Source organism: Niveibacterium sp. (assembly GCF_041909475.1).
Lineage (GTDB): Bacteria > Pseudomonadota > Gammaproteobacteria > Burkholderiales > Rhodocyclaceae > Niveibacterium.
On the sequence record NZ_JAYRDJ010000033.1, the window covers coordinates 1 to 43,586 of the forward strand.

At 64.9% G+C, this 43,586-nt stretch carries 33 protein-coding genes and 1 pseudogene; 16 read left to right on the top strand and 18 right to left on the bottom strand.

The genetic code is table 11. The annotated features are described in order from the left end of the window. Both ACE3P0_RS17325 and ACE3P0_RS17330 read right to left on the bottom strand, forming a co-directional pair. Positions 1-187: pseudogene (locus ACE3P0_RS17325) on the bottom strand (transcriptional repressor); the annotation flags it as partial. A 160-nt stretch (positions 188-347) separates the two neighbouring features. Next, the gene (locus ACE3P0_RS17330) at positions 348-650 is read right to left on the bottom strand and encodes a hypothetical protein (protein ID WP_374403992.1); all 303 of its coding nucleotides are present in this window, start codon (positions 648-650) and stop codon (positions 348-350) included. Between the two features lie 294 nt (positions 651-944). On the opposite strand from ACE3P0_RS17330, the gene ACE3P0_RS17335 reads away from it, so the two are divergent. The 3 genes from ACE3P0_RS17335 (at position 945) to ACE3P0_RS17345 (ending at position 4,624) form a co-directional block, all read left to right on the top strand. Continuing rightward, positions 945-2,414 (top strand): PLP-dependent aminotransferase family protein, encoded by a 1,470-nt coding sequence (locus ACE3P0_RS17335; RefSeq protein WP_374403993.1) that lies wholly within the window; start codon positions 945-947, stop codon positions 2,412-2,414. Positions 2,415-2,439: 25 nt separating this feature from the next. Next, a complete protein-coding gene (locus ACE3P0_RS17340; protein ID WP_374403994.1) occupies positions 2,440-3,321 on the top strand; it encodes a GNAT family N-acetyltransferase in 882 nt (293 codons plus the stop codon). Between the two features lie 322 nt (positions 3,322-3,643). After that, positions 3,644-4,624 carry a hypothetical protein gene (locus tag ACE3P0_RS17345; protein WP_374403996.1) on the top strand — a complete coding sequence of 327 codons (981 nt, stop codon included), beginning with the start codon at positions 3,644-3,646 and terminating at the stop codon, positions 4,622-4,624. A 182-nt stretch (positions 4,625-4,806) separates the two neighbouring features. Here ACE3P0_RS17345 and ACE3P0_RS17350 read toward each other — a convergent pair whose 3' ends face one another. Then, entirely contained in the window at positions 4,807-5,886 is a 1,080-nt protein-coding gene (locus ACE3P0_RS17350) for an AraC family transcriptional regulator (RefSeq protein WP_374403997.1), read from the bottom strand. A gap of 141 nt (positions 5,887-6,027) precedes the next feature. Between ACE3P0_RS17350 and icmF the strand changes: the two genes are divergently transcribed. The 6 genes from icmF (at position 6,028) to ACE3P0_RS17380 (ending at position 14,294) form a co-directional block, all read left to right on the top strand. Further along, positions 6,028-9,294 carry a fused isobutyryl-CoA mutase/GTPase IcmF gene (gene icmF, locus ACE3P0_RS17355; RefSeq protein ID WP_374403998.1) on the top strand — a complete coding sequence of 1,089 codons (3,267 nt, stop codon included), beginning with the start codon at positions 6,028-6,030 and terminating at the stop codon, positions 9,292-9,294. A 61-nt stretch (positions 9,295-9,355) separates the two neighbouring features. Further along, entirely contained in the window at positions 9,356-10,177 is an 822-nt protein-coding gene (locus ACE3P0_RS17360) for a hypothetical protein (protein WP_374403999.1), read from the top strand. 152 nt (positions 10,178-10,329) lie between these two features. Continuing rightward, positions 10,330-11,862 carry a S41 family peptidase gene (locus tag ACE3P0_RS17365; RefSeq protein WP_374404000.1) on the top strand — a complete coding sequence of 511 codons (1,533 nt, stop codon included), beginning with the start codon at positions 10,330-10,332 and terminating at the stop codon, positions 11,860-11,862. Further along, on the top strand, positions 11,859-12,263 hold the full coding sequence (locus tag ACE3P0_RS17370; RefSeq protein WP_374404001.1) for a hypothetical protein: 405 nt from the start codon (positions 11,859-11,861) through the stop codon (positions 12,261-12,263). The genes ACE3P0_RS17365 and ACE3P0_RS17370 overlap by 4 nt, the downstream gene beginning before the upstream one ends. 121 nt (positions 12,264-12,384) lie before the next feature. Then, on the top strand, positions 12,385-13,332 hold the full coding sequence (locus ACE3P0_RS17375; RefSeq protein WP_374404002.1) for a hypothetical protein: 948 nt from the start codon (positions 12,385-12,387) through the stop codon (positions 13,330-13,332). A gap of 95 nt (positions 13,333-13,427) precedes the next feature. Continuing rightward, positions 13,428-14,294: a DMT family transporter gene (locus tag ACE3P0_RS17380; protein ID WP_374404003.1), complete on the top strand. Its 867-nt coding sequence runs from the start codon at positions 13,428-13,430 to the stop codon at positions 14,292-14,294. A gap of 69 nt (positions 14,295-14,363) precedes the next feature. On the opposite strand, the gene ACE3P0_RS17385 is transcribed toward ACE3P0_RS17380, so the two are convergent. Further along, a complete protein-coding gene (locus ACE3P0_RS17385) occupies positions 14,364-14,798 on the bottom strand; it encodes a hypothetical protein (RefSeq protein ID WP_374404004.1) in 435 nt (144 codons plus the stop codon). 235 nt (positions 14,799-15,033) lie between these two features. Between ACE3P0_RS17385 and ACE3P0_RS17390 the strand changes: the two genes are divergently transcribed. Further along, a complete protein-coding gene (locus ACE3P0_RS17390) occupies positions 15,034-16,470 on the top strand; it encodes an esterase-like activity of phytase family protein (protein ID WP_374404005.1) in 1,437 nt (478 codons plus the stop codon). 42 nt (positions 16,471-16,512) lie between these two features. Here the strand turns inward: ACE3P0_RS17390 and tehA are convergent, their stop codons facing one another. Continuing rightward, positions 16,513-17,463, bottom strand: a complete 951-nt coding sequence (tehA, locus tag ACE3P0_RS17395) for a dicarboxylate transporter/tellurite-resistance protein TehA (protein ID WP_374404006.1) — start codon at positions 17,461-17,463, stop codon at positions 16,513-16,515. Positions 17,464-17,610: 147 nt separating this feature from the next. Between tehA and ACE3P0_RS17400 the strand changes: the two genes are divergently transcribed. Further along, positions 17,611-18,111 (top strand): hypothetical protein, encoded by a 501-nt coding sequence (locus tag ACE3P0_RS17400; RefSeq protein ID WP_374404007.1) that lies wholly within the window; start codon positions 17,611-17,613, stop codon positions 18,109-18,111. Beyond that, positions 18,108-19,439, top strand: a complete 1,332-nt coding sequence (locus ACE3P0_RS17405; RefSeq protein ID WP_374404008.1) for a GAF domain-containing protein — start codon at positions 18,108-18,110, stop codon at positions 19,437-19,439. Before ACE3P0_RS17400 ends, ACE3P0_RS17405 begins: the two co-directional genes overlap by 4 nt. 59 nt (positions 19,440-19,498) lie before the next feature. On the opposite strand, the gene ACE3P0_RS17410 is transcribed toward ACE3P0_RS17405, so the two are convergent. The 7 genes from ACE3P0_RS17410 to ACE3P0_RS17440 form a co-directional block, all read right to left on the bottom strand. Next, positions 19,499-19,891 carry a hypothetical protein gene (locus tag ACE3P0_RS17410; RefSeq protein WP_374404009.1) on the bottom strand — a complete coding sequence of 131 codons (393 nt, stop codon included), beginning with the start codon at positions 19,889-19,891 and terminating at the stop codon, positions 19,499-19,501. A 10-nt stretch (positions 19,892-19,901) separates the two neighbouring features. Next, positions 19,902-20,555 (bottom strand): hemerythrin domain-containing protein, encoded by a 654-nt coding sequence (locus tag ACE3P0_RS17415; RefSeq protein ID WP_374404010.1) that lies wholly within the window; start codon positions 20,553-20,555, stop codon positions 19,902-19,904. Between the two features lie 162 nt (positions 20,556-20,717). Next, positions 20,718-22,127, bottom strand: a complete 1,410-nt coding sequence (locus tag ACE3P0_RS17420; protein ID WP_374404011.1) for a M20/M25/M40 family metallo-hydrolase — start codon at positions 22,125-22,127, stop codon at positions 20,718-20,720. A 78-nt stretch (positions 22,128-22,205) separates the two neighbouring features. Continuing rightward, the gene (locus tag ACE3P0_RS17425; RefSeq protein WP_374404012.1) at positions 22,206-23,036 is read right to left on the bottom strand and encodes a MipA/OmpV family protein; all 831 of its coding nucleotides are present in this window, start codon (positions 23,034-23,036) and stop codon (positions 22,206-22,208) included. A 418-nt stretch (positions 23,037-23,454) separates the two neighbouring features. Continuing rightward, entirely contained in the window at positions 23,455-24,303 is an 849-nt protein-coding gene (locus ACE3P0_RS17430; protein WP_374404014.1) for an energy transducer TonB, read from the bottom strand. A 59-nt stretch (positions 24,304-24,362) separates the two neighbouring features. Further along, complete coding sequence (metH, locus tag ACE3P0_RS17435) at positions 24,363-28,037, bottom strand: methionine synthase (RefSeq protein WP_374404015.1); 3,675 nt, start codon at positions 28,035-28,037, stop codon at positions 24,363-24,365. A 69-nt stretch (positions 28,038-28,106) separates the two neighbouring features. After that, entirely contained in the window at positions 28,107-28,727 is a 621-nt protein-coding gene (locus ACE3P0_RS17440) for an FMN-binding negative transcriptional regulator (RefSeq protein WP_374404016.1), read from the bottom strand. Positions 28,728-28,956: 229 nt separating this feature from the next. Here ACE3P0_RS17440 and ACE3P0_RS17445 point away from each other — a divergent pair, with 229 nt between their 5' ends. Further along, a complete protein-coding gene (locus ACE3P0_RS17445; RefSeq protein ID WP_374404017.1) occupies positions 28,957-29,523 on the top strand; it encodes an NnrU family protein in 567 nt (188 codons plus the stop codon). Positions 29,524-29,530: 7 nt separating this feature from the next. Here the strand turns inward: ACE3P0_RS17445 and ACE3P0_RS17450 are convergent, their stop codons facing one another. Beyond that, the gene (locus ACE3P0_RS17450; protein WP_374404018.1) at positions 29,531-31,153 is read right to left on the bottom strand and encodes a methyl-accepting chemotaxis protein; all 1,623 of its coding nucleotides are present in this window, start codon (positions 31,151-31,153) and stop codon (positions 29,531-29,533) included. A gap of 153 nt (positions 31,154-31,306) precedes the next feature. Between ACE3P0_RS17450 and ACE3P0_RS17455 the strand changes: the two genes are divergently transcribed. After that, positions 31,307-31,798, top strand: a complete 492-nt coding sequence (locus ACE3P0_RS17455) for a nucleoside 2-deoxyribosyltransferase (protein ID WP_374404019.1) — start codon at positions 31,307-31,309, stop codon at positions 31,796-31,798. A gap of 88 nt (positions 31,799-31,886) precedes the next feature. After that, positions 31,887-32,981, top strand: a complete 1,095-nt coding sequence (gene ydiK / locus ACE3P0_RS17460) for an AI-2E family transporter YdiK (RefSeq protein ID WP_374404021.1) — start codon at positions 31,887-31,889, stop codon at positions 32,979-32,981. On the opposite strand, the gene ACE3P0_RS17465 is transcribed toward ydiK, so the two are convergent. The 5 genes from ACE3P0_RS17465 to ACE3P0_RS17485 all read right to left on the bottom strand — a co-directional run bounded on the left by ACE3P0_RS17465 (position 32,978) and on the right by ACE3P0_RS17485 (position 42,319). Next, positions 32,978-34,111, bottom strand: coding sequence for a DUF748 domain-containing protein (locus ACE3P0_RS17465; RefSeq protein WP_374404022.1), 1,134 nt, complete (start codon positions 34,109-34,111; stop codon positions 32,978-32,980). The genes ydiK and ACE3P0_RS17465 overlap by 4 nt on opposite strands. Before the next feature lie 385 nt (positions 34,112-34,496). Then, entirely contained in the window at positions 34,497-35,465 is a 969-nt protein-coding gene (locus tag ACE3P0_RS17470) for a DUF6708 domain-containing protein (protein ID WP_374404024.1), read from the bottom strand. Positions 35,466-35,577: 112 nt separating this feature from the next. Then, positions 35,578-38,610: a T6SS effector BTH_I2691 family protein gene (locus tag ACE3P0_RS17475; protein WP_374404025.1), complete on the bottom strand. Its 3,033-nt coding sequence runs from the start codon at positions 38,608-38,610 to the stop codon at positions 35,578-35,580. Then, positions 38,607-39,560 (bottom strand): hypothetical protein, encoded by a 954-nt coding sequence (locus ACE3P0_RS17480; RefSeq protein ID WP_374404026.1) that lies wholly within the window; start codon positions 39,558-39,560, stop codon positions 38,607-38,609. The genes ACE3P0_RS17475 and ACE3P0_RS17480 overlap by 4 nt, the downstream gene beginning before the upstream one ends. Further along, positions 39,557-42,319 carry a type VI secretion system Vgr family protein gene (locus tag ACE3P0_RS17485; protein WP_374404027.1) on the bottom strand — a complete coding sequence of 921 codons (2,763 nt, stop codon included), beginning with the start codon at positions 42,317-42,319 and terminating at the stop codon, positions 39,557-39,559. Before ACE3P0_RS17485 ends, ACE3P0_RS17480 begins: the two co-directional genes overlap by 4 nt. A gap of 302 nt (positions 42,320-42,621) precedes the next feature. Here ACE3P0_RS17485 and ACE3P0_RS17490 point away from each other — a divergent pair, with 302 nt between their 5' ends. After that, the gene (locus tag ACE3P0_RS17490; protein WP_374404029.1) at positions 42,622-43,194 is read left to right on the top strand and encodes a PleD family two-component system response regulator; all 573 of its coding nucleotides are present in this window, start codon (positions 42,622-42,624) and stop codon (positions 43,192-43,194) included. Positions 43,195-43,586 lie beyond the last annotated feature (392 nt).

Genomic DNA, 43,586 nt, shown 5'->3' on the forward strand with positions numbered 1-43,586 from the left:
GCCAGTCGAGCACACGGTAGAGCGTCACGCGATCGACCGGCGTGCCGTCGTCGAGCGCTTTTTCCACGTCGTGATGCGAGAGGCCGCGTTCGGCACCGCGCAGCAGCGCGAGCACGCGCAGCCGCGCCGGCGTGACGCGGGCGCCGCGTTCGCGCAGCAGGCGGGAGATGTCTTGCGTTTCCTTCATGAACGCAATTGTATTTGCAACCGTGTTGCAATAGCAACCGGCTGCATCAGCTCGGCCTGGAACCGCGACGCGGCCGCGACCGGGCACTCCCGTGGCCGCACGCAAGCGTACCGACCCGGCGCGTGAAGCGCCGCGCCCTCATGTCATCGCCGCACAGCACTCAGTAATCGTCGTCCGAGATACGCGGAACATGATCCTCGGCCGGCAAGCCGGTATCCGGGTCCACCCAGTCCGACAGCCCGAGCGAATCCTCCGCTTCGCGCAGCGAGGTGCCTTCGTCGTCATCGCTGGCGCCGTAGTCGGAATTGGCAAGCGCGTCCTCGTAGGTGGCAAACGGGCCGAATTCCTCCTGCGAACCTGGATCCAGCCAGTAGAAACCATCGGCGTGCTCGATGATGCGGATCTCCTCCGATTCGGGCCCTTTGTCCGGCCCGTCTTCGGGGTCAATGCTGGACATGCTCATGACGGACTCCTTCCGCTTCGGCTGCCTTGCCCAAGATTCGCGTGTCGGCCGCAGCGCAGACCGGCCCGGCCGGCGAAGCCGCCAGCCGCTACACAAGCCCACTATATGCCTGTCGCTGGCCCGTTGGGCACTCACTTTTGTGCCTTGGCGCAAACGCCCGGCACGCCCGCCGTTTGCTCAAGCGGTGCCTGCTTGCCAGCCGGAATTGGATGGTTTGTCTGGCTTTGATTTGGATGGTTCTCGCCAACCACCGCTGTGTCACGATGTGCCGGTCTTCCCGCCCGATACCCGGCCATGCTGCTACTCACGCTCGATCGTTCCCGCCCCGAACCGCTCTACCTGCAGATTGCCCGGCAACTGGCGGCGCGCATCGAAAGCGGCGCGCTCGGCCCCGGCGAGGTACTGAGCCCCACGCGGCTGCTCGCGCAGCGCCTGGGTGTGAACCGCAGCACCGTGTGCCGCGCCTATGCGCAGTTGCAGGCGTCCGGCCATGCCGAAAGCCACGCCGGCGGCTACACCCGCGTGCGCGAGCGGGCGGCATCTACGGCCACAACGCCAGCGGTGGCCACCGCTTTCGATTGGCAAGCGCACTTGCACAGCCCCATGCCGCAACCCAAACCGGCGCCGGTGGCAGGCGACGGCGATATCGACTTCCGCCCCCTCGCGCCCGATCCGCGCCTGGCGCCGGTGCATGCGCTGCGGCGCGCGATGAAACTTGCGGTGGCGGACGACGCGGCCAGCCTGCTCGACTACCCCGGCCCACTCGGCCACTTACCACTGCGGCAGTGGATCACCGAGCGCATGGCGCGCCTCGGCGCACCGCTCACGGCCGATTCGGTGATGCTGTGCAACGGCGCCCAGCATGGGCTCGACCTCGTCTTCCGCACGCTGCTCGCGCCGGGCGCAAACGTCGCGGTGGAAGCACCCGGCTACGCCTGCGCCAACGCACTGATCGCGCAGCACGGCGCCAACCCCATCGGCGTGCCGATGCGCGACGACGGCCTCGATCTGGCCGCGCTCGCCGCGGTGATCGCGCAACAGCGGCCCGCCGCGCTCTACACGATGCCCAACTTCCAGAACCCCACCGGCATCACCACCCCCATCGCGCACCGCGAACAGCTGATGCGCCTGTGCGAAGCGCATGCGCTGCCGATCATCGAAGACGGCTTCGCCGAAGACATGAAGTACTTCGGCCGCGCGGTGCCGCCGCTCAAGGCGCTGGACCGGCAGGGCCTCGTCATCCATGTCGGCACCTTCTCCAAGCTGCTGTTCCCCGGCCTGCGGGTCGGCTGGATCGCCGCATCGCCCACGCTGATCGCCGCCCTTGCCGCCACCCGCAGCACCGCCGACCTGGGTGGCAGCGCCTTGCCGGCCGCCGCGCTGTGGCAGCTGTGCGCCAGCGGCGAGTTCGACCGCCACCTGCGCCGCCTGCACACCGAATACCGCCGCCGCATGCAGCGCCTGATCCGCGCCACCCGCACCTGGCTGACTAGCGAAGGCGTGCGCTGCAGCGTGCCGCAAGGGGGCTATGTGTGCTGGGTTGAAGTCGATGGCAATCGGATCGGCGGCCACACTGATGAAGCCGAGTTGATCGCCGCGCTCGCTGCCGCCGGTGTGCTCGTCACCCCCGGCGCCGGCTGCTACCCGACCGGCCACACGCCCGCCAGCACGGCCTTCCGCCTCTCGATCGCGCAAGTGGACGAAGCCGCCATCGAACGCGGCGTGCAGCGAATCGGCGAAGTCCTCCGCGCGCGGCGCCCATGACCCGGAACATCGAAATGGAAGAACCATGGAAGCGCTGAGGCCCTCGCTGTTCGCCGCCCTGCTGCCGATGCTGCGGCAAGTGCCGATCAACCACCTGTTCGCGCGCAGCGTGCTCGAACGCAAGGTCGATGGCCGCGTGTGGGTGCATCGTGACCCCAGCGGCGCACCCGCGCTGATCTGGGTCGCCCACCCCTACGGCATGTCACTGCTGTTTGGCGACGCCGCGCAGGCCAGCCCGGCAGTACTGCAAGCCATGCTGCGCGAACGCGCGCGGGCGGAGGACGAATGGTTGCAGTGCAGCCCGCCGCAGCTGGCCGATGCCCTCGTCGCCGAGCTGGGCCTCCCACCCACACCCAGCAGCGCCGCGCCGGGGGGCGAGGCCCCGCAACTCTTCACCCGCACCAACTTCCGCTTCGATGCCGCGCGCTATGCCCACGCACGCGCCGGCCTCTGCGCCCGGCATCCGGTCATCGAAATCGACGCAGCGCTGTTTGACCGCATCGACTTCAGCGTCGCACCGCGCCGATTCTGGCGCGACGCCGCACAGTTCGAGCGCGAAGGCGCCGGCTACTGCAGCATCGCCGGCGGGCAAGTCGCCGCCTGCGCCTTTGCATCCTTCGTGTTCGACGACCAACTCGAAATCGGCATCGAAACCCACCCCGACCACCGCCACCAGGGCCACGCCGTCACCGCCGCCACCGCCCTGATCGACCACTGCCTGCGAAACGGCCTCACCCCCGTGTGGTCCTGCCGCAAACAGAACACCGGCTCATGGCGACTCGCGCAGAAACTTGGCTTTGTGCCGAGCGTCGATCGGCCTTACTTGTGGTTGCCAGCGGCTGGAGAGATTGCGGAAGCTGCGCGGAACTTGCCGAAGGAATTGGCTCGTCCGCTGGTTTACGAATAGCCGCTTGGCGTCACCGGGTGACGAGACTAGTCGGACGACGGATGCGCCTCCGCTGAATCATGTGGTCGCGGCAACGGAGCAATCGTCAGTCGGCTATCCAGATCATCTAGCCGCGATGATCGTATCCCTAGAGGTCAGGCGAGACGAACCAACGCGGCCTTTCGCTTCCACACACCCGCGGCATCGTACGTGGCGCCACAGCTCGAGCTCTCGACTACTATCATCCGCAGCACGACTACGCTAACGCGAATCTCCGATGCAACCACCCAAGCAAGCCCCAGAGCCAGCGTTCGCCCAACGACCGCGCGATGCAGCTGGAAAGATGGAATTGAATGGCGGTACCGGCCCAATCAAGCACATGATCAGCTTCGGTAGCTTCATGGAAGTCTACAAAGCAGACAAAACCTTTCGGATTCGAACGCCCGACTCCGTTGACCCCTCGAACTCTGATCCAAATGCGCCCTGGCTCGTGCAGGACACAGCTGCGGTTGGTTGTGCGCACCCGATAGTTGCTCGCCTGATCATTCAGTCCCGCCGGTTCTTAAAAGAGGTCGTGGTCACAAGGAAGATCGACGACAACGCGGCACTCGACATTCTGCATCGGGCAAAAGAGGGGTTACTCGCCTGCGAGGCAGCCATGTTAAAACTGCACAAGGCGGTACACACCATTGTCGATGCAGTCGACGCGGAAGGCGTTAGGTGGTCGAAAGATGCCAGGGCGATCAACCCCTTCCCGCACGTAAACGACCTGGAGGCGTTGTGTGCTGAGTTTTTGGTTAAGGCAAATCGACATGTCCGCACGATCTGCGATCTAACGAGTTGTTTCGTCGATCTCGACCGAAAGCACTCAAACTTTGATCACCTGCATAAAGAACTCGAAGCGAAGGTGGGCCCGGACGCGCCGCTGACTGAATTGGTCGCCCTAAATCGTGAGTTCATTCGGCGCATTGTGGAACTGCGCAATTTCGAGGAACACAAGGGCGAATCGAGGACAGTCGTTCACAACTTCGACCTTGGGCCGGCACCGGACTATCCCTTGGTGGCGCCATCATGGGAAGTGCAAGGCGTGGTAGTGCATCCCCGCGAAGACATCTGCCGAGATTCACACCAGATAATTGGTGGCCTCCTTGAGCTAACGGAATGGACGGTCATTTACGGCGTGATGCTTTGGTGTGATCCACGCTTCGGACACTATGTGGTCGAAATTGACGCAGCAAACGTCGACGCTGCTTGCCCAGTCCTCTACCGACCGGCTTTCAACCTTCATGAGCTGTATGAAAAACCGGCGGATACGGCCGAGTGAGCGACCGGTGTCGCTCGTTAAGGCCCGCGGTTCCGCATTTGAGCGGTCAGTGACGGCTTGAAGTACGTGCCCAACTGATTGCTTTGGCGAATCAACAGGCAGCCGTACAACTGCGCCATTCACCTCGGACCTGCACTTCTCATTCGAACAGCAGTAACACAACGCCCACTTGTGGCTCGCGATTAGCCAAGCTGGCGCGCCCGCCGCCAAGCACTCGGCGATTGCCCTGTCCATCCAACGAATGCGCGGAAGAAGGCCGACGGTTCGGCGTAGCCGAGTTCGGCGGCGAGCGTGGCGACAGGCACGTCGGTCTGCCCCAGGCGTGCGAGGGCGAGGTCGCGGCGCAGGGCTTCGCGGATGGCGCGGAAGCTGGAGGCTTCGGCTTCGAGCCGGCGCGCGAGGGTGCGGGGTGAGAGGTGCAGGCGGGCGGCCACGGTTTCGAGCGTGGGGAGTTCGGGCAGGGCTTCGCGCAGCAGGTCGCGCACGCGGGTGACCATTTCGCGGTCGCGACGGTAGAGGGTGGTGAGCCGCCCCGGCCCGCCGGCGAGGAAGCGGGCGAGCGCGGCTTCGTCGCGCCGCAGGGGCAGATCGAGCAGGTTGGCGGCGAAGTGGGCGACCAGCGGGGCAACAAGCGGCACCACCAGTGGCGTAGCCGTTGAACCACCCGACGCTGCGAAGCGGCTGTGCGCGGTGTAGATCAGCGTGTAGTCGGCGACATGCGCCGGCGGCGGGTAGGGGAAGTCCACCGCGTCGAGCGCGATGCCGCGCCCCACCAGCCAGCACGACAACCCGTGCAGCAGGCGCAGCAGCCATTCGAAGCTGAACACGCGGTCCACCGCAAAGGGCTGGCGCTCGCAGATCGTAAGCTGCGCTTGTTCGCCGCTTCGCACCACCGTGATCGACACATCGGGCAGCACCAGCCGCAGGAAGCGCGCCGCGCGCGCCAGCGCTTCGCCCAGCGTTGCGGCGCTCAGCACGCCCCGGCACAGGAATTCAAAACTGCCCACCCGCATCGGCAAGGGGAATAGCCCGAAGGCCTCGTCGTCAAGCGTGGCCGCGACATGGTTGTAGAGCGCAGCGTAGTGGGCCAGGGGCACACGGGCCGCGGGGTCGGCCAGCAGGGCGGCGTCGATGCCGACTTCGGCGGCAAGCTGCACTGGATCGCGCCCCTGGGCCGACGCGCCCGCCAGCATGCCCAGCACGAAGCCGATCGCCACGGTGGCGCGCGAGGGCGGCGGGAGTTCGGGATTTGTCGCGTGCATGACAAGCCAACTGAAGCGCGAAAGCGATTGGCGGAGTTTGCACGATCGGCGGCCAATCCGGCACTGGCACTGCGATGTGCGGGCGGCTACTTTCACAGGAAGCCCGCCGATTCTTCACGATGCGGGCACTGGAGAACTCCGATGACCGACCCGCGCGTCCACACCCAGTTGGCCCCGTACAAGACGAAGCGCCGTGTCCGCTTCGTCACCGCCGCGGCGCTGTTCGACGGCCATGACGCCTCGATCAACATCATGCGGCGGCTGTTGCAGGCGACCGGCTGCGAGGTGATCCACCTGGGCCACAACCGCTCGGTGGGCGAGATCGTGAACGCGGCGCTGCAGGAGGATGTGCAGGGCATCGCGATCACCTCGTACCAGGGCGGGCATGTGGAGTTCTTCAAGTACATGGTCGACCTGCTGCGCGAGGCGGGCGCGGGGCACATCAAGGTGTTCGGCGGTGGCGGCGGCGTGATCGTGCCGGCCGAGGCGCGCGAGCTGATGGACTACGGCGTGACGCGGATCTACTCGCCGGAAGACGGCGCGGCGCTGGGCCTGCAGGGCATGATCAACGATGTGGTGGCGAAGGCGGATTTCGAGATCGCGCGTGAGCTGCCGACCGATACCGGCGCGCTGCTCGCCGGCCTGCGCGGCGGCGACCGGCGCCTGCTGGCGCGCACGATCACCGCGCTGGAGGCGGGCACGGCGGCGCCGTCTGCGCGCGAGGCGATCCTGCGCGAAGCCGAATCTCTGACCACACCGCGCCTGGGCATCACCGGCACCGGCGGCTCGGGCAAGAGTTCGCTGACCGACGAGCTGATCCGCCGCTTCCGCCTCGATCAGGCGGACCGCATGAAGATCGCGGTAATCGCCGTCGACCCTTCGCGCAAACGCACCGGCGGGGCGCTGCTCGGCGACCGCATCCGCATGAACGCAATCGAGCACGCGAACCTCTACATGCGCTCGCTGGCAACACGGGATACGGGTAGCGAGATCTCCGCCGCGCTGCCCGAGGTGATTGCCGCCTGCAAGCTCGCCGGATTCGATCTGGTGATCGTCGAGACCTCCGGCATCGGCCAGGGCGACGCGGCGGTGGTGCCGCATGTCGACCGTTCGCTGTACGTGATGACGCCGGAGTTCGGCGCCGCGAGCCAGCTCGAGAAGATCGACATGCTGGACTTCGCCGACTTCGTCGCGATCAACAAGTTCGACCGCAAGGGCGCGGCCGATGCGCTGCGCGATGTGGCCAAGCAGGTGCAGCGCAACCGCGAGGCCTTCAACCAGCGCCCGCACGAGATGCCGGTGTTCGGCACGCAGGCGAGCCGTTTCAACGACGACGGCGTGACCGCGCTGTACCAGGCGGTACGCGCCGAGCTGCAGGGGCTGGGCCTGCACTTCGAAGCGGGCCGCCTGCCGGTGGTGCATGTGCGCCACTCAACGCACCAGACGCCGATCGTGCCGCCAGAGCGCAGCCGCTACCTCGCGGAGATTTCGGACACACTGCGCGGTTACCACAAGCGCGTTGCCACGCAGAGCCGCGTCGCGCGCGAACGCCAGCAGCTGGCCGCGGCGAAGGCGATGGCGGCCGCCTGCGGCAAGGCGGCCGATCTGCATGAACTGATCGCCGAGCGCGATGCGCAGCTCGGCGCGCATGAGAAGAAGCTGCTCGCCGACTGGCCGCAGGTGGCTGCGTCCTACGCCGGCGACGAGTACGTCGTGAAGATCCGCGACAAGGAGATCCGCACACGGCTGGTGTCCGAAACCCTATCCGGCAACTTCATCCGCAAGGTGTCGCTGCCGAAGTACGAGGACCACGGCGAGCTGCTGCGCTTCCTGATGCGCGAGAACCTGCCCGGCGCCTATCCCTACACCGCGGGCGTGTTCGCGTTCAAACGCGAGAATGAAGACCCGACGCGGATGTTCGCCGGCGAGGGCGACGCGTTCCGCACCAACCGCCGCTTCAAGCTGCTCTCCGAAGGCATGCCGGCCAAGCGGCTTTCCACCGCCTTCGACTCGGTGACGCTGTACGGCAACGACCCGGATCTGCGGCCGGACATCTACGGCAAGGTCGGCAACTCCGGCGTGTCGATCGCGACGCTGGACGACCTGAAGGTGCTGTACTCAGGCTTCGACCTCTGCGCGCCGAACACCAGCGTATCGATGACGATCAACGGCCCGGCGCCGACGATCCTTGCGATGTACCTGAACGCGGCGGTCGACCAGCAGCTGGAGAAGTTCGAAACCGACAACCACCGCGCGCCGACCGAGGACGAGATCGAGAAGATCCGCGCGTGGACGCTCGCCACGGTGCGCGGCACGGTGCAGGCCGACATCCTGAAGGAAGACCAGGGCCAGAACACCTGCATCTTCTCGACCGAGTTCTCGCTGAAGGTGATGGGCGACATCCAGCAGTACTTCGTCGAGCACGATGTGCGCAACTTCTACTCGGTGTCGATCAGCGGATATCACATCGCCGAGGCCGGCGCGAACCCGATCTCGCAGCTCGCCTTCACGCTCGCGAACGGCTTCACCTATGTCGAGGCGTATCTGGCGCGCGGCATGCACATCGACGACTTCGCGCCGAACCTGAGCTTCTTCTTTTCCAACGGCATGGACCCGGAATACGCCGTGCTGGGCCGCGTCGCGCGCCGCATCTGGGCGGTGGCGATGCGCGAGAAGTACGGCGCCAACGAGCGCAGCCAGAAGCTCAAATACCACATCCAGACTTCCGGCCGTTCGCTGCACGCGCAGGAGATCGACTTCAACGACATCCGCACCACGCTGCAGGCGCTGATTGCGATCTACGACAACTGCAACTCGCTGCACACCAACGCCTTCGACGAAGCGATCACCACGCCGACCGAAGACAGCGTGCGGCGCGCGATGGCGATCCAGCTGATCATCAACCGCGAGTGGGGTGTGGCGAAGTGCGAGAACCCCAACCAGGGCAGCTTCCTGATCGACGAGCTGACCGATCTGGTCGAAGAGGCGGTGCTCAAGGAGTTCGAGGCGATCGCCGCGCGCGGCGGCGTGCTCGGGGCGATGGAAACCGGTTACCAGCGCGGCAAGATCCAGGAAGAGTCGCTCACCTACGAGCACAAGAAGCACGACGGCAGCTACCCGATCGTCGGCGTGAACACCTTCCGCAACCCGCATGGCGATGCGGTGCTCGAGAAGCTGGAACTCGCGCGCTCGACCGAAGACGAAAAGCAGTCTCAGCTCGCGCGCCTCGCCAGCTTCCATGCCCGCCACGCCGAGGCATCGCCAGCGATGCTCGCGCGCCTGAAGGAAGCGGTAATCCACGACGAAAACGTGTTCGCAGTGCTGATGGACGCCGTGCGCTGCTGCTCGCTCGGCCAGATCACGAATGCGCTGTTCGAGGTCGGCGGGCAGTACCGCAGGAACATGTAGGCAGGCTGGCGCGATACGCCGGGGGCATAATCCGCCGCTCCCGCAATTCGCCCTTGCTGCCATGCGTTACCTGTTCTGGTGTTGCCTGTCGCTCTGCCTCGCCGCCTGCGGGCCGGAAGTACCCCACGCGAAAACGCTCGACCGCAACGGGCTGATGCGCCTCGTGTTCCCGACCTGGGCACCGAAGGGCAAGGCGGCGAACCAGACGGTGTCCTTACCGGCCGACTCGTCGCAGTCGGACAAGACCGACGAAACCGAGGCGCGTGTCAGCCCCTTGCATGTGGTTCGGCTCGACGACACGCACGCCGTGATGGTGACCGAGACGGTGGCGGTCGATGAGCACGGCGAACCGGTGAACTGCCACGCCTGCTCCGCCAACCTCGGCGCCTATTTCTTCAGCCACGACGACAAGGGCTGGCGGCTCGATGCGCGGCAGGACAGCGTCGGTACGTCTGGCGTGAACGGTGCGATCGGCACCACGCGCGTCGAACGCCTCGGCAACGCCTTCGTGGTGTTCGCAGAATGGGGCAGTTGCTGGCAGGGCAACTGCGGCAGCTGGCTGGAAGCCTTCGGCTTCTGGCCTGGCAAAGCGAAGTCACTGACGCCCGGCATTCCGCTCGAAGCTGAGAACTCAGGCGCGGTGGGCGACTGCGATAACGCCGACCCGGAACTTGGCGCAACGCAGCCCTGCTTCGATGTCTCCAGCAAATGGGCGGTTCGGCAAGGGCAGGTAGTGATCGACTTCAAGGGCCAGACCCAAGACCCGCCCGACGACGACGGCAAACGCCCGCCTGCCGTGAAGATCGCGACGCAGGCGCGCTACGCCTTGCAGGGCGACACGCTGGAGCTCGTGGCGGGAAGCAATCCGGTGCCGGGGTTGTAGCGCGCCACAGGGCCCGATCAGGCTGGCGTTGATTCGTGAGAGCCGGCCGAAGGCAGGCGTTGCCCGGCATCAAACCTGTGCGCCAGTCGAGCTTCGGGGCGACGTGAGTTGCGGCAGAATGGCCGATTGCCCCCGACAAGCACCCGACACCGATGCACGCTTCCCGTACCGCCTTTGCTGCCAGTTGCCTCGCCCTGCTGCTCGCTGCCTGTGGTGGCGGCGGAGGCGGCTCATCGGGCGGTAGCACGAGCAAGGATTTCCCTCCCTCCGGCACACTCGCCGCACAGTGCATTGCCCCGCGCAGCGGCAGCAACCCGGCTACCGGCCAGCCGTATGCCGACAAGGCCGGCAGCGCGGCGACCGAGAAGGCTTGGCTGCGTTCCTGGATCCATGAGTTCTACCTTTGGTACTCGGAAGTGCCCGATCCGGATGCGAGCGCCTACGCCACGCCGCAGGACTACTTCGATGTGTTGAAGACACCGGCGCTGACACCCAGCGGCCGCGAGAAAGACCAGTTTCACTTCACCTACGCCACCGACAAGTGGATCGCGGAATCGCAGTCCGGTGTGACCGCCGGCTACGGCGTGGAATGGAGCAGCATTTCGCGCAAGGCGCCACGCGAGATCCGCGTCGCCTACCTGCAGCCGGGTTCGCCGGCCGAAGCGGCGGGCGTCACGCGCGGCATGGAAGTCATCGCAGCCGATGGCATCGACGTGATCTACAGCAGCAACGTGGATGGGCTCAACGCAGCGATGTTCCCGGATCAAGTTGGCGCCACGCATACGCTGACCGTCCGCGACCCGGCGACCAACACCACCCGCGATGTGGTGCTGACCTCGACCGCCGTGACGTTGAGTTCGGTGATGAACACCCGCACGCTGGATACCGCGGACGGCAAGGTCGGCTACATGCAGTTCAATGACCACATCGCGCCGGCCGAAGCCGATCTGGTGAACGCGATCAGCCAGCTCAAGGCGCAGGGCATCAAGGATCTGGTGCTCGACATCCGTTACAACGGCGGCGGCTACCTCGCGATCGCCAGCCAGCTCGCCTACATGGTGGCCGGGCCTGCAACGACGACCGGCAAGACCTTTGAACGCACGGTGTTCAACGACAAGTATCCGAACACCGACCCGATCACTGGGCGCGCGCTCACGCCCACGCCGTTCTACAACATCACGCTGGGCTTCTCGCTCGCCTACGGGCAGAACCTGCCGACGCTGGGCCTCAAGCGCGTGTATGTGCTCACTGGCAGCGGCACCTGTTCGGCCAGTGAAGCCATCATCAACGGCCTGCGTGGCGTCGGTGTCGAAGTCGTGCAGATCGGCAGCACGACTTGTGGCAAGCCCTACGGCTTCTACCCGCAGGACAACTGCGGCACGACCTACTTCTCGATCCAGTTCCGCGGCGTGAACGCGGCCGGCTTCGGCGACTACGCCGACGGCTTCGTGCCCGCCGGTAGCGGCAGCGCCGGCCTGCCCGGCTGCGCGGTGGCGGACGACTTCGCACACGGCCTCGGCGACCCGGCCGAGGCTCGGCTCGCGGCTGCGCTGGGTTATCGCGCCAGCGGCGTTTGCCCTGTCCAGACCGCGGCGCGCGAAGCCCGTATCGCAGCGCTCAGCAGCGGCCCGGCCATCGGCAAACGCGCGCCTTGGCGCGACAACCGCATCGTGACCCAGCCATGAACCGCGCGACTGCTCTGCCGATCTTCGCCGGGCTCGCGAGCCTGACGCTCACGGCATGCCAAACCCCGCAGCAGCTGGCCGAGCATGATGCACTGCTGATCGAGCCGGACGCCGAGGCGCGCGCCGAAGTGCGCGCGGCAGCCAGCAGCCTGCTTGGCGGCACACCGGTGCTGCTGGCACCCGATGCCTTTACGCAGGACAGCCGGCTGACACTGGAGCGCATGCCGCGCCGCTCGCTGCTCGATCTGCCGCTGGCCGATCGCGCGCGCTTCGAACCCCACCGGCTGCGCCTGGTCGTGGCGGGTGGAAGCTGCCTGCTGCGCAACGAAAACAGTGATACCGCGGTGTTGCTCGAATCCGCGCATTGCCGGGTGCAGGTAACGAAGCCGGACGAGCGCTGAGCGGCATCGCCGCAACACGCGCGACGCCGTGCTGTGCTAGCGTCCGGCTAACATCCAGATCGATCGCGCAAGCCGTTGCCGTACGTGCCGCGGCTGCGGCCCGACCCCGGAGCCTGTCCCGATGCTTGCTCATCGCTTCGCCCTGTCCGCCCTCGCCCTGGCACTCGTCGCGCCGGCCGCGTTCGCGCAGGTGCGCCCCTTCAGCATCGCTGGTGCGAATCTGCAGCGGGCGGCGAATGGCGTGCTGTCGCTGATGAGCTACTCCGCTATCCCGGACATCACCTCCAGTTCGCTGTCGATCAGCAGCGACGCAACCGGCAACCCGGATCTACTGATGTCGCAGTTCGGCGGCGGCTTCACCTGGAGCCGCGAAACACCGATCTACCTCGAAGGCGCCGCCGCCTACAGCCGCTACGACCCGAGTTTCGTCGCCAGTAACGGCACCGAGACGCGCACGGTGCCGGTGAAATGGACTTCGCTGTCGGGTACGGCGGGCATCGGCTGGGACTTCCCGCTCGCTGAGCATCTCGTGCTTCGCCCGATCTTCAACTTCTCGCTCGGTGCTGTGGCGAGCGATCTTTCGATTGGTCGGGCGTTTCTGGAATACAAGCTCGACCACGACATCGCCTTCCTCGACGGCGGGGTGCTGAAGACCTACGGCGTTGGCGGCAGCGTGATGCTCGACTACGAAGCGGCCTACGATACCCACGAAACCGATATCGAAGCGCGCATCACGAACCTGACGCTGCACAGCTTCAGCGACACCAGCGATGCCGTGCGTGGTCAGTCGAATTCGACCACCGCCAACATCTGGGCACGCTATCGCGCCCCGACGCCGTGGCGGCTGATGGATCGGCCGGTGCGCTACGTGCTCGAGTGCGCGCACTCCGAGTACTTTGGCGATCAACGTGGCGCGCTGGGCTTTGTGCGCCTGAGCCAGGTCGGCGCCGGTATCGAATTCGACTCCAGCGCATACGACATCATCGTCACGCGCACCCGCCTCGTCGCCCGCTATGTGTTTGGCGACAACATCGGCGGGATGTCGGTTGGCCTGGCGGTAAGCTTCTGAGCCCTGCCGGGCAGGCACATCGGCCCCTCGCGGGGCAGTGCCGGCGCTTGGTACACTTGCGGCTTTCCCGCCCGCCGCTTGCCGGCGCCCCGTCCGTGAATCTCAACGTCGTCCTGCTGCTGCTCGTTACCCTCGTCTGGGGTACCACTTTTCCGCTGATGAAGGCCGCTTCGGCCACGCTCAGCGGTGTCGAGATCTCGGCGCTGCGCTTCCTGGTTGCCGGCGTCGTGATGCTGCCCTTCGCGCTGAAAGCGCCGCGCGCGGCCTGGCGCGACGGCGCGCTGCTGGGCGGCGTTGCGCTGGTCTCCTACGTCACGCAGGCCTTCGGGCTTGAGTACATCTCCTCGAACCGCAGCGCCTTCATCACCAGCCTCAATGTGCTGATGGTGCCCTTCCTCGGCTTGGTGCTCGGTGGCCGCCTCAGCGCGCAGGTACTCGCTGCGGCGGCACTCGCCTGCGTGGGAATCGGGCTGCTGTCTTGGGAAGGCGGCGGCCACTGGATCGGCGACGCTGCAACGCTGGTCTGTGCGCTGGCCTATGCGGTCTACGTGATTTTGCTGTCGCGCCGCGCTGCGCAGCACAACCCGCGCACGCTGGCCGCCACGCAGATCGTGCTGATGGCGGGCTTCGCCGTAGTCTGGATGTTCGTCGCCGGGTTTGGCGGCGATCGGCTCGCCACGCTACCAGCGCGGCTGACGCCGGCGCTGGTACCGATCCTCTACCTCGGCGTCGTTGCGAGTGCCGGCATGCTGTTCCTGCAAGCCGTCGCGCAGCGCCATATCTCGGCCGAGAAAGCGACCGTGATCTACGCGATGGAACCGGTCTTCGCCGCGCTGTTTGGCTGGCTGTGGCTGGCCGAATCGCTCGGCCTGCGCGGCGCCTTCGGCGGCGCGCTGGTGGTGTTCGCGGTGATCCTCAGCGAGTGGCGATTCAACCCGCGCGCGACGACCGACCCAGCCTGAACACGTTGAAGGGCGCGGGCGATCTGCGCCCGCGCACCTCACACCGGTCGCGTGCCGAGGTCGTTCCCGCTACTTGAGGATCAACTCCTGCATCATCTGCGCGCCGAGTACCTCACGCATCACGCCACGGTCGGCGCCGGCCTGCTCCATCTGCTTCATCGTGCCCATCACCTTGGCCGACACCGCCTCGTCCTCGGCAACCCGATCAAGCGCCGCCCAGTTCGGGTAGGTGGTCGTCAGGATCAGATCCGGCTCGTTCGGGTTGCGTGCCGCGACCGAATACACCGCATAGACCGTGATCAGCCCGGCCTTCTTGCGCGCCTCCATCAGCGTCTTGTAAGGCCCCGCGAGGTAGGCGATGTAGTCGCTGAACTTGCCGGGCTTGACCTTGATGAAGCTCTGCTCCAAGACCGTGCCTTCCTTGTACTGCTTGTCCTGAGCGAGTGCAGCACCGGCCATCAGCGCAAGTACGGCACACAACGCATAGCGAAAGATCGTACGCATCACGTTACTCCTCATGAGGGTGCCGACCGGACGGCCGGTCTGTTGGGTATAGACGGCGCTCGCGCGGAAGCAAGGCGGGCATGCGGGCGCACTTCGTGACGGATATCACGCACGCGATACCCAGCCAAGGGTGCCGTCACAAGCACGTCATCGCGTCGACGCAGGCTCTTCCGGCCCTGTCGCCGCGACCTGCTAACAGGGCAATCCACTCACCCGACCCCGACGGATTTCCACCATGCACAAGAAGACCCTGATCGCCGCCTTGCTCGCAGCCATCACCACGCCCGCCCTCGCCGGCTTTGATCTGATTGCCGTTGGCGACTTGAACGGTAGCGCTGCCGGTTCCTTCGCCGATCTGTCTGGCCTGACCGGCGCGCTGGAGAACGGCGTTGCGGCCAACATCCTCGGTGGCCTCGGTTCTGGCCTGGCGTGGGCGGGTGGCAATACCTTCATCGCGCTGCCGGATCGCGGCCCGAATGCCGTGGGCTACAACAGCGCGATCGACGACACGACCAGCTACATCCCGCGCCTGCAGACGGTGACGATGAAGCTGACGGCGTCGGCCTCCGGTGCGCTGCCTTACACGCTGACGCCGACGCTCAGCGCCACGACGCTGCTGTACAGCAACAGCGCGCTGGCCTACGGCAGCGGCGCCGGGCTTGGCGTCGGCAATGGCGCACTGGCGCAAAACAGCGCCGGCAAGTACTACTTCAGCGGGCGTTCGGACAACTTCAACGCCGCGCAGCCCTCGACGAGCGCGAACAACGCCCGCCTCGACCCGGAAGGCATCCGCGTGTCGAACGATGGCAAGAGCGTGTTCGTCTCCGACGAGTACGGCCCCTACGTGTATCAGTTCGACCGCGCGACCGGCGCACGCATCAACAGCTTTGCGCTGCCGGCCAACCTGGCGGTGACGAACCTGAGCCCGAAGGGTGACGTCGAAATTGCAGGCAACACGATCGGCCGTGTCGCGAACAAGGGTATGGAAGGCCTCGCGATCACGCCGGACGGCAAGACCCTCGTCGGCATCATGCAGGCGCCGCTGGAACAGGACACGAAGAAGAACGTGCGCATCGTGACGATCGACATCGCCAGCGGCGCAACCCGCCAGTACGCCTACAAGCTCACGACCGGCAGTGGCGTGAGCGAGATCGTCGCGATCAACGACCACGAGTTCCTGATCGACGAGCGCGACGGCAAGGGCCTCGGCGACAACAGCAGCGCCGCGGTCAAACAGTTCTTCAAGATCGACCTGGCCGGTGCGCAGGACGTAAGCGCGCTGAGTGGCGACCTGAGCAGCAAGGCCGTCGGCAAGACGCTGGTGCTGGACTTCGCCAGCAAGCTCAGCGCGGCGGGCGTGAAGGCCAACGACATCCCGGCGAAGATCGAGGGCCTTTCCTTTGGCCAGGACATCGTGGTCGGCGGCGAAACCCGCCACACGCTGTACGTGGCGAACGACAATGACTTCCTCGCCAGCGTGACGGACAGCAATCACCCGGCCGGCATCGCGAATCCGAACAAGTTCTACGTGTTCTCGTTCAGCGACAGCGATCTGCCCGGCTACCAGGCCCAGCTGATCAGCGCCGTGCCGGAACCCGAGACCTACGCGATGCTGCTTGCCGGCCTTGGCATCGTCGCGCTGGGCGCGCGCCGCCGCCGCACAGCACGCTGAATCAGCGCGCCGAGCACCGCACCACGAAGGGGCGGTTCTGTTTCAGGGCACGGTGCGCGGTAACAAGCGGCCGCTGAACCCAAGCCATGCGGTACGCAGCGCCAGCGTGCCGATGAACAGATTGGCGGCGATGAATACTGGCAACGCCAGCATGCCGGCCGCCGGCACGCCCGCAATAGCCAACTTGAGGCCAACCACCGTCGCCGACGCCACGCCGAAGGTGTAGGCCCAGTAAGAGGGCGCGAACGGCTGTGCGGCAAGCCAGCGGCGCAGCCGCACGCCCAGCAGCAGCTGGAACAGGCCGTAACCCCACAGCATCAGCAGCCAATGGTCCTGCCCCGCGGGCTCCAGCATCAGCCAGGCCATCGCACAGACCACCGGCGGCGCGAACTGGATACCGATCAGCGGGCGCTGCGGCGCCGGCACGGCCGGCCCCTGCCACAGGCGCTGCATCACCAGCGATTCGAGCGCGAACCACGAGAACACCCCGGCGCCAAGGAACAGCCAGCCCCAGTCCGGATGCCCAAGCGCACCCAGCGCCGCAGCGCTGGTGAAATTGCCCGCGACCGTCGGCAGGTAGATCGCTGGCACCGTGTGCTGCGCCTCGCGCCCGCCCTGCCAAAGCAGGCCGGTATGCCACAGTGCGAAAGCCAGATGCCAGCCGATGCCGACCAGCGCCAGCCCCCATGCCACAGCCTGCGAATACGGCAGCACCGCCAGCACCATCAGCAGCGTCGCCACGCCCAGCAGGGCCGGCGTGCTGCCCTGCACCGGGTGCTTGAACTCGGCCGCTGCATGCGCCGGCGCACGTAGCGCCTGCACCGCGTAGGCCAGCAACAGCGTCGCCCACACCAGGGCGGAGAGCAGCAGCAGGGCTTCGCCGATCGAGGGCGGCACACCCCACAGCCGGTGCGCCAGACGCCAGGCCTGCCCGAGCCCGGACAAACCAAGCACCATGCCGAAGAAGGAAGCGGGGAGGGGAGCTGCACGCATGATCGACTGCGCCGAAAAACGAGAAGGCCGCGATTGTAGGGTGAGTCGCGTCAGCCGCCCTTTGCGTATCGCAAGGTATCGGCTGACACTTGCGCGGCGCCGCCCCGATGCTAGCCTGATGAGGTCGCCCCTTCCCCCCGGAATCCGATGCCAGCAGCCCCCCAAGCCCCGCTGATGACACCCGCGGTCGCCGAGTTCATCGTCGGCGGCCTGTCGATCACCGTCGCGTCCTGCGACAGCCGCCTCGTGCCTTCGATCGCGAAGGGTGTCGGCTGCCGGCCGGCCGATGACCTGACGACGCTCACGGTGTTCCTGTTTGCCGAGAGCGCCGAGGCCACGTGCCGCGACATCGCCGCCACCGGCCGCATCGCGGTGACCTTCAGCCGCCCGAGTACGCATGAAACCTTGCAGATCAAGGGGCGCGATGCACGCACCGTGGCGCTGGAGCCGGGCGACGTTGCCTGCGTACGGCGCAATCTCGATCTCTTCACCGAAGATATCGGTCTGCTCGGTTGGGGCCCGGAGTTTGTCGACGCGGTGTTCTGGCGTGATCCGGCCGATCTGCTGGCAGTGCGCTTCACGCCCGACGGTGTGTTCGGCCAGACGCCCGGCCCGCGCGCCGGCGAAGCACTGGCGAGGCGCCCATGATCCAGCTCGAATCGATTCGCGGCTGCCTTGAAGGCTCGATTCCGGCGGTGCTCGCCACCGCGAGCGCCGACGGCACGCCGAACGTGACCTATGTGTCGCAGATGCACTACGTCGATCCGCGGCACGTCGCGCTGTCCTTCCAGTTCTTCAACAAGACCCGCGAGAACATCCTCGCCAACCCGCGCAGCACCGCGCTGGTGATCGACCCTATCAGCGGCGAGAGCTTCCACATCGAACTGCTCTACCTGCGTACCGAAACCGAGGGCGCTCTGTTCCAGCACATGAAGGCGAAGCTCGCCGGCATCGCATCGCACTCCGGCATGGTGGGTGTCTTCAAGCTGCAGGGTGCGGATGTGTACCGCGTGCTCGGTGTCGAGCGCATCCCCGGCCCGCTGCTGCCCAACCCGCAAGCGCGCCGCAACCTGCTCAACGCCATGCGCAGCGCCAGTGCGCGCGTGGCAGCCTGCATCGATCTGGATGGCGCGGTGGATGCCGCACTCGAAGCGCTCGCCAGTGATTTCGGCATCGAACACGCGATGCTGCTGTTCGCCGAAGAAGCCTGTAGTCGCCTCTACACCGTGGCAAGCCGCGGATACCCGATCACCGGCGTCGGCTCCGAGATCGCCTACGGCGACGGCGTGATCGGCGTGGCGGCGCAGTACCGCACGCCGATCCGCATCAATCACATGACCATGGAGTACAGCTACGGCCGCGCCGCACTCGACGGCGCCTGCGCGCACCCGTGGCCACTCGAAGCGCAGATTCCCTTCCCCGGTTTGCCTGAACCGCACAGCCAGCTCGCGGTGCCGGTGCTCGCGCACGGCCGGCTGCTCGGCGTGCTGTGCGTCGAAAGCCCGCAGGATCTGCGCTTCACTTACGACGATGAAGACGCCCTGGTCGCACTGGCAACACAGCTCGGCTCGGCGATCCACGCGCTGCAACAACAGGCGCTGGTGGAGTCCGCGGTGACCGAACGCGAAGCGCAACCTGCGCCGGCACTTGTGGGCCAGGCGCTGGAAGTCCGCCACTACGCAACCAACAACAGCGTCTTCATCGGCGGCGATTACCTGATCAAGGGCGTCGCAGGCGCGATCCTGTGGTGCTTGCTGCAGACGCGCGCCGCCACTGGCCGCGAAGATTTCTCCAACCGCGAACTGCGGGTATCGCCCGACCTCCGATTACCGGAGCTCAGCGACAACCTAGAAGCCCGTCTGATCCTGCTGCAACGCCGCCTCGACGAGCGCAACGCCGGCATCCGCCTGCGCAAGACCGGGCGCGGGCTGTTCCGGCTCGAAGTCGACATGCCGCTTGAATTGCGCGATCTGTAGTCTGGACGCACGACGAAAATGGGGCGACCCAAGGTCGCCCCTCCGTTCCTTCACGGTCATCAGGCCGCGGCCTTGCCCGCCGGCAAACGATGCCGGATCACATTCACGACAAACAACACGACTGACGCGAACACCAGCACGCTGCTGATCGCCACCACCGGCTCTGCAGCAGGCGTGCCGAGCAGCAAGGCGGCCAGCCCGCCCATCATTACCGGCAGCGCGAGGTTGTAGAGCCAGAAATGCAGCGTCGCGGCGCGGTTGGCGGCGGCGCGCGGGAACTGGGTGTAGACCCAGCCGGTCAGCGCGAGCGACACCCAGCCCAGCAGATTGAGATGCACATGGATCGGGCGCAGACGGAAGTCATGGCTCGCCGCCATCCCCACACCCAGCGCCACAGCGAACACGAAATAGAGCAGGGCCAGCAGCACCCAGCGTTGTGCCTGTCGGGTCATGGTCGCCTCCTCAGATGCCCAGCGCGAGCGTGAGCTTGCGCCAGTCGCGACCGCCGAGCAGCGGGCGGATCAGGTTCAGCACGCCATCGAAGACCTCCGCCGGCGCCGTGCGCCGCATGCCACCGAGCATGCCGGCACGCTCGTTCGGCGTCATGTGCGGCAGCATCCAGCGCATCGCCAGTTGCAGGCGATCCGGCGCTTCACCGGACACGATGGCGTGTTCGATCGCGCGGATCTCCTCGTCGCTGTAGTGCGCCCACAGCACCGCGTTGTGGTCGCGCTCTTCCTTGCCCATGTGCTCGAAGTTGTGGCCGACGAAATCCGACAGGCGGCGGTAGAGCCCCTGCGCAGCCTCGTCGTTGCCCGGCACGCGATCGAGCAGCCAGCGCAGTTGTGCGATTTCCAGCGCATGCGCTTCGTGCTCAGCGGCAACATCGGCGCAGGAACCGGGCTGGCGGGCCTCCATCGCCGGATGCACATGGCGGTTCTCGTTTTCGAGGTGATGCTCGCAGATATCGAGCAGGGCACGCACTTCTTCGCTGACCACGGCGATGTCGGCACTGTCGTGCGCATCGAGCCGGCCGACGCGAACCAGCGTATGCGCCATGAAGGCGCGCAGGCCCTTGTGGATGAAGGCGTAAATGTCGTGACGGGGGTGTTGCATGATGTTCTCCAGCTTCTGTCTTGGGGTAAGCCGATGCCTGCGCATCGGGTGACTGGAGAATAGAAAGTGGGCGGACAGCCTGTTCCTAAATCTTGGCTCGCGGATTCCTAAAATTTCGCTATTGCCGTGAGCCGCGTGACGCCCGTCACGCGGCCCGGCCCGTCAAGGCTCAATGCCTGCAAAGCGCGCGGCACTCTCGTTGCCCTCGGCGTCGAGTGCGATCACACCAAACAGGTAGTTGTCCTTCGATACACCCTTGAGGGTCAGCTCACGGGCGTTGCCGGCGTCGTGCTGATACTGCCAAACCGGCGAGGTGGTTTCACGCCACACCACCCGATAGCCGGCCACATCGCGCTCGGTACTCGCATCCCAGGTCAGCCGGGTATCGTTGCTGAGCGACCGAGTGTCGAGCAGCACGCGAGCCGGCGCCGCGGGCGCGCGCGCCAAGCTGGCCAGCGCAGCAGCATTGGCACGGGCGACCCGAGCAACGTAATCGAAGTCCACATACTCGGGCAGATCACCGTATCGATAGCCGTCGGTCTCGCGCAGGTCCTGATGCTGGTGTCGAAAATCCTCCACCGGCTCGGTGAAGCGCACCGCCGGAAAGCCGCGTTCGAGAAAGGGGAGGTGGTCGCCGCCGCGCAGAAAGCGGTCACGCCGCGCGATGAGTTGCACCGCAAAGCCCGGCTGCCAGCGCTCCGCCGCCCGTTTTACGGCGCGAGCAAACTGGTGCGTCGGCGTGTCGTGTTCACCGCCGATGCGAGCGATCTGTGCGAGTTGCTCGCGAGCCTGCTTCGCGAAGGCGTCTTCACCCGCTTGGTTGCGTTCGTTAGCCAGCACCGTCTTGAGCATGGGCGTCAATCCGTCGGCAAAGAGCCGCACGGTGTCCGCACGGCGCACGCCATCGTCGCCGAGTGAGCTGCCGATGATGTCGTTGGTGATCATGCCCTCGATGCGCGTATGCGCCGCAGCCGCGTCGCGCGCAAGCCGGTCGGCGCCAAGGAGGCCCTGCTCCTCGCCCGCCACCGCTGCGAACACGATCGTCGCGCGGGTCGGCTGATCGGCCATCGCGCACGCCATTGCGATCACTGCTGCAACGCCAGATGCATCGTCGTTTGCGCCTGGCGCATCGGCCTTCGCGTCCATCACATCGCTGGCGCGCGAATCGTAGTGGCCACTGACGAGGTAGACCCGCTCACGACCGACGGGGTCGAACCCCGGCAGCGTTGCCACGACATTGACGATCTCGGTCGGCCTGTCGATTCGCCTGCCGGCAGGTTCGACATGGCTGATGAAGCGCACGCCGAGCCGCCCCTTGCGCTCGGCGTTGCAGTTGTCGAGTCGCTGCTTGATCCAGCGCCGGGCGGCACCGATGCCACGCCTTTCGGACGCCGTCTCCGACATCGTGTGGCGCGTACCGAAGGCGGCCAAAGTGCGGATGTCCGCGGCGATCTGGCGCGCATCAATACGCTCCAGCACCCGTGCGATCACCGCATCGTCGGCAGATGCCGGGATAACCGCCAGTGCGCCCAGCATCAGCGCGGCAGCGTGCAGGACAAAAGAACGGCGCATGGTCGGGCCTCCTCGTCGGAAGCCGAAAGCATACACAGGCCCGCGTCAGCGAGCCCACGTCAGGGCTTTAGGCCGGCATCACCAGATGTAGCCAACGCCGGCGATCACCGTCACTTCGTTGTCGTGCCCCACGATCGGGCTCTTCGCGGTGCCGCTGTCGAAATGCTCGAGGTTGCCCGACACGGTGCCGAGCCAGTGGCGGTCGAAGCGGTAGCTGGTGATCAGGCTCAGCATCGGCGACCAGGTCGCGCCGGTGTCGTGCTGCGGCCGATCCGGCCGTGCCTCATCGGCCGACACACCACCGAAGTAGTAGTTCGCCAGCTTGCTCGAACGCCACAGCACGCCGCAACCGGGCATCACGAGGAAGCGGCCGTGCACGATCGGGAAGTCTGACCACAGCAGGAATTCCTGCCCCTTGCTGGTGCCGCTGATATCGCTCGCCGCGCGCATCGTCAGCAACGCATACGGCGTCACGAAGTTCGCGCCAATACCGGCCTCCGGCTCCCATTCGCGCTTCTTCATGCCGGACAGCTCCGACGCGTCAGCCGGGTCCAGGTTGCCAAAGCGCACGCGGCCGTAGGCAAAGGCCGCAAAGCCACCCTCGCGGTAGAAGTAGTAGCGCGCACGATCGCCGAGGTACATGAAACGCTCACCGAAATACACGCCCCCCGGCACGACCAGACTCATATCGTCCAGCGCCAGGTAGCGCGCGTTCGCACCGATATACACGCCACCCAGCACCAGACCCTGCGGCACCGGCGAATCCTCCGCCCCGCTGCTGATCAACTGCAAAGACGAAAGATCCGCCTCGGCGTGCACTGGTAACGTCACCAGAGCAGACAGCGCCAACAGCGAGCAGGCGAGCCTGCGGCAAAGACCGGGCAGCGTAGTCATCGGATGTGCGGGCATGTCGTCACTCCTTGGGTGGCAGCACAGGGTTCGTCGCAGTGTAGCGAGGGCTTTCGCGGCGCCGCTTTGCGCCGGCGCAATCCACGCCTTGCAACAGAGGCCGGCTCTGCGCAGCGCAAGGCGCTGTCACCAGTTCAGCAGCGCCGATTGATGAGAGACGGCAGGGCCCTACGAAAGGGCCTATGTTGGGCTGAATGAAGTGAAGCTCAACGTCTCCACGGTGGGCTCAATATCTGGAAGGCAGCGGGAAGAGCGTGACCGACACGCGACGCCGCACCCTGCGAACCACTCCTGCCCCCTTAACGACGAATCTCGATGGCTTCATGCTTGCAACGACGTAGGTCAGTCTTGCGGTCATTGACCACGTGTGGTTGCGGCAGGCAAGTTTGACGCCGCGAAGCCGCGCGCGCCCCAAGAGTCAGTCATCCAATCGCCATTCAAATTCCACGCGCCCCAATCTTTTATGGACCACGCCGTTCGTTTTCAGCGGACGAAAGCGGCATGCCGAAAGCGCTTCGAGCGCCGCCTGGTCCAGCCGTTCGTGCCCGCTGGTTTGCTCAATGCGAGATTCCAACACTTCGCCGCCGGTCGATATGAGAAACAAAAGCCTAACCGTACCTACCTCGTTACCCGCTAACGACGCGGCTGGGTACTGCGGCATATTGCAGCCTTGGGCGCCGCTGACTTGGGAAATATCGAGGGCCGGCGGAGAACGTCCCGGCACCGGCTCCGGTGGAATACGACTATCCTCCCGCGCGCGGAACTCGGTCCCGACTATTGCCTTCGTCTGATCGGATCGCGTCTGGCTCGATTGAGCGTCATTCCGAAACGAGAACGTCCTTACAAGCACGATGACATCGGCCTCGCGGCGCATGTCACTGCTGAACGGCGCATACGGTGCTGCGAGCCTTACCACCTTCATCGCAGCTTCATCGAGCTCAGCATTCCCGGACGATCTTCTTACGGCGACATCGATTAGTTCGCCTTTTGCGTCAATCTCAACGCTCAGCAGCAGGTCTCCGTATAGCTTGCCGTCGGCGCCCCGTGGAAAGTTGACTGTACCGATGCGTTCGACTTTCGCCGCCCAATCTTCAACGTAACGAGCAAACGCATACTCGTCGATGCGAAGAGCGAGGAACTTCTTGCGCGGCTTCTGCGCCTTCGGTTGCACACCCACCGTTGCCGAACCATCTATCGCAGCAGAGGCACTTCCCGACCCTGCTGCGGCAACCCCAATGGTTGAAACCAAGCTGATGGTGGCAGCCAATAGTGCCAACCTGGACAGATTCGGACCAGCCTTCAATCCAAATAGCATATTGCGGCCGCTCAGAGAATCGGCGCCAACCAGCGCGCTGCTTCCTCCACGCTCATGTGCTTGCGCTTTGCCCAGTCTTCGAGCTGGTCGCGGCCGATCTTCGGCACCGCGAAGTAGTGCGCTTCGGGGTGGCTGAAGTAGAAGCCGGACACCGCCGCGGCGGGCGTCATCGCGAAGGCTTCGGTGAGGTGCAGTTCGGTCGCGCGCGGTGCTTCGAGCAGTTCGAAGAGCGGGCCCTTTTGCGTATGGTCCGGGCAGGCCGGGTAGCCCGGCGCCGGGCGGATGCCCTTGTACTGCTCGGCGACGAGGGCGGTGGTGTCGAGCGACTCGTCGGCGGCGTAGCCCCAGTCGGACTTGCGGACCTTCTCGTGCAGGTACTCGGCGAAGGCTTCGGCGAGGCGGTCGGCGAGCGACTTGAGCATGATGCTGCTGTAGTCGTCGTGCGCAGCGGCAAACTCTTCAAGCTTCTTCTCGATGCCGACGCCGGCCGTCACCGCGAAGCCGCCCAACCAGTCAGGTTTGCCGCCTTCGGGCGCGAGGAAGTCGGCGAGGCACCAATGCGGCTTGCCGTCCGGGCGCTCGTGCTGCTGGCGCAGTTGCGGCAGCACCTGGCGCACTTCGCTGCGTGACTCGTCGGTGTAGATGATGATGTCGTCGCTACGGCGGGCCGCCGGCCAGATGCCGAACACGCCGTGCGCGGTGAGCCAGCGGCCGTCGATGATCTTCTTCAGCATCGCCTGCGCATCGGCATACACCTGCCGCGCGGTGGCGCCGACCACCTCGTCGTCGAGGATGGCCGGGAAGGGGCCGGCGAGATCCCAAGTCTGGAAGAAGGGGCCCCAGTCGATGTACTCGGCGAGTTTGGCCAGATCCATGTTGCGCAGCGCGCGCAGGCCGGTGACGTCCGGCTTCGGGGGTGTGTAGGCGTCGAAGTCGAGTTTCGCATGGTTGGCCGCGGCCGCCGCATAAGGCACCAGCTGCACGCCGCGCTTCCTGCCGTGCTGCTCGCGCACCTTCTCGTAGTCCTCCGCGACTTCGGCGACGAAGGTGTTGCGGTGGTCGATGGAGAGCAGCTTGGTGACCACGCCGACGGCGCGCGAGGCGTCCGGCACGTAGACCACCGGGCCTTCGTAGTTCGGCGCGATCTTGATCGCGGTGTGCGCACGGCTGGTGGTGGCACCGCCGATCAGCAGCGGCACTTCAAAACCCTGACGCTGCATCTCGGCCGCGATGTGGCTCATCTCTTCGAGCGAGGGCGTGATCAGGCCGGAGAGACCAATCGCCTGCGCGCCGTGCTCGCGCGCCGCGTTGAGGATCTTCTCCGCCGGCACCATCACGCCGAGGTCGACCACGTCGTAACCGTTGCAGCCCAGCACCACGCCGACAATGTTCTTGCCGATGTCGTGCACATCGCCCTTCACGGTGGCGATGACGATCTTGCCCTTCGCGGCGGCGCCGGTGCGCAGCTTCTCGGCTTCGATGTAGGGGATCAGGTGCGCGACGGCCTGCTTCATCACGCGGGCGGATTTCACCACCTGCGGGAGGAACATCTTGCCGGCGCCGAAGAGGTCGCCGACCACGTTCATGCCGTCCATCAGCGGGCCTTCGATCACCGACAGCGGCGGCTTGCCGGTGGCTTCCAGTGCAGCGCGCGCTTCCTCGGTGTCGGCCACCACGTAGTCGGTGATGCCGCGCACCAGTGCGTGCTTGAGGCGTTCGCCGACTGGCTGATCGCGCCACGCGAGGTCTTCCACGCGCTCTTTCGCGGAGCCTTTCACCTGCTGGGCGTATTCGACCAGCGCTTCGCCCGCACCCGGGTGGCGGTTGAGCACCACGTCCTCGACCAGTTCGCGCAGCTTCGGTTCGAGTTCGTCATACACGCCGAGCTGGCCGGCGTTGACGATGCCCATCGTGAGCCCCACCTTGATGGCGTGGAACAGGAACACGGTGTGGATCGCTTCGCGCACATGGTCATTGCCACGGAACGAGAAGGACACGTTCGAAATGCCGCCCGAGGTCTTGGCGTGCGGCAGGTTCTGGTGGATCCAGCGTACCGCCTCGATGAAGTCGACGCCGTAGTTGTCGTGCTCCGCGATGCCGGTGGCGATGGCGAACACGTTCGGGTCGAAGATGATGTCTTCGGGCGGGAAGCCGATGCCGGTCAGCAGCTTGTAGGCGCGCTCGCAGATTTCGATCTTGCGCTGGTAGGTGTCGGCCTGGCCCTTCTCGTCAAAGGCCATCACCACTGCCGCAGCGCCGTAGCGCATCACCAGCCGCGCCTGTTCAAGGAACTTGGCTTCGCCTTCCTTCATCGAGATCGAGTTGACGATGCCCTTGCCTTGCAGGCACTTGAGCCCCGTCTCGATCACGTCCCACTTCGAGGAATCGATCATCACCGGCACGCGGGCGATGTCAGGCTCCGAGGCGATCAGTTTCAGGAAGCGTTCCATCGCTGCCTGCGAATCGAGCATCGCCTCGTCCATGTTGATGTCGATGACCTGCGCGCCGTTCTCGACCTGCTGGCGGGCCACCGCCAGCGCATCGTCGAAGCGACCTTCGAGGATCATCTTCGCGAATACGCGCGAACCGGTGACGTTGGTGCGCTCGCCGACGTTCACGAACAGCGAGTCGTCCGAGATCGCCAGGGGCTCCAGACCGGAGAGGTGCATCACATGCGACTTCTTCGGCCGGTAGGCGGGTTTGACCGTCGACACCGCTTCGCCGATCGCCTTGATGTGCGCCGGCGTCGTGCCGCAGCAGCCGCCGACGATATTCACGAAGCCACTCTGCGCCCATTCGCCGACCTGACGCGCCATGTTCTCCGGCGTGTCGTCGTACTCGCCGAAGGCATTCGGCAGGCCGGCGTTCGGGTGGGCCGAGCGCCAGGTCTCGGACACCCGCGCCATCTCCTCGACGTACTGACGCAATTCCTTCGCACCGAGCGCGCAGTTCAGACCAATCGTCAGCGGGTTGGTGTGCGCGAGCGAATCCCAGAAGGCTTCGGTGGTCTGGCCGGAAAGCGTGCGACCCGAGGCGTCGGTGATCGTGCCGGAGATCATCACCGGCCAGCGGCGGCCGGCTTCGTCGAAGAAGCGCTCGATCGCGAACAGCGCCGCCTTGGCGTTGAGCGTGTCGAAAATGGTCTCGACCATCAGGATGTCGGCGCCACCTTCGACCAGGCCTTTGGCCGACTCGATGTAGTCGGCGACCAGCGCGTCGAAGGTGACGTTGCGGAAGCCGGGGTCGTTCACATCCGGCGACAGCGACGCGGTGCGCGAAGTCGGGCCAAGCACGCCGGCGACGAAGCGCGGGCGCCCGGTCTTGGCGGCGAACTCGTCGCACACCTGGCGTGCCAGTCGCGCACCGGCGACGTTGAGCTCGTAGGCGAGATCCTGCATGCCGTACTCGCCCTGCGACACCCGGGTGGCGTTGAAGGTGTTGGTCTCGATGATATCGGCGCCGGCCTCGAGGTAGGCGGCGTGAATGTCGCGGATGATCTTCGGCTGCGACAACAGCAGCAGGTCGTTGTTGCCCTTCACATCGCTCGCCCAGTCGGCGAAGCGCGTGCCGCGGTAGTCGGCTTCCTGCAGCTTGTGCTTCTGCACCATCGTGCCCATCGCACCGTCCAGCAGCAGGATGCGGGTTTCGAGCAGGTCGCGGAGTTCTTCGGTACGGTCGGCTTGCATCATCGTTCTCGTCTGTCGTATTGCGTCGCCCTCATCGCAGGGCAACGCAGAAATTCGGGGCAGGGTGCTTCAGCGGCCCTGCATCAGCGTATTCATCATCAGGCTTGCGATCGCATCGGCATCGGGGTGGTCTTGCTGCCCCAGTGCGCTGACCACGCGCAAGCGATCGGCCGGCGATTTGTTCTGCGAGAGCTTGAACTTCGCATCCACGCCCTGCATGTCGAGCGCGAAGCAGTGGATCTGCGCCAGCATGCCGGCGCGCTCATCACGCCGCATGTGCCGCGTGCCTTGCTCGCCCAGCGGGTCGGGGTCGAAGGTATCGAGCAGGTGGTCCAGCATCGCCTGCGCGGCTTCGCCTTCGATCACTCGGACCTTGGCCTGCACATGCACCGTCGCGTAGTTCCAGGTCGGCACGCTTGGCTGTTCATACCAGGTGGGCGACACGTAGACGTGCGGGCCATGAAAGATCGCCGTCACCGCAGCGCTTTGGCCCAGCAGCGCGGCATGCGGATTCGCACGCGCCACATGCCCGACCAGCGTGCCGCTCGCATCCGCCACCAAGGGCAGGTGCGTGATCACCGGCGCACTATCGGCCACGCTGATCAACGTGGCGAACGGGTGCTGCGCGATCAGTTGCGCAATGGCATCGCGATCGGGCGCAGCGAAGTGGTCGGGTACGTAGAGCGTCATGACTGGCCCTGAAAACGAAAAAACCCGCTCGGCCTCGGTGGCGGAACGGGTTCTTTTGAAACGCGTCTCGCTTTAGCTGATTTCGACCCGATCGGGGCCGGCGCCCAGCAAGCTGAGGTCAAAGCGGCGCAAGGATCGGATTTTGCTTGCCGCGCTTGCGCACTGTCAACAGAATTGCCCCTTTCGCGTCAGAGACTTGCTGGCGCCCATCCCTTCGCGGAGCCCCCTAATGTCGATCCTGCTGCTTGGCCTGTTGCTGTTCTTCGGCGTGCATATCGCCGCCTCGATTCCAAATGTGCGCGCCGCCGCCATCGCCCGCACCGGTGAGAACGGTTGGCGCGGCGTGGTCACGATCAACGCGATTGCCGGCCTTGGTCTGGTCGTGCTGGGCTGGAAGGGTGCGCCGAACACGCCGCTGTTCGCGCCCAGCGCGCTGGCGATCCAGTTCGCACCGCTGCTGATCACGCTGTCGCTGATCCTGTTCTTCATCGGCGGGCTGAACCTGCGCGGCCATGTGAAACGCCGCTTGCATCACCCGATGCTGATCGGTGCCGTGCTGTGGTCGCTGACCCACCTGCTCGCCAACGGCGGCGCCCGCGAAACGCTGCTGTTCGGCAGCTTTCTCGCCTTCTCGCTGTACGAACTGGCCTCGAACTTCGCGCGCGGCAAGTACGCCACGCACACGCCGTTGATCCGCTACGACCTGATCGGCCTGCTGGTCGGCATCGCCGTCGCCAAAGCGGTGCTGGTTTGGCACCAGTGGCTGTTCGCGGTGCCGGGCTACCTTCCGCAGTAAGCCCTGCTCAAAGCCTGAAGCGGGCGGTCAAGGCATCGAGTTCGCTGGCCGTCTGCTCCAACCCCTGAGCAGCGCGCGCGGCGACAGACATCTCGACACCGGTCTGCTCGACCTGGTGCGCGATGCTGTCGACCTGCTGGGCGAGCAGGCTGCTCGCCTCGCTCTGTTCGCGGGTCGACGCGGCAACGTCGCGAACCAGCGATTCGGCTGCACCGGAGCCTTCGGCAATCTGCTGCAAGGTCTCGGCAGCGGTGGCCGCAGCCTCGCGCGCCTTCTCGGCGTGTGGCAGGGCTTCCTCCATCGTGCGGGCGGCATCGAGCGTGTCGCGCTGGATGCGTTCAACAACGCCGGAGATCTCGGCCGTGGCCTTCTCGGTTCGGCCGGCAAGACCGCGCACTTCGTCAGCCACCACGGCAAAGCCACGCCCATGCTCACCGGCACGCGCGGCCTCGATCGCAGCGTTGAGCGCGAGCAGATTGGTCTGCCCGGCGATGTCCTTGATGACTGAAGCGATACGCGTCACTTCCTGTGCATTCTCGGCCAGCGTGCGCACCTGATCGGCTGCGCCGCCGAGCGCTTGGCTCATGTTGCCGAGGTCATCGGCCGCGACCGAAACCTGCTTCTGGCCGTTGCGCGCAAGCTCGGCCGCAGCACTGGCATGGCGCGCCGTTTCTCCGGCATTGTCGGAAATGTGGTTGATCGACACGGTCAGTTCTTCCATCGACGCCGCCATCGACTGCGTGCTGTCGGTCTGCACCTCGGTAGCGGCCGCGACGGCGCCAGTCGTGGCGTTGATGTCATGCGCCGCCTTGCTGACACGCCCAGCACCTGCAGTGATCTGCGCCATCACGCTACGCAGGCTCTGCACCAGGCGATCGAGCTCACCAAGCAGGCTGCCTGCATGAACGTCACGCAAACCAACCGTGAGATTGCCCCCTGCAACCTCGCGCATCACGGCAACGGCCATCGCCGGCTCACCGCCGATGTCGCGCAGCACCGCGCGGATCACTGCGAACGCGGTCACCGCAACCGCGACCATCAGCACCGCAATCGCGGCGAGCGCCGACATAAGCTGAGCGCGGAAAACCGCGTCAATATCGTCAATGTAAAGTCCGGTACCGATCACCCAGTCCCACGGCTGGTAGTGAGTCAGGTAATGCAGTTTTGGCAGCTGCTCGTTGCCGCCAGGTTTGACGGTCAGGGTGCGCACGTAGCCGCTCTTGTCGAGCGCCGCATTCACCAGATCCCGCACGGTGTAGGCGCCGGACTTGTCCTGGCGATCCCAGTGACTCTTGCCTTCGTATTCCGGGCGGATCGGGTGCATCACCCCCATCGCCTTGGAATCGTAGATGTAGAAGTACTCGCTGCCCTGGTAGCGCATCGACCGCAGGGCATCCCGCGCCAGGGTCTGTGCCTGCTCCTTGGGCATCTCGCCCTTGGCGACACGTTCCTGAAAGCCAGCGACCGTGCTGGCGGCGATCTCGATCGCGGATCTTAGGGTGACCTTGCGATCTTCGAGCAACTGCGCGCGCAGGTTTGTAACCTGCAGCGCGGCCAGCGCCAGCATGCCCGCCAGGGACACCGCAACGAGAACCAGCAGACGCGTCTTGAGACTGAGTTTCGCGAACATGGCAATGCTCCGTTTCTCTGAATCGACTGCGATCGCCGAAGCGCCCGCCGGGTCAGTGTTAACGACCCGCATGCGCCAGTGCTTGAGCAAGATGAACGGTGGGCGCCGTGACATAGGCTACAGTGGCGCCCGATTCTGTTCAGCCCCAGCACCATGAAGCTCTACCTCGCCGGCCCTGACGTCTTCCGCACCGATGCGCTCGAATGGGCCGTTGCTGCGCGTGCGCTGTGCAGGCTGTGTGGCCACGAAGCGCTGGTGCCGCTCGACGGCGAAGCGCAGGATGCAGCGGGCATCTACGCCGCCAATGTGGCCATGATCCGCGCAGCCGATGCGGTGCTCGCGAACCTGGCGGAATTCCGCGGTGCCGAGCCGGATTCCGGCACTGCCTTCGAAGTGGGCTTTGCGATTGCGCTGGGCAAGCCGGTGGTCGGCTATCTGCCCGCCAACGAGGCACTCGCCGACCGGATCGCGCGCCATTGCGGGCCGCTGACGCGCGACGAAGTCGGCCTGATCGACGGCAGCGGTTTGCGGGTCGAACAGTTCGGCCTGCCACTCAACCTGATGCTTGCGGTGCCCGCGCGGATCGTGATCGGCGATCTGTCGACGGCAATCGCTGCCCTGCCGCGCAGCCCCTCGGGCGCCTGATACGCATCACGAGGTTTCGTCGTATCGCTTGGCGGCGTCACACGCCGGGGCCAGAATCACGCATCCCTCCTTCGCACGAGCGCCCGCCATGCAAGCTGCCAGACCCGAAGTGACGCGCACCCTGCTCGCGGTGATGACGATTTCGCTGTTGATCGTCGGCTCGCTGTGGGTACTCAGACCCTTTCTGGGTGCCCTGATCTGGGCGACGATGATCGTCGTTGCCACCTGGCCGCTGATGACGGCACTTCAGCAGCGGCTGTGGGGCAAGCGCAGCCTCGCAACCGCGGTGATGGTGTGCGCGCTGCTGCTGGTGTTGTTCGTGCCGCTGACGATCGCGATCACGACGGTCGTATCAAATGCCGACAAGGTGGCCGTGCTGGTGCCGAAGCTGCAGGAAGCCACCGTGCCGGAGCCGCCGGCCTGGGTCGCAGGCCTGCCGATGGTCGGCAACAAGATCGCCGGCTTCTGGCACGGCGTGGCGGTCAACGGCGTTGCCCCGCTGCTCGCCAATGTCAAACCCTATGCCGGCGATGCGCTGAAGTGGCTGGCGTCGCAAGCCGGCGGACTCGGCATGGTGGTGATCCAGTTTCTGCTCACCGTGGCGGTCGCCGGCATTTTGTACAGCACCGGTGAATCGGCGGCGCGCGGTGTGCGCGGCTTCGCGCGACGGCTCTCGGGCGAGCAGGGCGATCGGGTCGTGATTCTAGCGGGTCAGGCGATCCGCGGTGTTGCGCTGGGCATCGTGGTGACGGCGCTGGTGCAATCCACCTTGGGCGGCCTCGGGCTGCTGATCACCGGCGTGCCCTTCGCCGCAGTGCTGACTGCGGTGATGTTCATGTTCTGCCTAGCCCAGCTCGGCCCGGTGCTGGTGCTGCTGCCGGCCGTAGGCTGGCTGTTCTGGAGCGGCGACAATACGATGGGCAGCGTGCTGCTGGTATGGACGCTGGTCGTCGGCTCGCTCGACAACTTCCTGCGGCCCTGGCTGATCAAGAAGGGTGCGGATCTGCCACTGCTGCTGATCTTTTCGGGTGTGATCGGCGGTCTGCTCGGCTTCGGCATGATCGGCCTCTTCATCGGCCCGGTGGTGCTCGCGGTCACCTACACGCTGCTCGACGCGTGGATCGGCGACGCATGGCCAGCGGCCGACGAGGCGCAGCCCGCGGCTGAGACGAAGCAGGCTTAGTTGCCGAACAGCTTCCTCAAGCTCTCGCCAATCCCGCCGGCGGCCTTGCCCACACCTTCAGCGAGGCCGCCAATGCTGACACCCAGCCCCTCCGCCACCGCTGCCGCAAACCGCGAGGCCATCACCTCGTTAAGCGAGAACTTCGGGTCATCGAGATTGCCCTTCAGCGTGAAGTCGACCTGAATTCGCCCCGAGCGATCCTTCAAGGCCGACACCACCAGCGCACGCGGCAAACCCAGCGCGCTGTGCCCGTATTCAACCAGTTCCAGTTCGCTCAAGGTCAGTTGGCCGGGCGCATCCAGGCGCCGCTTGGCCACCTTGGCGTGCATGGAGAGGTCGAGGACGCCACGCTTCACGCCCGCGTCGGCAGCCTTTACCAGGTAGGGTTCTACGCTGCGCAGATCCACGCCAGTCAGCCCGAGCTTCAGATCCATGTCACGCGTCGCCAGCGTCAAGCGCCCATCCAGCGCCAAGCGCCCGTCGCGCGTGGGGCCGGTGACGGTACCCGCCAAGGCCAGCGCGCTCTCGGCATCCAAGGTCGGAATCCGCAAGTCCGATAAACGTCCATCCAGCGCCCGCAGCGCGATGCAATGCGGCTTGCGCGCCACGGTGGCATCGCAGTAGTCGAGCGCGCCATCGGCCAGCACGATCGAATCGAACTGAATCACGCGCGTCGGTGCCGCCGACGCCTGCTCCGCGGATGCCTCGCTTTGCGCCACCCTCGAAGGCTCTGCTACGGCCGCCTGCGCTTCGGCCGGCTCCAGCACCGAAGGCAGCAGCCGCACTCGGCCATTTCGTGCGCGCAGCATCGACAAGTAAGCACCTTCGAGCCGCAGCTCCCGCACCGCGATATCGCCGCGCAGCAGACTCGTAAGCGCCGGCACCACACGCACCACACGCGCCCGCATTTCATCCTGCACCGGCCAGCCATCCGCGGCACGCACCACCACGTCGCGCAACTCCAGCGCATTCCAACGCACCACCACATCCCCAACCTGCGCCCGCGCCCCCAAGCCCTGCTCAACCGACACCTTCAAACGCTGAACGGCGAAGTGGTAGGCAATTGGAATCAGGAGTGCAAGCGTCAGTACGGTGGCAAACAGAATGCGGGCGGGGCGGGAACGGAACATCGGGAAGTCGCAGACACGGTTAATGGAAGACGTGAATTGTAGAAAATGGCGTGGTCGCGGGTACTCCCTCTCGTTCGGGTGCCGCAGCACACCGGTCCGTTCGCGGCCCATGGCATTTAACGCTCACCGACTGGGGCCCTGCGCGACGCAGTGCAACGGCATCAGTCGTCTGCAGTCGTTCCAGAACCTGGGATCTTTGAGGTCAGACTGTAAGTGAGATGACTTGACGAGTCAGCGCTGACAGCACCCGTCTGAACGGCCACACGACGGCACCACTTGCAGTAAGCGACTCGTTACAGCCCGGCGGCCAAGCACAAGGCCGCAAATCGACGTCCGGCCCCTGTGCGCTCAGCGGCCTGGCAGCCCTACCGTGGCAACACTGCGCTCAAGACGTCTCGTCGCCACCCGAGATCAACTCGCCGTTGACGCGAATGACTGGCTTGCGACGCGGGCGGACTGCTTCCTGTGCACGGTTGTGCAACAGGTCGGCCGAACGTGCGGCGGCCTGCTCGGACTGCCAGGCGAGCAAGTCAGCCCGGTGTAGGGCTTCGAGTTCGCGCGGCCACTTTGGTCGTGGCGCCACGGCGAGTGCCAGCCAATTAGTGAACTGCAGGGGAAAGAATATCGGGAACAGTACGATGAAGATGATCGTGCGCGTCCAGGGCGCCGGCGCGATGCCGGGTTTGTCGCGGTTCTCGCGCCAACGTACCCAGTCATCGGCCATGCCGAACAGGTTGACCATGGCGTACCAGCGCACCGCGTGCGTCAGGAGTTTTTCGGGTGGCGACACGGCATCCGGGCCACCTTCCATATAGCGACGCACGTACTCCATGCTGGGCAGCACGCCCGATTCTGCTGCAGAGATCTGTCCGCACTGGAATACGTGCGGGATACCACGCGTCCGCAGAGGCTCGCCGCCTGGGCCGAGTTCCGCATATTGCCCGCGGTAGGTCTTGACGGTGGCATAGGCGGTTGCCACGCTCGATTCCACGCGCGGTGTCAGTCGCGACCAATCGATCTCGATCGGACCTTTGCCCGTCCACAGCCAGACCTTCTTACGCTTGTGGTTAAGGCGGACGGTGGGGTCGGTGACGGAGAAGAAACTTAGCCATAGATAGAGCAGCGGCACGGCTAAGCCTGCGGTTAGGGCCACCACCATGACAATGGCAAACACTACGTCGAACAGAGCAACGTCGTGTGATTGGAGCGAATCCTTCGTAAGGGTGAGGACGCCGTAGATGATCGAACAAATAAGAACTGACAACCCAACGAAAATAATCGCCCCCCAGCCACGCATCGGCGAGTTCCCGCCCTGCCCGATTTCCAAGTAGGCTGGACTGATGGCGTACACCATCTGGTCGCTGTTTGCCCAGCTACTCAGCGGACCGGCCGGTAGTGGGCGAGTGTTGTGCGCAGCGTGTTTGGCGCGTTCCCAACCTTTGCGTGTGCGTTGAAACCAGGCCATATCAGTCTCTGGCGTCGGCGTAATTCGCACCGCCCGGTACGGGAATCATGCGCAGATCGGGATGGTTGGCGGGATCGGGCCAGTACTCGAATTTGAGGCGGGCGCGGTTGTAGAAGTCTTCGTTCACTTTGAGCTTGCCGGCATAGGTGGCGACACCATTTTCGAGCGCAAGCGTGAAGGGCTCGCTGAATTGAAGGACTTCGTCCATCGGAATGAGTTTCTGCCCTTGAGGGACGGCACTGAAATAAGCCTGCGTAGGCGGCTGGGGTTTCAGGTCAGGGTCTTCACTAAAAGCACTGGTCTGGCGAGTCACGACAGTCTGCCGTTTTCCTGGACCGAACAACTGCAACGAGAGCGCATAGCTGCTAACGGCACTCCGGAAACCCGGCATGATGACTGCGACTTCGACCTCGTCTTTGCCAAACTGATCATTCCAGTTGAGTGTGACATTGATGCCGTAGAGAGCAAGCTGGAACTCCGCCATCTCGTCCTTGAGATTGCCAAATTTCGTTCGAGTGGTGCCCTTATACGCCAGCTCATTGCGCCACTCGCAGCGGGAAAGCCATTTTTCCAGTGGTGTGTCTTCTTTCGTGGCGGCTTGGTAGGCGAAATAGATCCCCGCGACGGTGGCGCCAATCACGAGAACGATCCACCCCGCAACCGGAATCGCCGCCCCCATGCCCAAGAAGCCCGCAGCACCAATTACGGCCGAAGCCGCTGCGCCAGTTGCACCGGCTTGAGCGAGTAGGGCGCCGGCAGCCACGACCGTCAGAGCTCCAGACCCCACGGCAGCTATTGCGCTCATGCCAGCGGCGCTGTATGAACTCATGGCTGCATCGCGATCTCCGTCCTGGGCTAGTCCGTAACCTTTTCGAGCAGCTTGGGTAGCGTCAATCGTGGCAGACGCAATTCCAAGCAATCCACCCCCCAATGCCGTCCAGCCAGCAATAGTCAGCAAGCGCGCAGCACTCGTGGTCACTACCGCAGGTGTAACCCGCGCGGCCATGGCTCCCGCAAAAACTTCCCCCGTCAGCGCCATCAGGCCGAGCGATCCGGACACCACGCCGTACAGGCATTCCGTGATGTTGTCGTCGCGGTTGGAGGCGTTGCCTTTGAGCGCACGATCGAGCTGGATCAGGTTAGCGGAAAGGTTGCTGATCTGAAGCGCAGCTCCCAGGCCAAGCAGACCTTTTCCGAGCGCTTTGCTGTCTTTGAGATAGGCCGTCAGTCCCTGCCATAGGTTGGGCGCAGGGCGCGGCAAAGCGAGCTGCGCGGCTGGGGCCGGCAGTGCCTTGGGGACTTGGGCTTGGCCCAGCCCCACAGCGGTTTCGGGCATCCACACCTCAGTTGCCACAACCCTGGTGGCAGTGAAGCGGCTTCCTAGCCAGGCGCCATCGACGCCTTGGGCGATCTTGAGCGAGCGAGCCTCTTGTACGACCTTGGACATCTGCGACTTGGGCGGCCCCCACACAGCCTCATGCATTTGCACGACCATCTGCTGAAGCGTGACCTTCTGTACGTTGGGCGTTACCAGCACTTCCATACGACTGACGATGACCAGTCGCAGCCGTTGCCCTGCCACGAGTGCCGCTTCCGGCTGGCTGCGGGCAAGTACCGAAAGCTGTGAAGCAAGCGTCACTGCGAGGAGGCCCGATTCCGCCTGCGCGCTACGCTGCAAGCCCTTCGCTTTGCGTACCTCGTGCCATTCCCGGAGCTTTTCAGTCAGATCCTTGCTCTGCTTGACGAGATCAACGCCCTTGTCGAGCTTGCCCACATCCAAGGGTTTGGCGGCATCACCCTTGAGAAATGCGATGACGTCTTTGTCGGCCGCGGTGAATGCCAGCCACAAGGGGTGTTGAGCATCTGCGGGATCTGCCGTGAGCCACGCCTGCCACCATGTCTGTTCTTTCGGAGTGGCGCCGGAACCAAACACGCAGCGCGCGAAGTCGCGCTCCATGGCTGCGCCGATGGACTTGCCGTGTTGCGCGTCGGCACCGTCGTAGACCTGCCACGCGAGTTTGAAGAAATCGCTGTTCGCCCAGGCGTACCAATCGTCGCTCGCACGCAGGATGTAGGCCTCAAGCTCCTTGACCTTTTTGTCATGCGCCGCCTTGTCGGCGTGAACCTTTTGCATGGAGACCTTGGGCGCGTAGCGATCGTCCCAGACCTTGCCCCGTCCTTGCTTGCGCATGGACGATTCGAGGTCAAGGATGATGTCGCCCACGATGCGCGAGCGCAGCTTGGCGGCATCTCCCTGATATTTAGCCAATGCGCCCGCCTGCAGGTTGCGCCAATGATTGATGTCCTGCGCAACTCCAACCGTATCGGGAAGGCACAGCACGATCGCGTTGCCGGGGCTGTTGGCGTGCATGCGCGTGATCAACGCGTCGGCTTGCCCGGAACGGTCGATTGCGGGGGCCGTGGTGTAACTGGCATACCGGCGATCCACCGCACCAAAGGCAGCGGGTGTGGCAGCGTACTCGCCGACCAAATTGGCCAGCTCGCTGCCGGATGCGACGCGCACACCCGCATCGGCCGGAATGCTGCCGCCCCGGACAGCTTCAGCCGCATTCAGACCAACCATGAGCTTGCCGCGAAGTTGAGCGTCGCTCTTGAGCTGCTTGCGTACTTTCGCGGTCCACCAGGTGCGGCTATAGCCCACCCACACCTTACCGGCCTCACTGGCGCGTGTAACGTTGATCAGTGACGCGACGACGTTGTGGCCCTTTTCGCCGCAATGAAAAGTGGGTGGGCTGTTCGGTGGCGCATCGAGCAGGGTTTCCTGAAAGTGTCCGCTCGTAGTGGCTGCAAAGCATCGCCACACGCCACCGGCCCGTTCGTCGAACAGATAGACATAGCCCTCGCTGATCACGCGCAACACGTACTTGCCATCGCGCACTGGCGCGGTAGGCATGTGGGGTGCGCAAGGCAGCGTCGCCGGTTTGTTGGCCGATTCGCCCGGCACATATGCGATGCGCAGGGGCAACAAAGGCAGGCCAATGCGGTTGCAGTACTTGCAGTTGTCGATACTCATTTTGAACCCGTGTGGTGGGGTGCTGTCGCAGCGTTGCGCTGCGCTTCCGAAGCGATCAAGGCCCAGTCTTCGTCGTCGAGCTCGGCCTGAGCGCTGGTGTAGGCAATTTCGGTCTCCTGCACACGACGCAACAGCGCCTGGATACGTGGGCTGCTCTCAATCGGGGCCGTCAATTGCCAGCGCTTCGCTGCAAAGTGCAATTTCGCCTCATCGCGCAAACCCGCTTCTTGGGCGGCCGACAGACAAGCCCTAAGTGGGCGCCAGGGATCGGCTGCGTCAAAAGCCCCGGAATTTGGGCGTGCCAACTCGAAGCAGGCGTTGAGTTCCGAGATTCCACCGAGGGCAGCTTCCGCCTCAAGGGTCAGATGAAGCGGAGCATTCTGCTCGGCTGGACTTTCCAGCACATAGGCCATCAGTTGCCCACGGGCATCGACGAACCACCATTTGGTGACGATGCCCTGCACGACCGATTCAAATCGAAGTGAGGGTTGCGTCAAGTGTTGAGCCACCCTGGGATCCCAGTAACGCAAGATGCGGCGTTGAGCTTTGGCGTCGATAGCCACGGCAGAGCGTCCAAGCGCAAGAGCCAATTGCTTTGCCGGGAGCGTCGAGCACATCAAGGCCGCGAAGCGACGCCCTGCCCCTGCGCACCCCACGGCTTCCTTGGCAGCAGCGTCGAGGAAATCGTCGATAAAGCGTGCTTTGGCCAGCGTCGAGTTTGCGCGCGGGGCGATGAGCATGGGTCTCATCGATTCCGGGTAATTGCTGTGCGCAATCGGAACCGGTAGGAGGACAAAATCCTCTTCTGGCAGTTGCTCATCTGCCGGATCGCTTAGGGGATCGAGCAGCCCGAATAGCTGCAATTGCTGCTGGCCAAGCTCATCGCTGCCCGGGACAGGAATCTGGGCGCGGATGAATTCGCGTGTGTTGGCGGGCGACACTTTGCTCACAGCAGTGCCGTGCCTTTACTGGCGGCTTCCTTGAGTGTTTCGGCGCAGCCTTTGAACTCTTCCTTCGTCAGACTAGCCGTCTCTGCACCGGCCGACTGTGGCCCGGTCAGATTCTTCTGACTTGCCTTCAGCTTCACGCTGCCTGGTGCGGTCAGCGTAATGTTGCCGCCTTCGATCTGAATCGCGGCGCCGGCGGCAGTGAGTCGGACGTGGCTCTTGGCGCTGATCTGGATGCTGGCGTGGGTGCTGGCGACGGTGACCTGCTTTTGCGCTGCAACGGTGGCGGTGTTGTCGTGTGCGTGGGCAGTGACTTTGCCGGTGGCGGCGTGCAGTTTGATGCCCACGTCGGTGATCGGTCGTGCGCCTTCGGGCTTCTTGCCCACGGTGTAGAGCACGAGGCCAGCACCGCTGGCCCAACGGATCGCGCCTTGCGCGGCGGACTCAAAAGTCTGACCTCCCGTGACAGTGAGGTGGTTGGCGACAGCAGTGCTGTGCGCCGGCGTGGCGAGCGCGATGCCGGCTTCCCCATGCAGCGAGAGGTGCGGTGCTGCCCACGCAGTGACCATACCAGTGCCCCCTGCGATGCCGGCGGGGCCTTGGTTGGTGCTGGTCGTCTCGGCCAGTTCCTTGGACTGCGTGCTTGCACCGTCGAGTGGCGGCAGCTTCTTCGGCTCTGAAGGGTCTTTCTCGAACTTGGCGCGCGAGGTGTTGGCCGCTTTTGCGAAAGCGATCGCGAGTTCGCTGCTGCTGTCCAGCACCGCGGTGGCGCCACTCGCATCGACGTGCGGCACGCCACGGTGGCCGGATTCGCCGGCGGAGAGTTGCAGACCCTGTGCGGCGCGCACGGCGCCGGCGGCACTGGTGGCTAATTCCACACCGTGGCCACGGGCGGCTTCGCGGGCGTTGTCGGTCTGCGCACGCAGGTGCCCCAGCTGCAGGCGACTATCGTGTTGCGTGGTGGAGAGGCGCAGCCCGTCCTGGCCGGGGGTGGCATCGAACACCAACGCGTTGTGCTCGCCGCTTCCGGCTTGGCTGGTGGCGAGTGCCTGGGTCTTGATGCCGGCGAACACCGGTTTGTGGGCATGCGCACCGGAGCTACCGGGGAACCAAGCGGGCGCGTTGCCGGTGGCGTTGGCGCTGCCACTGCTGACCTGATTGCCTTGCGCGTTCTCTTGCCCGCGGCCGTTGTAGGCGAGCCCGATCACGATCGGGCGGTCGATGTCGCCTTCGGAGAAATCGACCAGCACTTCTTGCCCTAGGCGCGGGGTGAAATGGGCTCCCCAGTTGTCACCGGCCAGTGCGGTGGCAACACGTACCCATGTGCCTACAGTCTCGTTCGCACGCGCATTGTCGTCCCCACTCGGGTGGGCGAGGCGGCTTTGGGCGTTGCCGCCGCGCAGCCACGGCAACTGGATCTTGATGCGGCCATCGCGGTCGGCCGTCAGTGGCGTACCCGACACACCGACGACCAGCGCCGTCTGTGTGCCGCGCACGGTGGGTTTGGGGTGGATGCGCGCGCCGTGTTGATCCCAGGTGAGCGGGCGGTAGGGGGTATCCGCAGGGATGCTGTACGCGCGGTTGCAGTAGAGCGGGGTGTCTGCTTCATTGCGTACTGCTTGGCCGGCGTTCGTTGTGTCGCTCAACGAGTCGAGCAGTGCCAGTGCGGGCGCCGGCCCCAAGACTTCTCGGATCTGCGCCAGCACATCGGCGGCGAGGTTGTTGCGCGCTTCGTGCTCCACGCTGAGCACCGCAATCGGAACGCCCGTCGGCGGGCCGAAGGGGCCATCGGTGATCACGCTGCGGCTGCCGGGGGCAAGGCGACGCACAGTGCTACGGAACGGATAGCTGTGGATGCGGCACTGCCAGGCTTGCAGCTGGCGCTCGGCGTAGCGCTCGCCGTCTTCAACGGTCGGGAAGGCGTAGAGGCCGGGCGAATCGCTCCGCACCAGCGAAATGGGCCCACACTGCTGGCCGCGTGCTTCGACGGTGACACGCTGATGGGCACGGTAATCCCAGGTCACGATGCTCACGGTATCGGGCATCACGCGCGAGCCGCGCTGCAGGCTTTGCACGGTGTCGGCCACTTCGGTGGCGTCAGCACGGTGAAAGCGCATCGGTGGCACTTGCTTGAAGGCGCTGTTGTGGTCGGCGATCACCAGCGTGTGCGCGTCGGCGGCGTGCTCGAACCAGTAGAACAGCCCTTCCTCGGCAAGCAAGCGTTCGACGAAGGCCAAATCGCTCTCGCCGTGCTGCACACAGAGGCTGCGCGGCAGCAGCGCATCAGGTTCGGACAACTCCCAGCGCCACTGCGGCACGAGCTTGCCCTGGCCTTGCCAGCCGGCAAACAGCTCATCGCAGATCGCGACGACGTTCTGATCCTGGAAGGCCCAGCTGTCGCGGTTGTGGCCAAGGAACGCGAGCCACGGTTGCACCCGCATGCGGTAGCGCGCCAAGCCACCGTCTGCGCCCTGCAAACCAAAGCCGGTGACGTAGCCGTGAAAAGGGCGATCGCGGCTCACGAGACCATCGGTCAGCAGCGTCAAACACACCGGCTGCCCGATCAGCGACTTGTGCGCGATGTGCGCATCCTCGCTCAACAGCATCAGATCGAGTTCGAAGCCGCCGTCACCCACCGATTCGCGGATCCGCGCCGTTTCGACCAGCAGCGCATCCGTGCCCAACGGGGTGGTGAGGCGCAGCAGGCGATTGGCGTCGGAGAAGCTGCGCGATAGCAGGCCGGGAAGGGAGAAACCGGGCATCGGTAGGGTCCGTCATGGATTGGCGTGATGTAGGCCGACAGCATATCGCCATGGCATATCCGGTACCGTGAAATGCTGCGGGTTACAGCCGCCTTTATGCCACTACGGCTAGATTTCGCCGGCTCGTCGATACGTTGGCGTGCGCCCGAGGCCGGCAATTACACCGAACCGTGACAGTCGACGCAGCGCCCCTCAGGCAATTGACGTGACTCGCTTACAGGCCGGAATGCCGACGGTATGATTTGTTCACCAACCGGATTTGACCCAGGCCACAGGCGTGGGTGCACTCAGCAGAGGTCATCGTGGGACTCTTCGATCAGCTCAAATCGATACTTGCCAAGTCGCCAAGCCCCCAAGCGCCGTCAGCGCCCGCGGACGCGATTTCAGCCAGCCTGGGCCAGCCGCCCGAACGGCGTGTGCGTGATCGACAGAACGCCAGACCAGGCACCAGCGCGCTGATCGTCGACGATTCACCGACCATCGTTGCGGCATTGCGCAAGATGCTCAATTCTGCTGGCTATGTGACGCTTGAAGCGCTCACAGCTGAAGAAGGCATCGAAATTGCCCGCGACCTCACGCCGGACATCATCTTTCTCGATATCGTGCTTCCCGGCATGAACGGCTTCGCGGCTCTGCGCACGCTTCGCCGCGACCCGCTGACGAAAGACATACCGGTCATCATGATCAGCGGTAACGAACAAGCCACCGAGCAGTTCTTCGGCACCCGCATCGGTGCCGATGACTTCATGAAGAAGCCCTTTTCTCGCCTTGAAGTGTTTGCGCGAATCGAACGCCTGCTCGACGCAGACATGGTGCCGCGGCGACTCGCGGCGGCAACAGCACAAGTGGAAGCGACAAGCGTGAGCAACGCCTAAGGGTCGCCCAATGTGTTGATTGGGCTAGAACCATGCTGAATGGAAAAAGCGAAAAGGCCCGATTAGGGCCTTTTCGCTTTTTACCACTCTGTCGATTCAGCAGTCATTCACCGTTTTGGCGAAATTGAACGACTGCCAGCAGCATTCGAAAATGTCCGTACGCTAAGTCGAAAGACTCGAATCTTGCGTGCCAATCAAATAAAAAATAATTTAAAATCAAATACTTAAATGATGTAGCGAGCCTCTATTAGTGGCACAGACCCCCTAGCAGGGTGATGCAAAACCCAGTGAACGATCGCGCCCGTCATTTGTCGTAGCAGTAGGCGTCCAACCCCAGGCACAACAACGATGCGCGGCGAAGTCGATCCCCAGTCCTCGATGTTCCACTACTT

What these genes read in the sequence shown, in the direction of transcription:
- metH (WP_374404015.1), bottom strand. Translation starts at nt 28,037, where the DNA reads ATGCAAGCCGACCGTACCGAAGAACTCCGCGACCTGCTCGAAACCCGC.
- ACE3P0_RS17465 (WP_374404022.1), bottom strand. Translation starts at nt 34,111, where the DNA reads ATGTTCCGTTCCCGCCCCGCCCGCATTCTGTTTGCCACCGTACTGACG.
- ACE3P0_RS17385 (WP_374404004.1), bottom strand. Translation starts at nt 14,798, where the DNA reads ATGCGTACGATCTTTCGCTATGCGTTGTGTGCCGTACTTGCGCTGATG.
- ACE3P0_RS17335 (WP_374403993.1), top strand. Translation starts at nt 945, where the DNA reads ATGCTGCTACTCACGCTCGATCGTTCCCGCCCCGAACCGCTCTACCTG.
- ACE3P0_RS17360 (WP_374403999.1), top strand. Translation starts at nt 9,356, where the DNA reads ATGCGTTACCTGTTCTGGTGTTGCCTGTCGCTCTGCCTCGCCGCCTGC.
- ACE3P0_RS17445 (WP_374404017.1), top strand. Translation starts at nt 28,957, where the DNA reads ATGTCGATCCTGCTGCTTGGCCTGTTGCTGTTCTTCGGCGTGCATATC.
- tehA (WP_374404006.1), bottom strand. Translation starts at nt 17,463, where the DNA reads ATGCGTGCAGCTCCCCTCCCCGCTTCCTTCTTCGGCATGGTGCTTGGT.
- ACE3P0_RS17485 (WP_374404027.1), bottom strand. Translation starts at nt 42,319, where the DNA reads ATGCCCGGTTTCTCCCTTCCCGGCCTGCTATCGCGCAGCTTCTCCGAC.
- ACE3P0_RS17455 (WP_374404019.1), top strand. Translation starts at nt 31,307, where the DNA reads ATGAAGCTCTACCTCGCCGGCCCTGACGTCTTCCGCACCGATGCGCTC.
- ACE3P0_RS17375 (WP_374404002.1), top strand. Translation starts at nt 12,385, where the DNA reads ATGCTTGCTCATCGCTTCGCCCTGTCCGCCCTCGCCCTGGCACTCGTC.
- ACE3P0_RS17470 (WP_374404024.1), bottom strand. Translation starts at nt 35,465, where the DNA reads ATGGTGTACGCCATCAGTCCAGCCTACTTGGAAATCGGGCAGGGCGGG.
- ACE3P0_RS17340 (WP_374403994.1), top strand. Translation starts at nt 2,440, where the DNA reads ATGGAAGCGCTGAGGCCCTCGCTGTTCGCCGCCCTGCTGCCGATGCTG.
- ACE3P0_RS17405 (WP_374404008.1), top strand. Translation starts at nt 18,108, where the DNA reads ATGATCCAGCTCGAATCGATTCGCGGCTGCCTTGAAGGCTCGATTCCG.
- ACE3P0_RS17415 (WP_374404010.1), bottom strand. Translation starts at nt 20,555, where the DNA reads ATGCAACACCCCCGTCACGACATTTACGCCTTCATCCACAAGGGCCTG.
- ACE3P0_RS17410 (WP_374404009.1), bottom strand. Translation starts at nt 19,891, where the DNA reads ATGACCCGACAGGCACAACGCTGGGTGCTGCTGGCCCTGCTCTATTTC.
- ACE3P0_RS17345 (WP_374403996.1), top strand. Translation starts at nt 3,644, where the DNA reads ATGGAATTGAATGGCGGTACCGGCCCAATCAAGCACATGATCAGCTTC.
- ACE3P0_RS17400 (WP_374404007.1), top strand. Translation starts at nt 17,611, where the DNA reads ATGCCAGCAGCCCCCCAAGCCCCGCTGATGACACCCGCGGTCGCCGAG.
- ACE3P0_RS17475 (WP_374404025.1), bottom strand. Translation starts at nt 38,610, where the DNA reads ATGAGTATCGACAACTGCAAGTACTGCAACCGCATTGGCCTGCCTTTG.
- ACE3P0_RS17450 (WP_374404018.1), bottom strand. Translation starts at nt 31,153, where the DNA reads ATGTTCGCGAAACTCAGTCTCAAGACGCGTCTGCTGGTTCTCGTTGCG.
- ACE3P0_RS17440 (WP_374404016.1), bottom strand. Translation starts at nt 28,727, where the DNA reads ATGACGCTCTACGTACCCGACCACTTCGCTGCGCCCGATCGCGATGCC.
- ACE3P0_RS17365 (WP_374404000.1), top strand. Translation starts at nt 10,330, where the DNA reads ATGCACGCTTCCCGTACCGCCTTTGCTGCCAGTTGCCTCGCCCTGCTG.
- ACE3P0_RS17420 (WP_374404011.1), bottom strand. Translation starts at nt 22,127, where the DNA reads ATGCGCCGTTCTTTTGTCCTGCACGCTGCCGCGCTGATGCTGGGCGCA.
- ACE3P0_RS17330 (WP_374403992.1), bottom strand. Translation starts at nt 650, where the DNA reads ATGAGCATGTCCAGCATTGACCCCGAAGACGGGCCGGACAAAGGGCCC.
- ydiK (WP_374404021.1), top strand. Translation starts at nt 31,887, where the DNA reads ATGCAAGCTGCCAGACCCGAAGTGACGCGCACCCTGCTCGCGGTGATG.
- ACE3P0_RS17425 (WP_374404012.1), bottom strand. Translation starts at nt 23,036, where the DNA reads ATGCCCGCACATCCGATGACTACGCTGCCCGGTCTTTGCCGCAGGCTC.
- ACE3P0_RS17390 (WP_374404005.1), top strand. Translation starts at nt 15,034, where the DNA reads ATGCACAAGAAGACCCTGATCGCCGCCTTGCTCGCAGCCATCACCACG.
- ACE3P0_RS17350 (WP_374403997.1), bottom strand. Translation starts at nt 5,886, where the DNA reads ATGCACGCGACAAATCCCGAACTCCCGCCGCCCTCGCGCGCCACCGTG.
- ACE3P0_RS17370 (WP_374404001.1), top strand. Translation starts at nt 11,859, where the DNA reads ATGAACCGCGCGACTGCTCTGCCGATCTTCGCCGGGCTCGCGAGCCTG.
- icmF (WP_374403998.1), top strand. Translation starts at nt 6,028, where the DNA reads ATGACCGACCCGCGCGTCCACACCCAGTTGGCCCCGTACAAGACGAAG.